Here is a 57,671-nt window from a genome sequence, read left to right as displayed (position 1 = left end):
GACTTCGCAAAAGGTGGTGGCGGGGGCTGCTGCCAAGGCGACTGAAGTCTGGTCAGAAACAAGCTCAGGCAGCTTGCTTTTGGCCAGACTCCAGGCCCTTGTTTCTATGCTTGTTGTTACGCTTATAGCTGGCCTTGCCAACCTTTGCCTTGACTACCCGTTGCCTGAATAGCGGTGAAGTGACCAGCGCTGCTTCAGCGCTGTGGCGAATGACGCCGCGTTTGTGATCGTGTGCCATTGAGAGACCTGCTATGACTGATGAGTAAGCTACCAGTATATCAAATTCAGATTACTCCAGGCATCAGTCCTGTGTCGCTAGCGACTTCTGAAGTACCTGATGGCTGACATGACTGCGTGGCCTGCTTCGCAAACGCTGCCAGACGCGACGCAGCCTCTGTCGTGTCGCCATCAAGATTGCTGCCAATGAAAAGGGTGGTCACGTCATCGAGCTTAAAATGTTCCACGTGGTCTTTCCACTACCGAGGAAGCTGGCAAGCACGGTAACGGGAATCTTGTCTGATATGTTTCTCTCCATGAGTACTGCGCGAATGTCTACGAATCAGGCGAAGTCGAGACTGAGTAGTAGTCGGAACTCGCCAGCAGCCAGCGCAGGTGATCGGTGTACTGCGCCGTGTTGTTCGTTGCCCGGCCACGCTGCACCCTTCAACAGTGCCACATGACCTTCGGTTAGCTGCTGGATAGCGTTTGTGTCGTTATAGAGGCCGGATTGGGTATCTGGCCGGCCGCCGCTGCCCATCCCGAGACGCTGTCGGTCGAGACATGCTTCGGGCAGCCATTCGGTGCCGGGGCCGCCGTAGGTGGTGAGCAGGCGGCAGGCCACATGGTCGGTATGAAAGCGAGGGCACATGGCTGTCGTGAGCGTTGTGAGACGCAGGCCGACCGCGTCCATGTCGAAGAGGCAGCCGAACATGTCAACCAGCAGACAGACATCGGTGATGAGGGCAGAGCTTTCTGAATGGTCCGGCAACCAGAGGTTTAAAGTATCCTCGATCGCATCGAGTGACATCACTCTCTGGATGGGATAGAGCTTTGCCTGTTGCTGCTGTTTGCTCAGCCAGGCGACATACTGTCGCAGCGGGTCCGGGAGCGCTCTGCGCCAGATAGCCATGTTGACTGTCGGCTCATAGATTTCAGTCAGACCATGAGCAGAATTGGTGCTGCTCACGCAACGGCCCGCATCGAGACGAGTCTCCATCTGATGGTCCGGCGCTAAATAGGCTTTTGCATTCATGATTTCAATCTTCCCAGGCTGCGAAAGGATCGGGTAGTTGCCGCCAGGCCGCTTCGCCGGTCAATAGTTCGGTGTCGTTCAGCAGACAGGCATCCAGCCAGCTGCACATCGCTGTTTCATCAAGACCCTGGCCTATAAAGACCATTTGCTGTCGTGAAGCGACGTTGATGGCGTCGTCCAGGAGCGCGACATAGCCATAACGTGCAATACCACCGGCCTGGCTCCACTGGCCCGCATACTCTGGTCGGCTCGCCAGCCAGAAAAAGCCTTTGGAGCGAATCAGTTTTCCGCTGGGCCACGGCTGATGCAGGAAGGCATGGAAGCGCTCCGGGTGAAAGGGCCGGTCCGCCCGGTAGACGAAGCTGTTGATGCCGTAAGCCTCAGTCTCGGGGATGTGTTCACCGCGCAACTCCTGTAGCCACCCAGCCGCCTGCTCAGCGCGTTCGAAGGAGAAGCGGCCGGTGCCAAGGACCGCCTTCGGGTCGACCTGTCCGTCGGCAATGGGCACGATGAATGCCGAGGGATTCAGGGTTTGCAGAACTCCCAGTAGATGATCGAGCTGCGTCGTCATTACCAGGTCCGTCTTGCTGATGAGAATGACGTCACTGAACTCGACCTGGTCAGTCAACAGGTCCGTGACACTGCGCTCATCGTCTTCGTCGATACCTTCACCAGCATCCTCAAGCGACTCGGCGGCCTCGAAGTCATGCAGAAAGTTCACGGCATCGACCACGGTGACCATCGTATCCAGGCGCGCGACATCGGAAAGGGTGGCGCCTGACTCGTCAGCGAACGTGAAGGTTTCGGCCACTGGCAGCGGCTCTGAAACGCCACTGGACTCGATGAGCAGGTAGTCAAAGCGGTTTTCTTCAGCGAGCTTGCGCACCTCGAGCAGGAGATCCTCGCGCAGTGTGCAGCAGATACAGCCGTTGCTCATTTCCACCAGTGTCTCATCTGCCCGACTCAGGCTGATCCCATTCGCCACTTGCTGGGCATCGATATTGATTTCACTCATGTCATTGACGATGACGGCGACCCGCAGCCCATGGCGGTTATTCAGGATGTGTTTGAGAACTGTCGTTTTGCCGGCGCCAAGATATCCGGACAGGACAGTTACGGGCAACAGGGCGGGGTTGGGGGCGGTCATGGTGTGCTGGTCCGAGAGTGCGATTTAACTATGTTACAACATAACATTTCGTAAGCGCAATACATGCTGTTTCGATTGAACCTGGCGGCACTGGTTGCCTCTCCCGGTGCAAAGATGGAATATTCAGTTCTTCACCCCACCACAGAGCCACCATGACCTACTCAGCCATAGCGCCAATCGTTCTGCTGATACTCTCCAACGTCTTCATGACCTTCGCCTGGTACGGTCATCTGAAATTCGGTCACAAGGCCCTCTGGATCGTGGTGCTTGCCAGCTGGGGCATCGCATTCTTCGAATATTGTCTGGCGGTACCCGCCAACCGGATCGGTTATGGCTTCTATACCGCTGCCGAGCTGAAAACCATTCAGGAGGTCATCACTCTGGCCGTGTTTGCCGTTTTCTCCCTGTTCTATCTGGGTGAAAAGTTTACGGTCAATCATCTGATAGGTTTTTCACTCATTTGTGCCGGCGCCTTTTTTATCTTCAGAGGGCCGATACGGTGAAGGCGTCTGGTGGCGCAGATTACTCAAACTAGTGTTATGATGCTTTATAACATTGGTGTGCTCTAGCGTTTTTGCTTATTCAGGAGACAGATATGTTCAAACAGAAGCAAATGAGGCTGGCTGTTGCAGTCGCCATGGCATCCGGCAGCCTGTTCCTGGCTACGCCCGCGACCGCTGAGTCGAAGCACCATGACGATGAACATCGTGAGCATGGGGCCCATGAACATGGCGCGGCCAATATGACGATTGCGCTCGAGGAGCAGCAATTGATTGTCGAGCTCGATTCGCCTGCGATGAACATTCTAGGATTCGAGCATTCGGCCAACACGCCGGAGCAAAAGGCAGTGGCTGCCGATATGTGGAAGCGGCTGCAGCATCCTGATGGTGTGATCAGCCTGGAAGGTGGAGATTGCCTGATCAGTTCTGCCGACGTCAGGATGCCTCAGTTCGACGACGCGGATCAGGAAAAGCAGCATGGTCTGCTCGACAGCGACCATAAGGCTGCCGAGAAGAAAGACAAGTCTCACCATGATGACCATGATGAAAAGCATGACGATCATCATGAGGGTGAGCACAAGGACACTCATTCCGATATCGAGGCGACCTACACACTCAAGTGTGCCAAGCCAGAGCAGCTCAAATCGCTGACAGTACAGGTGTTCGAGACCTTCCCCAACTTTGAGGAGGTTCAGGTTCAGTGGGTCATCGATGGTCGCCAGGGCAGCCAGACCCTGAAGGCTGGGTCGACCGAAATTTCCCTGAGATAGAAAAGCTGGCAGTGACCTGAAAGGTCGTGAAGACCTTCAGGTCACGCTCAATTACTCAGCCGGTTCTTCGATCGGCTCTTCAGTGTAGGGAATGATGTTCTCGACCTTGATCGTGTAGGTCGACGTTGCGATGTCATTGGTCACCAGCGAAGTTTCCATGGTGCCCTCAAGCCAGAACGCGTCGTAGAGCGACTCCAGTTTGAAGCCCTTCGGAAACGTGGCGTAGATGATCTGGTTTGGCGGTGGTGGTGGCGTGTGGATGCAGGCGCCAAAGTAGGGGACCAGGAAGAAGGTCGTCACCGTCTGATCATCCTTCGATTCGATGGGCACGATAAAACCAGGCACCTTCACCTTTGCGCCATCAAACTCTGCCTTGAACTTGGATGATTTGAGCGCAGCCTGATAGCGCTCTGCCTTCTTCTCTTCCTCAGTCTGCTTGGCCTTGTCCTTCGTATCGTCTTCGCCAATCGCGCTGGACTGCGGTTGATCCAGCAGGTCCATGTTGTCGGCCTCGGAACCGTCTGGGATATTCATAATCCATTCAGGCGGGTTCATCAGCGCTTCGAGGTCATCTTCAGGAATGAGATCTATCCACTCGATCATCCTGAATTCGGATTCATCCTTGGCGACGGCTTCGCCCATCAAACCGGGGCTGACCTGGACCAGGCCGAGTACGAGCAGGAAAAGCAGCGTAGGCAGACTGTATTTTTTTACGTTCATCATGTATGAATCCATGCGATTAACAGCTTATGATATATTGCAACATTCTAGGCGAGGGCTACAGGCTTGGCTATCGATATCTCCAACCTTACTTTTTCGTATACCGGCTCGGAAGCGCAGAGTGTGCTCAGTATACCTGCATGGCACGTTGAAGAGGGGGAGCACGTCTTCCTGTACGGGCCGTCTGGCTCCGGCAAGTCGACGCTATTGAATATCCTCGCGGGTATCCTCAAGCCGCTGAGCGGAACGGTCGAGCTGCTGGGCAGCCCCTTCAGCGCCTTGTCAGCACGAAAGCGCGATGAGTTTCGTGCGCGGCATATCGGGGTCGTCTTTCAGCAATTCAATCTTGTGCCCTACCTGAGCGTGCTCGACAACATTCTGTTGGCCGCTCATTTCGGCAGTCGCAAGACGCCAGAGGGGCGGCGTAGTTCGGCCGATGTCCAGGCAAGGGCTGAAGCCCTGCTCGCGAGACTGTCGCTTGACAAGAGTCTGCTGCATCAACGTGCCGACGCGCTCAGTGTCGGCCAGCAACAGCGTGTGGCCATCGTGCGGGCGCTCATCAACGATCCTGAGCTGGTAATCGCAGATGAGCCCACCTCTGCCCTCGACAGCGATGCGCGTGACCAGTTCATCGACCTGCTGCTGGAGTGCGTAGGCGATGGCAAGCGCGCGCTGATTTTCGTCAGCCATGACCGCTCGCTCGCCTCTCACTTCTCCACATCAGTCGATCTTCAGACACTGAATCAGAAGGCCCATGTTCATGCTGCTTAAAGTCGCACTCAGGAGCCTGCTGAACCGGAAAGCGACCGCCATCCTCACGGTGCTGTCCATCATGGTCAGTGGCTTCGTCATCTTCGGTGTAGAGCACATTCGCCAGGAGGCCAAGTCCAGCTTCAGCCGTACGGTATCAGGTACGGATCTGATCGTCGGTGCACGGACGGGACAGCTCAATCTGCTGCTGTATTCGGTATTCCGCATCGGCAATGCCACCAACAATATTTCCTGGCAGTCGTATCAGGATCTGGCTGCAAGATCCGACGTCGCCTGGACGATACCACTGTCCCTCGGTGATTCGCACAGGGGTTATCGGGTGCTGGGCACATCGCAGGATTATTACGAGCACTTCCGCTTCGGGCGGCAGCAAGCGCTCGAACTGGCGGAGGGCAGTTCCGAGATGGGCGTATTCGGCGCCGTGCTCGGTGCAGAGGTGGCGAACAAGCTCAGCTATGAAGTGGGGGACCCCATCGTCCTGTCTCATGGCACCGGCAAGGTCAGCTTCAGCAATCACACTGATAAACCCTTCGAGGTCATTGGTATCCTTCAGCCCACTGGTACGCCAGTCGACCAGACCGTGCATGTGAGTCTCGACGGGATCGAGGCCATACATATCGACTGGCAGAACGGTGTGAAAATGCCGGGGCCGGGTATTTCGGCAGAGCAGGTGGTCGAGCGTGATCTGACCCCCGAGGCCATTACTGCGTTCATGGTGGGCCTGAAGTCCAAGATCGCGACCTTCCGTTTTCAGCGCGAGGTCAACGAGTACCGTCAGGAGCCCCTGCTGGCGATCCTGCCAGGTGTGGCGCTATCGGAACTCTGGCAGATGATGGGGGCACTCGAAAACATTCTCATGGTCATCTCAGGGCTGGTGCTGGTGGCTTCACTGCTCGGCATGAGTACGATGCTGCTGGCATCCATGCGGGAGCGACAGCGGGAGCTGGCAGTCATTCGTGCTGTCGGCGCTCATCCCTCATTCGTCTTCCTGTTGATCGAGTTAGAGGCCTTGATGCTGACCGCTGCGGGAATCGCCGGCGCGATAGCCGCCCTATGGCTGACCCTGATATCGGCACAGGATCTGTTCAGCGAGCGCTATGGTCTGTTCATCGATCTGGATTTCATGTCGGCGAGGGTACTGATCATCATCGGTATCATGTTCGCAGCCACGGCTGTACTGGCGTTGATCCCGGGCCTGAGCGCCTACAGAGCGTCTCTCAATCAGGGACTGGTGGTAAAAACATGAAGCATGCGGAACACGGTAAGATAATAGGGCTGAGTATTGCCAAAGCCATCGACTCGGCCGAAGCCTCCTGCAGCAAGGCGGGCATTCGTCTGACAGAGAAACGCAAGAATGTGCTCAAGACGCTCCTCGCGTCAGATACTGCGCTGTCAGCCTATGACATCGTCGATGAATACAGGGCCGAGTTTCAGGATTCCATCCCCGTGATGTCGGTGTACCGGATGCTCGAAGTGCTTGCCCACGAAAATCTGGTGCACAAGCTGGCCTCGGTCAACAAGTATGTCGCCTGTGCCCATATCAGCTGCGATCATAACCATGAAATACCGCAGTTTCTGATTTGTGACCAGTGCGAGACCGTTCGGGAGATCGGTGTGCGCAAGGACATCATAGAGTCCTTGCAGGACAGCGTCTCCAACTCAGGATTCATGCTCACAAGTCAGCAGATGGAGCTGCATGGGCGTTGCAGTGATTGCCAGCAGGCGGTTGAGAGCACGTGACCGGTCTTCGTGCTATTCCGACCAATGTCGTGACCGGCTTTCTCGGCGTGGGGAAGACCACTGCGATTCTTCATCTGCTGAAGCATCGTCCTGAAGGGGAACGTTGGGCGGTGCTCGTCAATGAGTTTGGGCAGGTCGGCATCGATGGTGGGCTGTTTCAATCGGCTACCGGCAGCGGCTCCACGGACGAAATCTTCATCCGCGAAGTGCCGGGTGGCTGTATGTGCTGCACAAATGGCTTGCCAATGCAGGTTGCGCTGAATCAGCTGATTCAGAAAGCACGTCCGGATCGCCTGTTGATCGAGCCTACCGGCCTGGGTCATCCGGCCGAGATTCTCGAGGTGATCACCGGCCCACATTACCGTGATGTGCTGTCACTTCGCGCCGTCATCACCCTGGTAGACGCCAGAACCATTCATGACGCCCGCTACACGGGCAACGCCACGTTCAACCAGCAGATCGAGGTCGCCGACATGGTGGTCGCCAGCAAGGCGGATCTCGCCGGCCTTGATGACGTGACCGCGTTGCAACACTATCTCGACGAAAAAGTCGAAGGGGCTGGCACGGTCCATATGATCAGTCAGGGCCAACTGGAGCTTGCCTGGCTGGACCGACCGCATCGGGAAAGCGGGCAGGGGGGCAGCACATCCGGGTCACACCAACATACCTCACCTGAGGTCATTGGATCGAGTCAGCCTGTACCGGCAGGCACAGACTATGTCCGCTACGATAACGCCCGCGATGGCTACAGAAGCCTCGGCTGGATATTCGGGCCGGAGACCGTGTTCGATCAGGATGCGCTGCTGGTGCTGCTGTCAGGGCTCGATCATGTTCGCTTCAAAGGGGTGTTCATCACCGAAGAAGGTATATTCGCCTACAATTTCGCCGGAGATGGCCTCTCACGGTTTGCACTCGACGAGGCGATGGACAGCCGCATGGAGCTGATCTGTGAGGCTGATACAACCGGGCTCGATGATCTTGAGTCTCAGTTACTGGCCTGCCGAATGAGCGATGGCGATCAGGAGCGGGTCTTCAGGTAGATATCCTCGATAGCCTGACTGATCTGCTCCCGGTCGACATCGGATCGGTTGCAGAAAATGAAATAGGCAAAATCACGGTCCAGATAGCGCTTGTAGATGGAGCGATAGGCCGCCCAGGACCCTCTGTGATAGACACTTCGGCCATAGCTGTCCCTATCCTTGACGTAGAGCCCGAAGGCGTAGCCAGCACTGTCAGGATCATCCTTGTCGAGATCGCCCTGCCGTGACACCAGCTGTGCTCGAAAGGCTTCAGGTGTGCGTCCCAGCGTCGGCGTGCGGAACTGCTCATCCCAAAGCAGGAATTCATTGATCGAAGTGACCAGGGCATTCGCGCCGACCCAGTCGAGGTTGGTTTCGCTGACTTCAAATTGATAGCTGCCAAGGCTCCCGGACAAGGGGGTATAGGCCGTGGCCCGGTCGGGAATCACCTCGTCTGCATTGTCGCTGATGAAGCTGCGACGCATGCCGGCCGGCACCAGTAGTTTCCGCGAAATATACTGTCTCAGCGACTCATCGGTGACGCGCTCGATCACTCGCCCCAGCCAGTAATAGCTCATGTTGCTATAGGTGAATTTTTCACCGGGATCGGACAGCGGTGCGGTCTGCCTGCTCAACTCGAAGAGTTCGTCCGGCGCAAGATAGTCGCCCGTGCCGAATGTGACGGGTTTGCCGTTGAGCCCTTTGACATGGGGTTGCAGGCTTTCTTCAAAGCCAGCGAAACCTGCTGTGTGAGTCATGAAGAAGCGCAGTGGAATCTGCCGTGTGCGGGCCTGCAGATTGGGCAGGTAGCGCCCTATCGGGGCATCAAGATCGACTAGTCCGTCGTTCGCTGCCAATGCGAGTGCAGCCGCCGTAAACTGCTTCGAGAGCGATGCGACACGGAACATCGAATCGGTACTGAGCGGAATCTCATGGTCAAGGCTGGCATAACCATAAGCGGCCTTGTGAACCACCTTGCCTTCATCGACCACCGCTACCGCACAACCGGGTTGCAGGCCCTGCGAATAGCTTTCGAAGAGGACATTGACCTGGCGTGACTGCTGGCTGAATCCGGGACTGCTGGTGACGGCTGATGGACTGTCCGGCGTTGACTCACAGGCAGACAGCAATGCCGCGAAACTGCAGATGACTGGTAAACAAGGCCTTCTCACTGAGCCGGCTCGCCTTCTGTGATCAAAGAGCTTTCGAATTCGCCTGCAGGGAGGGGCCTTCCGTAAAGATACCCCTGGTAACCACTGCAGCCCATGCTTCGCAGCTGTCCCCTGTGAAAGTCGTTTTCGACGCCCTCGGCTATGACTCTGATACCCATGTTATTTCCAAGTGCGATAATTGTTCGGGGAATGGTGACATCGCTGCTCTTGTCACGCATCTCCCATACAAAGCTTCGATCGATCTTGAGCTGTTCGATCGGCAGGGTCTTCAGGGATTCCAGTGAAGACTGACCCTTGCCAAAATGATCCAGCGAGAACATCACGCCCCTGGCCTCGAGCGAGCGCATTTTCGTGAGAGAAGTCTCACACCTGGCCAGCAGCATCGTCTCGGACAGTTCGAGTTTCAGCCGGTCGGGCCTGGCGCCTGTCTCGTCAAGAATGTCAAAGACAGTATCAACAAAATCTGGCTGCTGAAACTGTAGAGCCGAAATATTGACTGTCATGGTGAAATGAGAGAGATGAGGGCTCTCGCTCCACTTGGCGAGTTGCTCGCATGCGGTCTTCAGCACCCAGCGACCGATTGGCACGACGAGCTGGCATTCCTCTGCAATTGGCAGAAAGTCTGCCGGCAACATCAGGCCATTTGTTGGGTGCCGCCAGCGGATGAGTGCCTCAGCGCCATCAGGCACGTTGTTGGCATCGACCTGCACCTGATAATGCAGCATGAAATCGTGATCACGCAGTGCCAGGCGCAACTGCCCCTCCATGTCTGCACGCGCTTTCACTGCGGCATCCATCGCGGGATCGAAAAATACGGTGGTGTTGCCGCCCAGCGCCTTGGCCTGGTACATGGACATGTCCGCCTGCTTCAGCAGTTGATCTATTGAACAGTCTTCATCGAAGAACAGCGTGACGCCGACACTCGCGCTTGACTGATGGCGGATAGAACCCTGATCGCCTAACTTGTATGGCAGGTTCAGCTGCCGCCTGATCTTTTCCGCCAGCTGTTTCGTCAGTGCAGCGGCTGAACGCTGATTCGACTCCAGGTTTTCAAGAATGATCACGAACTCGTCTCCACCCCAACGGGAGATCGTGTCGCTGTCGCGAACACAATGTCGAATGCGGGTAGCCGCCTCCTGCAACAGCATATCACCAACGTAGTGACCCGCCGAATCGTTGAGCTGCTTGAACCGATCCAGATCAATGAACAGCAATGCGCCATAGCTTTCGAGCCGTTTGCTCGCCTGCATGGCATGTGCGAGACGATCCCGCAACAGGCGGCGATTGGGTATATTGGTCAAGGCATCGTAAAAGGCCAGCGAATTGATCTGTTGCTCCAGCTCCTTGCGCGCGGTGACATCACGAATCATGCACAGGAATTGACGCCGATGACCACGGCGGAAATCAGAGAACACGAATTCGACATTCATCGTGCCCTCGTCCTTTTTCAATGCCAGTGTCTCCTGACGAAACCCGATAATCTTGCTGATCCAGGCGCTGTCGCCCGAATTATCCGCGATTGATGGTCCTGGGGCTGGGAGGGGATGAAAAGGAACTTCCGGCATGAGCATGCTGAGGTGTCTGCCCAACAGCTCATGACGCTTGAAGCCAAACATTTCAACCGCGCTTCTGTTCAACGATTCGATGTTGCCGTCCGGGTCGACGACGAGGATACCGTCAACGATCTGGTCAAGGATGGTCTGCACCCTGGCGTTTTCGCTTTGAGCATCGGCTTGTCGCCATCGTGCCGTCAGGCCCGCACGACGATCTACCGGCGCGCGACGTATCCGCTTCGTTTCATCACTGGCCGGTATGGCTATCTCATCCTCGACACTGTTTGCAAAGTCACGCAGGGTCCAACGCTCTTCGACAGTCAGCCGGCGTGGACTGGCATCGAATAGACAGAATGTTCCGAGCTTGAAGCCCGAAGTCGAAGTGATCGGTGCCGCTGCATAAAAGCGAATGAATGGCGGACCAAGGACCAGGGGATTATCAAGGAATCGCTCATCCTCGAGCGTATCGACGACTTCGAAAATATCGTCCGACAGGATGGCATGCCCACAAAAGGCAATGTCACGACTGGTTTCGCACACATCGAGGCCCTGTCTGGACTTGGACCAGGCGCGATTGGTATCTACCAGCGAGATGAGAACGTTCTGAACCCCGAAAAGCTGTTTGGCAAGCCTCGTCAGGCGATCAAAGCGCTCCTCTGCCGGTGAATCAAGCAGACCGGAAGCCCGCAACGCTGCGAGTCGCTGAAGTTCATTTTCAGGCTTGTTGGGCGTTCGCATTCAGTCAGGCTCCCCACTTAGACAATGTGGACTTGAAAAGCAGCTTGGCGAATCGGAATAATACCCCCCCCCCCCCGCTATCTGAAAAAGCCTGCGTTTAACGGCCGAAAGCAAACTGACCGACGCTTATTGTAGGTAAGATAATTTATACAAAGATATTAACTACTTGTATAGCTTGCGTAAGAAAATCATCGATTTACCGGTTCTGACGCCTGTTTAACGACAATTTCGCCATTATCTCCGCTTCGTGTGACGGCGATATTATGGACTAGGCCATTATTTATAATTCTTGCCGTGTATCCAGGCCAGCCCGAGGGCAAAGCGGGCTTGATGAAGAATTCATCGCCGCGCTTGCGAATACCCAGTATGCCCTCCACGGCAGCCCGATACAGCCAGCTACCGGAGCCGGTGTACCAGGTCCACCCACCGCGGCCATTCTTCTCACCACCATGATAGACGTCAGCAGCCACGACATAAGGCTCAACGCGGTAGATGTCGGCTTCGCCAGCCGCAAGCGCATGATTGACGGGGTTCAGCATACTGAAGCAGGCGTAAGCGTCATCGCCTCGGCCAAGCTCTGCGAGCGCGTAGATCACCCAGGTCGCGGCATGGGTGTATTGACCTCCATTTTCGCGGACCCCCGGCGGATAGCTCTGGATATACCCAGGCTGTCTGGCATCTGTGCCCGTGCGGTTTTCGAAAGCCGGCTTGAACAGCCTGACCAGGCCGCTGTCACGATCGACCAGTTCCTCGACCACTGCATCCATGGCCATATTGATGCGCTCAGGCTCACCACTACCAGACAGTACGCTCCAGGACTGAGCAATGCTGTCGATTCTGCAGAACTCGCTGTCGGCAGAACCGAGGGGCGTACCATCGTCATAGTAGCCACGACGATAATATCGGCCATCCCAACCAGCGTCTTCGAGCGCCGCCTGCAATGCATTGCGATGCTGCTGCCAGTTCTGCACACGCTCGTCATCCTGCTGAGCTTCCGCCCAGGGCGTGAACACCTGCAGGGCATGATTCAGGAACCATCCCAACCACACACTTTCACCACGGCCTTCTTCGCCGACCCGGTTCATGCCATCGTTCCAGTCGCCACCCAGTATGAGCGGCAGACCGTGAGCCCCGGTGCGTTTGATGGCCAGGTCCAGCGCTCGAGCGCAGTGCTCATAAAGGCTGGCTGTCGTCTCTGAAGTTTCAGGCGTGTAGAAGGCGTCATGCTGGCCTGGTTTGAGCTGCGCGCCCTTCAGAAATGGCAGTGGCTCGTCGAGTATGGCGGCATCAGCGGTAACATCGATGTAATGGCTCACGGCATATGCCAGCCAGACCACGTCGTCCGATATCATCGTGCGTACACCTGCGCCAGTTCGTGGTAGCCACCAGTGCTGAACATCACCTTCCGGAAACTGCCGGCTCGCAGCGTTAAGAATCTGTCTTCGCGCAAGGGCAGGGTCGTGGATGAGGAAGGCCAGCGTATCCTGCAACTGATCGCGGAAGCCGAAGGCACCACTCGCCTGGTAGAAGGCCGAACGTGCCCTGAGGCGGCATGCCAGGCTCTGGTAGGGTAACCAGGTATTCACCATCAGGTTCATGGCCGGATCCGGCGTGTCGATCTGCACGCTTCCGAGAAAGCCCTCCCACTGCTCAGCAGTCTCATCGAGATGGTCATCGATATTGACGGCGCGATAGCGCTCAATGAGATCGCTGATCAATTCAGCTTCGTCGCAGTCTCCCAGCAGGAAGACGAGCTCTATGTCGACTTCCGGCTCGAGTTCGACATCCACGGACATAGCTGCGCAGGGGTCGCCGAGCGTTTCGACGTCGTTGCTCAGTGTCCTGGCTAGCTGGACGGTGTCCGGCTGCCAGACCGTGCCACTGCCAATGAATTCCTGCCGGCTGGCCGTTACCGACTCCACCGTGGCATTACAACTGAAAAATGCCGTCCGGCCCGGGAACTCGACGCTATAGGGATTTTCTGCAAGCAAAACCTGCTGCTCTGGGTCATAAGCCGACCTGACGAAAGCCGCGGTTTTCGAGCGGTTACTGCCGAGTACCCATTCCACATACCCGTACACCTGCAGTGAGCGGGTGATTGAGCCACTATTACGGATGCGTAGCCGCGAGATCTTCACCGCATCGACAGCATCAGTAGTCTGCAACAGCTCGATGTGGAGGCCGTCGACATCACAGCTGAAAATACTGTATCCAAGGCCGTGCCTCGTTGTGGACTTGCCAGCCTTGCCAAAAGCAGGGAAGGGCGAATACACCGTGAGGTTTTCGCGATCGACGACATATATCGCTTCGCCGGGTCGATCGATGACCGGATCGTTGGACCACGGGGTCAACTGATAGTCCCTCGAGTTGACGCTCCAGGTAAAGCCACCGCCCTCAGCAGAAACGTGAAAGCCGAAGATCGAATTCGACACGACGTTGATCCAGGGTTGAGGCGTCGGCTTGTTGTGGTCAGGCGAGATCACATATTCGCGGCCGTCCTCGCTGAAGCCACCATAGCCGTTCCAGAACTGCAGTGACGCCTGCGCTGCTGTGTCTGCTTTTTCAGCCACTTCGGCCTCCGATGCGTCGCCCTGGCCCTGCTGCCGCAATGTGGGCAGGTTCAGGCGTCGATACTCGGATCTGGACAGCTTGTCTTCTGCCAGCGCTTCGGCTCGGTCGATCTGCGATGTAAAGCGACCATTTCGTGAATGCAGGATGACTCTGGCCGTACTCACCAGCGCTGCGTAAGCCTGCTCCGAAACGAGATCTCTACGTAAAGCAAAAATATGGCCTCGGGGTCCATCCTGTCCTCCTCGAAGCCGGACGTTTTCACAGATGGCATCGATATGATTCTGCAGACTCTGCGCATAGGAACTGACCTGTTCATTGAGGATGACCAAGTCAACGATGAGACCGTGTGAACGGAAATATTCCTGCGCGCGAAGTGCCTTGCGTACACTGGCGATCTCGGTTTCCGCGTCCACCCGCAATATGAAAATCGGGAAGTCACCAGATATGCTCATCGGCCACAATTCGGACTGGGGCTGAATGTCGAAGCTCTGATTGCTCCAGATCTGGCCCCTGTCCGGATAGACGAGATAACGGGCAAGTCGCTGAAATACCGCCGCTTCAGTATTCGTTATGCCGATGTACCTGAGCTGGATCTGCGAGCGAGTCCATGCATGCATGGCTTCACGCTGGAAGCTTTCGAAATGTCGATAGCGGGCAACAGCCGCTTCGATGGTGGCCCGGTCAGGCGCAGCGATACTCCAGAACACCAGGCTGGTCTGTTTGCCAGCCGCGATGCGAACGACCCGCCGAAGTGAGACGATAGGGTCCAGCGTGAAACCTGCGCTGCCGCTCAACTTTGCGCCAGGTTCGAAGGCATCGGCTTCAGCAAGCCGTCGGCCTCGCCCGATAAAGCGTCGTCTGTCGGTTTCAGCTTCGGTCTTGCGGGTTGAGGGCGATTCCCCCACCACCATATGGGCGAAGGCCATATCCGGTTCGTCAGGTCTGCGCTTGTTGCGGGAGACGTAGATCACGACGCCGTCCTCAGAGATTTCAGTCTGCAGGAACATCTTCGAAAAGGCTGGATGAGCGCTGTCCGATTCCGTATGGCTGAGCACCGGCTCGGCGTATGATGTGATTTCTAGGCTTCGGTCGCTGTCGCCAAGATTGACCAGTGTGATACGCCGGCCTTCCGCATCATTCTCGGAGCCCACGATGACGTCGACACGGGAATAGATGTCATTCACGGTCTTGTGAAACTCTGCCTTGCTATCAGAAAATATCGTGCGCGTCTCTTCGCCCGGCAGCGATTTAGGCTTCGCGGTGGCCGACCACCACTCGTCAGAGGCCAGGTCCTTGATGAACAGGAACGTTCCCCAGTCGTCTTCCACGGGATCAGGTCGCCAGCGGGTGGCCGACTGACCGTTCCAGTTGGCATAACCGCTGCCGGTGGCGGACAACATCACTGCGTAATGGCCGTTCGAGAGCAGAGCCAGCGCCCTGTCATTCATCTCAGGATCATCGATCACACGATAGCCTTCGGCAGGCATCTCCGAGCGGCCTGTCGCCGGTTCGCTCACCTGCAGCTTCGCCGTCAGAATCGGCACCTCTTTCGGTGCGCGTTCCTGCAACAGGAGTTCGGCGGCCTCGATCACCTGATCACTGTGAAAGCGCTCCCGCAAGCGACCTTCGAACACGACGTTCGAAATGGCCAGTATCGACATGCCGTGGTGATGCGCCATGTAGTTCCGTACCACAACCGATTTGGTGTTCTCCGGCAGTCGGCTTGGTGTAAAGTCGACGGCGTCATAGAACCCATAGTCTCCCAGCGCCCCGTATGTTCGTAAACGCCTGAGATTCTCAAGGGCTGCGCGCGGCTGAAACTGACTGGCCAGCAGTGAGGCGTAGGGGGCGATCACGATATCTTTCGACAGACCCCGCTTCATCCCTAGTGATGGCACGCCGAAGTTTGAATACTGATAGGTCATCTCGCGATCGCGTGCATTGAAGGCGGCTTCGGAGATGCCCCAGGGAATGCGCAGCCGACGTCCGTATTCAATCTGACGTTTGACGATGAGCCCGTTTGTCTGATTGAGAATGCCGCCCTGCTGCTCCTGCATGACCAGTGGCGGCATGAGATACTCGAACATTGACCCCGACCAGGAGACCAGCGCGCCGAGCGAACCGATAGGCACTATTGGGCGCCCAAGGCGGAACCAGTGCTCGGTTGGCACATCGCCCTTCGCTATCGCGAACAGGCTCGTCAGGCGGGCCTCCGAGGCCAGCAGATCGTAGCAGGCATCATCGAGGGCATCCTCATCCGGCCGATAACCGATAGCCAGCAGACGGCGATCCTGTCGCATGAGGAAGGCAAAATCCATTGAAAAGGCAATCAGCCTGGCCCTGTCGCGAAGTGTTATGAGATCCTCGCGAAGTTCTTCCACCGAAGCCTGATCGAAGCCTGTGTCGGCCACCCCAGCCTCACAGGTTCTCGTCAATATGGCGGCCCATTTCGCTACCGATCTGGTCGCCTTGGACTGAATCTCATGGTTCAACTCCTTGGCAAGCTTCTCGACATCCCGTGACATGCGGTGCAGCTGGCCAACCCGAATCGACGTCGATTCCGGCTGCGTTGCAATCCTGGTGGTCGTCGTTCTGAAGCTCTTGATGCTGTCTTCGAGCAGACGACGCAGTGGGCGAATCGTGCGGCGATCATCCGGCACGGCGGCCAGTTCTTCGTCGACGATCGCGGAGACATCTGCAATACCGTCGAAACCAGCCTGAAGATAGGCGGATGGCGCTTCAGCCCACTCCCTGCAGGCTGACGACAGGGCAATGAGATGACCAGCGAGGTTGCCGCTGTCGACGCTGGATACATACCTGGGCAAAAGCGGCGTCAGGGTGCGTGTGTCGTACCAGTTGTAGAGATGGCCCCTGTGTTTCTCCATCTTCGTCAGGGTGGCCAGGGTCTTTTCCAGTCTGGCGATCATGTCTTCCATGCTGATCCAGCCGAAATCACGCGCGGAGATGACTGATAGCAGATATACCCCGATGTTCGTCGGCGAGGTGCGTCCGGCGACGACCGGCTTGGGGATTTCCTGGAAGTTGTCCGGAGGCAGGAAATTATGCTCGCCGGTCACGAAGGTTTCGAAATAGGCCCAGGTGCGTCGCGCGATCTTGCGAAGCTCAGCTCGCTCAGACACAGTGATCTGGAGCTTGTCCGAGGTTTCAAGGGGTTGGCTCACCATCCAGGCCACCACCGGTGAGAGCACCCACAGCGCGCAGAAGATCAGCGCCAGGGGTAGGGCTTCCGGGTGCAGCTGAAAAGTAATTGCCGCTGCAAGGCCGGCCAGGACGACTGCCCCCCACATGCCGCGATAGTAATCGAGCAGGCTTCGATGCGCTTCAGCCTGAGCCTGTGCAGCGGTGCGCCATTCCAGCAACTTACGCCTGCTGACGAACACGCGATACAGCGACCGAAGGATGGCATCCGCCATCATCGTGGCAGTGTGTGCAGTAAATATGATCCGCAGCAGGACCTGTCCGGTGGTGGAGACGAGCTCACTGCCGAGATAATAGAAGTGAGCCCTCGGCACAGTCTCGATCTTGCCTGGAAAAACACCCTTGATCAGCCCCAGGGTAGGAGAAACGAAGAGGCTGATGACGAGCACGATCTGCCAGAGCGTCGCCAGCCCCAGGGGCAGCAGCCCCCACCCCAGCACGGAAGCCAGAATCCATGCCCCTGGTATCAGTGAGCGGCGCAGGTTGTCGAGCATCTTCCAGCGACCGATCTTAGATATGGGTAGGCGCTTGCTGAAAATGAATGGAAGCAGCTGCCAGTCTCCGCGGGTCCAGCGATGCTGTCTGCCCGCCTCGACCTCATACTCCACCGGAAAATCTTCGATGAGTGCGACATCAGACACCAGTGCGCTGCGGGCTATACTGCCTTCAAGCAGATCGTGGCTGAGAATCGAATTTTCCTTTACCCGATCGCTGAGCAAAGTGTCGAAAGCGTCGACGTTATACAGGCCCTTACCTGTAAAGCTGCCTTCGCCGGTCAGATCCTGGTACACATCGGACACTGTAAAGACGTAGGGGTCCAGGCCTCTGTTCTTGGAAAAAATGCGCTGGAAAACCGATGACTCCTTGCCTGCGGTCAGCGAGGGCGTCACCCGCGGTTGCAGAATTGCGTAACCGCTGGTCATCCTGCCTGTCGCTTCATCGATAACGGGCGTACACAGTGGATGGGCCATTTTGCCCACCAGCTTGTTTATAGCGTCCCGTGTGAGCCGAGTGTCCGCATCGAGCACCATGACGTACTGAATGGCTTCAGGCAGAGCTTGTGCCGGTGGCAGATAGGTGGTGTCCGGATCTCCTCTGAGCAGGCGATTGAGCTCGATGAGTTTACCTCGCTTGCGCTCCCAGCCCATCCAGCAGCCTTCGGAAGCATTGAACAGGCGTTTCCGATGCAGAAGGAAGAATCGGTTCCGGCCGTCTGCGGTATAACGTGCCCGCAGCTCGGCCATCTGGTCCTGGGCATAATCGAGCAGTTCGACATCAGCATTGCTTTTTTCTTCGGCTGAATCGCGCCAGTCACTCGCCAGCGCGAAGTAGATCTCTCCCTGCGGATTGGCCAGATAGTGAACCTCGAGCCCTCTGATGAGGTCGTCGATCACGTCTCTTGATGTGATCAGACAGGGCACGACCACCAGGGTTCTGGCAGAGGCCGGAGGACCATCGAGAAATTCGAACCCGACCAGACGTGAGGGCGGCTTGATCAAGGTCACGATAGTGTTGAAAAGTCCGGTAGCCGCTTCGCTCGCCGGCAGAGCAAACAGAAGGCAGAGCACGACCGCTGCCCAGGTGCCGGTGCCCGCCGCCGTCAGCATATTGAAGGCGCCGACGATGACGAGGATGGTGAAGATGACGATGGGGGCCGCAATCGACCACCAGCCCAGCGCCCGATAGGCTCTGCGCAGCCTCAGGAACAGCGGCACTGTGCAGTCGATGTCCTGCTCGAGACTCTGACGGAGCTTGCCGATGAAATACTCACCCACATCGGCCTGGCTGCCCTGAGACAGCGTGACGGCACGCTCGGTGACCGCTGTTTCACTCAATGAGGATTGTCTGGCCAACCACTCGATCGCCGAGCGGTACTGGTTCTGTGAGTTGAAATCGAGCGCTCCAAAATTGGAGTGCTGGGTGAGGTAGGCATCGATACGACTGACCTGGGTAAACCATTTGGTCCAGTCGATATCGTTGATCGTGCGCAGGCTGCGAATGATATTGCCGATCCTGACGTTTTCGGCAGACAGGCGGTGCTGCTCGGAAACCAGCACTTCTTCGGCGTCACTGCCCCTCGCCTCAAGACATTGTTCCAGCCAGATCAGTGTCTCTTCTGCGCCTGCGGAAGATTCTCTCAGGCGGTAGAGCAGCTGGCTGGCGAAGGCGTCGTTTTCGGCAGCAGTCGCCAGGCTTTCGTGCAGGATCTGCCGTGACTCAGCGGTCTCGGCCGACACCAGTTTGTCGGCCGCCTCGTTAGCCTGTAGCCGCATTTGCCTGGCAAGTTCGAGGCCTGTTGCAAGTCTTCTCAGATCTTCGATCAGTACGAAACGAAGCACTGATGGAATGGCCCAGAGCTCGCCGATCCTGAAGGCATCGACATGCTGGAAGGCCTGCACCATGTGGGTAAGCCGTCGAAGCGTTACTTCGCAGTGGGAGTGGGCGTTATATAGCCAGGCAAAAGCCATGGCTCGTGGCGCCTTGCCTGCCTCCACAATATCCATTTCCGGGAGTTCCCGGTAAAAACGTTGTGGCAGATCCCGTCTCACCTGACGGATGTTCTCTTCTATGAGGTAGAAGTTATCCAGCAGCCATTCGCCCGCCGGCGGGAACAGTTCCTTGGCTTCGGCCGCCTTGAAAATGGCGAGGTAAACATCAGTGATGATGCGCTTGTTTTCATCCTGCCGGCGGGTGAGATTGAATGCCGAATAAGCGGGTAGTTGAATCGATGCCGTGGCTGCGAGATGCTCGCCGCATCGAGCCAGTTCTTCGAGAGAGTAGTATTCCGCCTGAACTGAAACAGGCTTGCTGTTGTTCCTGGTATATTCCATCCATGTCTGTCCACGTTGCAGCTGTCATGACCAACCCTGGGGACTGCTCCTGCTGAAACCTGCGTTTCAGGAAGACCTCGAGGACTTATAACGATATGTCTGACTGCATGGATTGCAGCCAATTGCAGCTAGCATACCACTAGCGCCGTCAATACTGGGCGAAGGTGATACGAAATGGCCCTTCAGGGGGCAGGAATAGTTAGTGAGCGCTCGAAATCTTCTGCTGGCAAGGGGACACCATAGAGATAGCCCTGATAGCTGCGGCAACCGAGCCGCAGCAGCACACCGCGGTGCTGCTCCGTTTCGACACCTTCGGCTATCACGGTGTAGCCGAGGTTTTCTGCCAATGCGATGATGGCCTTGCTCAGGCTGGCATCACTGTGCTCGTCTTGCAGTTCGTGAACCAGGCTTCGATCGATCTTGAGCTGTTCGATCGGAAGCTGCTTGAGGTGGGCCGGGGACGAATAGCCCGCGCCGTATCGATCCAGAGAAAAATGCACGCCCTGGCTTTAAAGTGCGATCATCTTGTCGTGAATATCTTCCAGAGACGACGCCTCCATTGGCTCGTTGATTTCGAGCTTGAGACGTCGAGGATCAGCGCCCGTAGTAGTCAAGGCGTTGCAGACAAGGCTCACGAAATTTGGATCCGAGAACTGCGAGGCGCTGATATTGACCGACAGGGTCAGGTGAGACAATTGCGGCTGCTCGGCCCACAGTGCTAGCTGAGTGCAAGCCGCTTCAATAACCCATTGTCCAATCGGCAGGATGAGATGACATTCCTCGGCCAAGGGCAGGAAGCTGGCGGGGAGCACCGTACCAATGTCCGGATGTTGCCAACGTAGCAGCGCTTCTGCGCCCGTGGCCTGGTTATCGGCATCCATCTGGACCTGGTAAAAGAGCCTGAAATCCTGACGCTTCAAAGCCTGGCGTAGTTGCTGCTCCATTTCCGAGCGAGCCCTGACGGCTGCATCCATGGCAGGATCGAAGAAGACAGTCTGATTGCCGCCTGCCGCTTTCGCCTGGTACATAGCCATGTCCGCCTGCTTGAGTAACTCCTCGAGCGGCTTGTCTTCATCGTAGAACAGCACGGCACCGGCGCTCGGGCTGCACTTGTACAGAATCTCGCGAGACTCGCCGAGTAAATATGGCTGGTTCACCTGGGTGCGTATTTTCTCGCTCATCATCTCTGTGAACGCTGCTGCAGAGGCTTCATCCCCACCAAGATTTTCCAGCACCACCACGAACTCATCGCCACCCCAGCGGGATACTGTGTCGCTGTCACGCACGCAGCCCTTGATGCGCAGCGCTACCTCTTGCAACAACATATCTCCGATATGGTGCCCAGCCGAATCGTTCAGCTTCTTGAAATGGTCCAGATCGATGAACAGAAGGGCGCCATGGCTGTGCAGACGCTTGTTGGCCAGTCGAGCGTGTTCCAGTCGGTCCTGTAGCAAACGCCTGTTTGGCAGCTGCGTGAGGGGATCGTAAAAGGCGAAGTGGCTGATTTCCTTGTCGTGTGCCTTGCGTGCGGAGTTGTCGCGGAGCATGCAGATGAACTGACGCAGGTGTCCACGATGAAACTCGGACACCACCAGCTCAGTTTCCAGTATCGAGCCCTGGCCTGTCTGCGCAGAGACCTCATGGCGAAAACCGATATTTCGGCTGACCCAATGTGAATCCGTGCTGTCTTTGCCTGGTCCAGTGGTGGCTGCCTGGCTCGGAAACAGAATATCGATCTTGCTACCGATCAGATCGTGCGGCTCGTATGCGAACATATCGAGGGCCGCTCGATTGACAGCATCAATAGTGCCGTCTGGCTCAATGATAAAGATGCCATCGATGATGTGATCCAGCACGGCCTGAACCCGGGCACTGGGAGTGCCGCTTTGAGTTTTCTCCTGGCTGTCTGGCGCAGGCGCGCCCCCGTCGGCTGGAGCGTACGGTATTTTTTCCCGCACATTGGTGCCGGTGGCCCTTATTTCGTTCTCTACGCTTGCGGCGAAATCCCGTAATGCCTGGCACTCACCGGAGGTGAGGCTACGGGGTCTCGGATCGAAAATGCAGAAGGTGCCGAGTTTATATCCTGCTGCCGTACAGACAGGCTTCGCCGCATAGAAGCGGATGTAGGGTGGGCCGGTGACCAGTGGATTGTCCCTGAATCGTTCATCCTCCAGGGTATCTGGAATTTCGAAGATCTCGTCACCGAGAATGGCATGACCACACAGCGAGATGTCTCGGCTGGTTTCGAGCACATCTGCACCCTGACAGGACTTGAATCGCTGGCTTTTGTCATCGAGAAGCGAGATAAGTACCGTCTCGACCCCGAATAGCTGTTTTGCCAGCCGTGTCAGTCGGTCGAAACGTTCTTCAGCCGGTGTGTCCAGGAGACCTGTGGCACGAAGCGCAGCCAGACGCTGCAACTCGTTTTCCGGCTTTTCGGGCGCCTTCATGTGGTGCACTCCGATCAAGGTTCAATGATGGAGACAGCAGCGGTCAGCATCACCCCAGTTCCCAAGACGCCCCAGATGGAACGCTTGTAGTCCGGCAGAATACTGGCCGACGCAAAATACTAAACCATCCATAAGTTATAGACCACAATTTGGGAAGCGTGTCACGTTCGGCGTTGAAGAAATCGTCTGACAACCTCTTGTCGTACCGCTGATCACTGCAGCAAATGAAATAAGGAGAATAGACATGGCTATACAGCAAAAAGAACTGCATGAAGATGGTTTACCAGGACATGAAAGCCACCTTGAGCCAAAACCGGACTGGGAGCCTCGCTTCCGGGGATCGGACCGGCTGAAGGATAAAGTGGCTATCGTCACCGGGGCGGATAGTGGCATAGGCAGAGCGGTGGCAGCCCTGTATGCCAGGGAAGGTGCCGACGTCGTCATCGTTTACCTGAAGGAAACCGATGACGCCAGAAAGACTGCATCTATTGTCGAAAACGAAGGCCGCCAGTCGCTGACGCTCGAAGGCGATCTCGGCGATCCGCAATTTTGCGAAACCGTAGCCAGCAAGACGATGGACAAGTTCGGCAAAATCGACATCCTGGTGAATAACGCCGGGGAACAGCACCCAGACAAGTCGATAAACACGATCACGGAAGATCAATTGCGGCGTACTTTCCAGACCAATATCTTTTCTATGTTCTTTCTCACCCAGGCCGTCAGACCGCATCTCAAGAAAGGCGCAGCCATCGTCAACTGCACGTCAGTCACAATGTACAAGGGGAGCCCAGAACTACTGGATTATTCGGCAACCAAAGGCGCGATTACCGCGTTTACCCGATCGCTGTCGGAGAACCTGATTGGTGATGGCATCCGTGTCAATGCCGTGGCGCCGGGGCCCATCTGGACGCCGCTCAATCCTTGCGGTGGAGCCAGTGAGGAAAAACTGGATGACTTCGGTGAAGGCACACCCATTGGTCGGCCGGGGCAGCCCAATGAAGTAGCGCCGAGCTTCCTGTTTCTGGCCTGTGAAGATGCCAGCTATATGTCAGGGCAGGTCATGCACCCCAATGGCGGGGTCGTCGTCGGGGGGTAAGGTAGAGTGGGCCGGGTAAAGCTGCTGCCCGGCCCCGCTGGAGATGCGCTAGCACCCTAGTGCGACATACTCATACTCTTTTTCGCCTGAGTACGGACAGCCTCCTCATACCAGGCCTTTACTCTGTGGAGATGGCTCTCTTCCTGTCTTAAGGCCTGCTGGAATTGCGCCGTCATGTCATCGAGACCGAGATCCTCCGTGAGCTTGATCAACACCTCCCAGGCCGCATTATCGGTGGACTCGATAATCACCAGCATCTGCAGACACTGTGAAATGGTGGTGCGAGGATCGTTCAGCACCTGTTGAACCCCCATGGCCGCCACTCCGCTGACGTCTGCATCTGGCGTCATCGCAGTCGGATCTGCGCCCATGGACTCGATAGCTTTCTTCAGCATCTGGAAATGTTCGAGCTCTTCGTCCCTTATTTCCCGCAGCTCGTCCATGGGCACCCGAATACCCTGCTCCTTCAGCTTGGCCTCGCACTTGAGTATGAAGCTTTCATAGAAGCGTACGCCGGTACGTTCAAAGGCAAGACGTTCGCCAAGTTTGTTGATGAGCATCTCGGGATTATTGCCTTTGAGCTTGTCCATCATCGACTTGAAAGCGCCCTTTATGCTGCCTGGTAGCGGCACAGAACCTACGGCATCTGAGTCCTGGATGTATTGGCGCCGGATCTGCTCATACGAATAGCCATCTTCGTGCTTCTGGTCGATGTTGGTATACTGCTCGGCGCCTTCGATCATCGCCTTGCTGTCGATAGGCGACATGTCGATACCGGTGAGATTACTGCCCATTTTTGTTGATTTTTCCATGATGATCTCCTCATTGGTGAAGGTTCGAAATTCAGGCTGGCTGCCTACTTTTTTCAGTGGCCTTGCCCGGCTGGCCACCTTTTTCAGCCCTGCCAGCGATCTCTGTGCCTGGTTGCCACTTGTAGTCCGCTGAAACAGCTTCAGATGGTGAACCTTCAGAATTGATGTGCTTGCGATAAGCCTGGGTAGCTTCCGTTTCTTTCATTCGATCCACAAACTCAGTTCCCGCCGCACTCATCTCAAGCTCCTTCTCTAATGTCGTGCGCACGAATTCACGCTGACTCTCGAAGGGGATCGGGTCTGGCAGAATTTCCGGCAGAATTTCTGCAGGATCTCGACGCTCGTATTTCTTGAACAGTTCCGTGACCACATTCAAATGTCCAAGTTCATAATCAAGGAAGCGCTCCCAGATTGCCTTGATGCGTGGATTGGTTTCGGCCTCCAGGCAGCTGTAGTAGTTGTAGACCTCATTAGCCTCGTACAGCATCCACTTCTCCAGCCATGTTTCGTTCGGATCGATGATCGAACCGTATTGAGTCACGTGCTGTTCTTCGATAGACGCGATTTCTGCATAAAGCTGGCGAGCTACGGGATCGGCAAAGGTTGGTCCGATATTCATGTAGTAGTCGCGCGTCTGATACTCACCTGACATGATGGTCAAGGCATTCATCTTGCTAATCGGCTTGGCGGTCTCGCGATCATAATGATCACGCAGATCATCAGTGGGATGACGATGCTCGACGATGGTCGGACGCCCTGGCGCAACATCGGTGTAACACTGCAGGATGTTGTTGGCGTCTTTGCCTTCGACGCGGTCGAGCAAGGCGGAATAGCGATACATGTGATCGAAATCTTCCAGCAAGCCGAATCGATAGACCTGCGCCAGATAAGGATCAGGCTCCTGCTGGGCGATCGCCGCCGTGACTTCGATGGCAACCTGCTCGTAACCAATGGTGGTTTCGATGGGCGAGTGATCGCCCGAGAGCAACCAGTTGATCATGGTTTGCTGGTGATGTTCGACTCGCCTGATCTGCGCGAGCGGTGAGCGTAGTTCTCCATTCATTTGTGCACACATGTGCTGGAAGCGGTTGGCCTGCTGTTCGACACCGTTCATGAGAATAACGCGCACACGGGTGAACGCATCATCATCAAGCTTGCTGAGCGGCTTTTGAACGAGTTCCTTCCAGGTGAATTTCTGCTGGTCGAGTGGCGTACCTTTGTTATCGAATAATCTTACGGACATGGCGTCCTCCGTGGAAATGGCTCTTGTTTTCAGGAATGACCAGACGAAAAAAGCAATGTTCGTGCCTCCTGTTCGCCGAGATAGACGCGGGGGTTTGCAGGGATGGCGATCCAGTTTCCGGCAGACAATTGTATAAAGTGACTGTAAGACTTACAGGTCCGATAAAGCAGTAGACCTACCCACGCTTTTTTGCACACCTTGCGGTATGGTTGTGGCAGGAGTGTTCCATCAAGCATCATTCACACGCATAACGAGACAATGACTAAACCTATGAAGCGCATGGTTCTGATCTGCCTGCTGCAGCCGCTGGTCGCCTGTACCGTGGTCTCGCCACTCACCGACGAGTTCAAGGTGCTCTCCGAAGTGCCGCTGGCGCCGGCGAAGCTGGTCGCCTTCGACACCAGCGACGGCCTTGAACTGGCGTATCGAGCTTATGTGCCGAAAACACAGCCGAAGGCGGTGCTGGTGTTCTATCACGGCAGCGGTGTCCACAGCGGGGCTGGCTACCAGACCATGGGGCACCGTCTGCAGCAACTGGGCATTGCGACCTACATGCCTGATATTCGGGGGCATGGTCATTCGCAGGGCGACCGGGGCGATACAACTGAGCCCGAGCGTATCTGGCAGGATGCTGAAGAGTTTATCGAGTTTGCGCACGCTCAGCACCCTGGCCTTGCGTTGACTGTCGGCGGCCACGCCTCTGGAGCAGGGCTCACGCTCAACGTACTCGACAGTATGTCGAAACCGCTGCCGGTAGATGGCGTTGTCATGCTCGCGCCCTATTTCGGCTATGGCGCCGCCACTGAGAACGAGGCCAACGACATGCCGTTTGCCAATCCGGACTTCAGCAAGTTCCTGCTCAATGGTGTGAACGACGACTGGTTCGAGCATAGCCCGGCTGTCGGCTTCAACTACCCGGACATCGTGCGTGACCAGGATCCTCAGTTGATCGACAGCATGACGATTGCCATGTCCAAAGCATTGACGCCAGAAGATCCAGGAGAAGCGCTGGCAGGAATCGAGGTCCCCATCGGGATATGGCTCGGTGAAGATGATGTCGAGTTCGACACAGCGAAGGTGGTGCAGTTCGTATTGGACGCAAATCCCAAGGCGGAGCTGACTGTGGTCGACGACGAGGGTCATCTCACAGTCATGCTCTCCTCTGCAGAGGCTATAGCTCAGTGGGTACTTGGCCTCGGGCAGTAGGTCTCAGTCAACTTCGCTGACCTGATGGCAGCGGTTGATCCGAAGCTGGTAGTCGAGGGTCAGGAAGGTCAGGGCGAAGCGCTCTGCCTGTGTAGGCGAGCCTTGCGAAAGATATCTGACCGTCCGCCAGGGCGACAGGTTGAATATCCGGTTCATGAGGCTGGTCGAATGACCATGGCGATACAGTCGCTGGGCCGCATCAAAGACGTTGACGGCACTCGGATCGCTGAGACTGAAATGAGCACTGGCATGTCGCACCGCCCTTGGAAGCCTCGAGTCTGAGCGAAGCAGGGTTCTGAGTTCATCAGCGCTGCCATTGGCCAGGCAGGTATTGAGCGCCGAGTGCAGCGTGTTCAGAGCCGGGAAGAGTACGGTACAGCCGTGCGTACTGGCGGTGATGAAAAGCCTGCGGGCAATATCGGGCAAGAGCCATTTGAACTCGATGAAGCGATCGATTTCTGCATCGCTGACCGCACTGCCCAGTCGGGGCGCCAATGACTGTTGCGCGGCTGTTCGAATACTCCGAGCCGTCTGGCCAGCAAGCGCTTTTCTATAGCGACGCCGCAGCAGATTCTGGTACAGGGGCTGGGCCGGCGAACCAGCTGCGTCGACCGGTGCGCCAAGATCGCAGCAGAACACGGCACCTTTATGTTGGCGAAATTGATGCCGGTAAGACAGCTCCCAGCTCATGTCCGAAGGAGAACCAAGCGCGCGACTATATTTCGGCGTCGCCAGAAAGGCCTCAGGCGTACCGAAGGTCGTGGCCGGTTCATCCAGCTTGAGTGAGAGGGGAAACTGCATGCGTACTTCCAGGCCTGCAGCTAGCGCCGATACCGAAAGAGACTCAATATCAACCCTGACCTCGTTGAGTCGTTGCTGAATGCGCACGCGCTGTCCTGCTTCGAGCCGATAGATGCCCTGATACAGGGTTTCGCTTCCGGAGAGAAGGCCTGTGGCGAGAAACTCGCTCAGGTGGCCCGCATGGAGTGTGGTGTCGGATGTCATCGTCGTCAGGAAGTGCAGCGAAGACGAAAAGACGACAGCCTGATTCACCCGGCGGTAGTAGAGTGGGGCCACGCCAGCCTGGTCACAGCTCAGCAGAATGTCGCCTTGCGGTGTGACGCAGGCCATCGCGAAGCTGCCATACGAAGGCGCCTCAGCGGCCGGTCCGGCATCAGGCACAGTCTTCAGGGGCTCACGTGTCCGGCCGGGGGCAGCCATGACGCCTGTCCAGGCGCAGCCACTGCTATCGGCGCTAGTGGTGTCGTGCAGGCTGTCGATGCGCTGCGAGGGGGGGGCGGGATGTTGATGTGCTGTTAGCGCCCGAGCAAGCTCACAGGTGAAGAGATGTTCGATATAGTGCAGCAGCAGGCCTTGCTGATTTCTTGGACAGACCACCCCCATGATTTCCACAGCGCCGCGTTTCATGAGGCAGCCTTCTCGAAGGCGACCTTCTGCACTTTCAGCAGGGCGTTGAGCCACAGTGTAATTTCATTCGCGGCGGCTCTGACGATACCGAGATGAGTCGTCTCTGGTACCAGGATCATTCGATTCTGCGGGTGAAATGGTACATACCAGCGCTGAGCGGCCTCTATGCAGAGCGGAGTGGTGATCTCGTCATCCCGGCCTATCGTCAGGAAGAGCGGCTTGTGCAGGCTGCCAAGAATGTCCAGGTAATTCCTGGCCGTCAGTGATTCCATCATTCTGAAACTATACTGACGCACCCTGTCGTCCACCTGCTCGAGGTCGGATCCCACAGGGAAGTAGATTGTCTTCATGTGACCCAGGATCGGCACGACCTTGCAGAGTAGCGCCCGCATCAGTGACACCTTGAACAAGTGCCTGTGGATGTGACGAGGTGCTGGGTCATGAGCGCTTTCTCGCCGCCAATGGCTCAGCCGGAACAGCAGGCGGTTCAAACCGAAGTCCGTACGCGCAGACTCGATACTGGCAGGGAATACTGGCGACATCAGCACGAGGCCGCGGAGTGACTGATCGCTGTACTTGTCGACGTACCGAAGCGCTACGGTCGCGCCAGCCGAGTGACCGGACAGGATGATTGGTGTATGGGGATGCTTGTGACGGATCACCTGGATGATGTCTGCAACATCGTCTTCCAGCTGACCGATATAAGCGACTGTGCCTCTGGGCCCAAGGGAATCGCCATTACCACGAAAGTCCAGCAGATAGGTGGTAAAGCCCTGCGCTGCCAGTGTTTCACCATAGGACAGGTAGAGCGTGCTGTTGTAGGAGCTGCCATGGAGATGAAGAACGACGGCATGTTCAGCACCCGAGCCGAACAGGCGCAGCGCCAGGCGGCAGCCATCACGTGCGTAAAGATCGAGCAGCTGAAATTCAGCGGGTGTGTGCATCCCTGTACTTTCCGTTTGCGTAGACGCCGCCTCTCCGTTCCAGATGGAGCCAGGAATCCGGGGTCAGCTTTTTATAGAAATACCTTATCTGGCAAAGTGTACAGTAGCTGGGGGGGCTGAAATGTGATCTGCTGCGGATACCGGTCAGGGCAGGGCGGGCAGTGGTTGGCAGTTTCAGCGTTTGCGACGGAAGTCCCAGGGCGGCTGCGGATCGGAGTGTTGCCAGAGACCGCTTCCTGCAGTTCGGGCAGCCAGTTCGGCAATGGCATAGGCCCTTTGGTCTTCGGGGCTCTGATCTTTCAGATAGTGTTTGTAATGCCAGGCGAGACCCATGCGAATCTGCGTCAATCCGGCATCCTCCCCAGCAACGACGACCTTGCCAATGATGCGGTCGTAGCGGTCACGCTTGTGCCATTCGACCTCAACAGCTTTGTTGAACACAAGGTCGGCCATGTTCGATCGTGACACCTGTCCAAAGGCCTGCCTCCGCTCTGGAGCGTCGATACCCCCAAGACGAATCTTGTGCTGCCTTCGCTGATCGTCCAGTAGGGTGATAGTGTCGCCGTCGGCAACGCTGACTACGATGCCTTTGAGCACCTCCGCAGCGAGGTGCTGTGAAAACACGAGGGCAAGCCACAAGGCCAAGGCCCTGCTCGCGCCTGAAGATCTGCTTTTCATACTCAGCCTTGGTGCGTGGTCACTCCGCAGATGATTCCGCATCGTAACCCTGAAGCCTTGGACCTGACCAGCCCGTTTCAGGCTGCTGCGGTAACAGGTGCGGACGACTTTGCCCTGAGCAGCAGGTACAGCAAGGCCGTGACCGTCGTGCCGGCAGCAATTGCTCCCAGGTAGAGCAATACTGGCGTTATGGCGTTGGGAATGAACAGCACGAAAATGCCGCCATGAGGGGCCATCAGCTTCGCGCCGACCAGCATGGACAGGGCGCCGGTCGTCGCGCCACCGACGATGCAGGCAGGAATGACCCTGATGGGATCTTTCGCTGCAAAAGGAATGGCGCCTTCGGAGATGAAGCACAGTCCCAGAACAAAGGCTGCCTTGCCCGCTTCCTGCTCTGTCTGATTGAACTGGCGTTTACGGATGAAGGTAGCCAGCCCGAGCCCCAGAGCCGGCACCATGCCCGCCGCCATGATAGCGGCCATTGGGGCGTAGGTCTGGCTGGCCAGCAGCCCGACCCCAAAGGTGTAGGCCGCCTTGTTGACCGGCCCGCCGAGATCGAAGCACATCATGGCGCCAAGGATAATGCCGAGCACAACGGCGTTAGTAGATCCCATGCTCTGCAGGAAGCCGGTGAGACTGGACATGACCGCCGCTACCGGCGTACCAACAACGTAAATCATGATCAGTCCGGTCGCCAGACTTGCCAGCAAGGGCACGATCAGGATGGGTTTGAGCGATTCGACCGACTTCGGCAGTCGAATATAGGTCACGAGGCTCTTGGCAATATAACCAGCGATGAAGCCAGCGAGTATGCCGCCAAGGAAACCTGCGCCAAGCGAGCTGGCCAGCATGCCACCAATCAGGCCAGGTGCGAGACCCGGCCGGTCAGCGATCGAAAAGGCAATATAGCCCGCCAGAACCGGAATCATCAGTGCGAACGCAGTTTCGCCGCCGATCATCATGAGTGCGGCTGGCAGGCTGCCTTCTTCCTTGAAGGCTTCGATGCCGAACACGAACGAGAGCGCGATGATCAGACCACCCGCGACGACCACCGGCAGCATGAAGGAGACGCCGGTCATCAGGTGCTTGTAGACACCCGCCTTTTCCTTGGCAGAATCCGGGGCTGCACCTGCTTCAGCGCTTTCGGTTCTGGCGCTGGTGAGCGCGGTATTGATGATGTCTTTAGGCTTCTTCAGTGCTGCGCCGGTACTACAGCGATATATCCTCTTCCCGGTGAAGCGCGTGGCATCCACCTCGATGTCGACGGCCAGAATGACCAGATCGGCATCGGCAATGTCTTCATCGGTGAGCGCATTGGCTGCGCCGACCGAGCCACGGGTCTCGACCTTGATACGATGGCCAAGCTCGGCACCTGCAGCCTGTAGCGCTTCAGCTGCCATGAAAGTGTGGGCTACGCCCGTGGGGCAGGCGGTCACAGCAACGATTTTTTTAGCTGTCTCGGCTTGGGTGCCGCCAGTAGACTTGGCAGTCGCCTGGGCGGCCGCGCCGACCGATGCCCCGGCAGTGCTTTGAGCCTGCTGAATGCTGGCTTCACGATCCGCCAGTTGCAGCCACTGCATGGGGTCGGTCAGGCAGGCCGCGACCCCGCCTCGAAATACGCGCTTGCCAACGAAACGCCCAAGGTCCACTTCGCCATCAGCTGCCAGGATGACCAGATCAGCAGCTGCAATCTGTTCGGCGCTGAAGGCCTGGAGTGGCTGGACACTGGAATGAATTTCAGTGGTGACGGCCCAATTCAGCTCAGCAGCAGCACTGGTCAGCGCAGTTGCGGCGAGATAGCAGCTGGTCAGGCCGGCTGGGCACTGCGTCAGAATCAATACGTTCATGAGGACACCTCAAAACGAAAATGGAAGTGGCTTCACAGTCACTTGTTGTTGTAGTTGTTTGAGTTCTGCCGGGCTGGTCGCGCCAACACCGATCTGGCTGACCGCCATGGCTGACAGCGCTGTGGCCAGTCGAAAAGTCTCTTCGAGTGGCAGCTGTTTCGAGAGCCCGTAGCTCAGCCCTGCCACCATGCTGTCGCCGGCACCGACGGTGCTGACAACTGTCACTTCTGGTGGGATCGCCTGCAATGACGCTTGCCGGTTATACCAACGCGCCCCACGCCCGCCATCCGACAGCACTACATGCTCGATGCCTTGCGCCAGCAGATCGCGAATCACTGCCTCCTGGTCCTGCTGCGTGATGAGTTCACGACCAGCTAGTTGCGACAGCTCTTGCACGTTGGGCTTGATGAGAAAAGGCGCGGCCTCGATCACGGCTTGCAGTGCTGCACCGCTGGTATCGACAATAACGCGATGCCTGCGTGTCTTGAGCTGCGACGTTAGCTCGGCATAAGTTCGCGGTTCGAGCCCCTGAGGCAGGCTGCCACTGAGCACGAAGAAGTCAGCGACATCATCGAGAGCACTCAGCTGCAGGCGCAGGCTCGTCATCGCAGCCTCAGACATCTTCAGACCTGGCGAATTGACATCCGTGATCCGGCCATCCTGCTCAGAGATCTTGACGTTGATGCGGGTGGCGCCGGTGGTGTAACTGAAATGGTTCTCCATCCGGAGCTCATCGAAGAGCGAATCAAAAGGCTGCCTGTTATCCAGGCCGAGAATACCGGTGACGCATACAGCCTGATCGAGCGCACGCAGGACCAGCGCAACGTTGATGCCCTTGCCAGCTGGCCGGAGATGTTCCTGCGAAGCCAGATTGACCTCTCCCGTCTGCAAGCGCTGGACCTGCAGCGTAAGGTCCAGTGCCGGATTCAGAGTGACTGTGACGATGGGCCGCCGCGTGCCCTTTGCCGAAGTTGACACTGCCTCAGACATGAGCGTGCTCCCTGGTCTGGGAAGCCGGGGCCAGTAGCTCGCGAACTGCCTCGCTGCTCTCTGCCACCAGAGCCCGTGCAGCCAGTGACCTGGCATCGGGGAGTGAAATCGTGCGCAGGCGCGCTTTGATTCGAGGAATTGCCCGGGCAGACATACTCAGCTCTCGTACCCCAAGCCCGGTGAGAATGGTGGCGCCCAGCGGATCCGATGCCAGCTCACCACAGACGCCAACCCAGATACCATGTCGGTCAGCAGCCTGAACGGTCAGATCGATGAGTTTCAGCACGGCAGGACTGATCGCATCTGCTTGACGAGATAACACAGGATGTCCACGATCGATCGCCAGGGTGTACTGCGTGAGATCGTTGGTGCCCACGGAAAAGAAGTCCAGCTCCGGCGCAAAGGCCTCTGCCATCAGGGCAGCCGACGGCACTTCGATCATGATGCCGAGTTCGATCTGAGCTTCTGGATAGCCAGCAGCGACCTCGCGATAGATCGCTCTGATCTGTCGCCACTCATTCAGATCGGTCACCATGGGAAACATGATTCTGAGCAGACGCCCATTGGCCGCTCGCAGCAGCGCATGCAACTGGCGTTTCAGGGTGTCCGGGTAGCGCAGTGACAGCCGGACGCCGCGAATGCCGAGAAAGGGGTTTTCCTCCTCGTCCATCGGCATATAGGGCAGGGGCTTGTCTCCGCCGATATCAAGGGTGCGGACTATGAGCGGGCGCTCAGAGCCGAGCTGATCCATGACGCTGGCATATTCCGCCTGCTGGGCTTCTATGGATGGCTCCTGCGCGTGCGCCATATAGATGAATTCGGAGCGGAACAGTCCGACACCCTCACAGCCAATTTCGATGGCTGCATTAACCGCTTTTGCAGCCGTCAGGTTAGCCATCACTTCTACCCGGTGGCCATCGGTGGTAATGGCTGGTTCGAGGCGCTGAGCATGCGCCTGCTCGTTCAGGCGCTGCTCATCGGCAATGACGAAACGGGCATGCGCCAGCGTCTCGTCGTCCGGTGCAATGATGACGGTGCGGGCCTCACAGTTGACGATGAGTGATGTTCCTTCTGTCACCGTCATCACGCGAGGGCCGCAGGCTACGAGCAAGGGGATGCCGAGCGAGCGAGCCAGGATGGCCGCATGGGAAGTAATACCGCCGGCCGCGCTCACGATGGCTTTCACCTTCGCCGGATCGCACTCGCTGATTTCGGTCGGTGTTATTTCCTCGCAGATGAGAATGTGCTCTTCATTCACCCTGGCCTGGGTGCCCTGACCCGTCAGCTCGCCGAGCACCTGATTGCCGACATCGCGAATATCGATGGCGCGCTCAGCCAGTAACAGCTCGGTACTCTGTTCCTGCGTTTCAGCGAGCGCCTCGAAGCTCTGCTGCCAGCCCCATTCGGCACTATCGCCGGTCTTGATGTGCTGCTCGGCGTCGCGACGAATTTCAGGGTCTTGCACCAGCTCCAGGTGCATGGCAATAATTTGCGCCAGGTCGGTGTTCGTGGTTCGCGCAAGCTTGTTCTGTAGTGCCCCAGACACCTGATCGATCGCATGCTGAAGACGTTCGAGCTCCCGCACTGCGGGCCCCTGCTGCCTGGCAAAGCTGAAGACCGTGTCCGTCATGACATGAGCCTGGCCTATCGCCACCCCTGGCGCGCCCTGCAACCCATGCAGGCTCTCACCGGCAGTCAGCGGCTCCAATGCAGGCTGCAACGTCTGAGCCAGATCCTCATCATGCTCTGGCAGCTGAATGACGGGGTCACCGAGGCCGCCAGCGATCGCCTCGCAGATGTTCGCCAGCGCGGCCTCGGCTTCAGGGCCATCCATGGTGAGGCGCAGTCGATCACCCAACCCGGCGCCCAGACTGATGAGTTTCGTGACGCTTTGAGCCGAGACTTCAGAGCCACTGCCATCGAGGTTCTCCACCCAGATCTGACTCTCATAGCCCTTCGCCAGTTTCGCGAGAATGGCAGCAGGTCGGGCATGAAGACCATGCGGCATGGCGAGCCGACAAACCACCTGCTGACCTTTGAGCTCAGTCGCCATGAGCAGTCGGACGACATCCGCGGCGCGAGAGGCTTTTGTCAGCTCATCGAGGGTATGCGACATCATCAAGTCGGCAAGCCGATCGAGCAGCGGGCGGTGATGTTCGCTTTGCGTGGCAATGGCAATCAGCATGTGCAGTCTTTCGCCAGAAAACTGCAGTGGTGTTTTCAGCTGCACGACGGCTGCCCCGCCATTCGCAGCGCCGGTCCTGAGTGTACTCAGCCAGACGCCGCCGCCAAGATGAAAGGGGTTGACCGACGGCAGCATCGCCAGCTCAGCCTGCGTCAGGCTCTTGTTCGTCCAGAGCAGGGCAGCAGCGATGCTCACCGCCTCCATGAAAGTACTGGCATCCGAACGCAGGCGGACCTGGTCTTTGGTGAGCAGAAAATCTCCGCCTGCAGTGCGCTCGCCGGCCAGTTCGCCAGTGAGCAACTGCCTCACCTCCTCGACATCCTCCGACGTGTGAAGGCGCTGGGCCAGGGCTTCATCACCGATCACATGTGTCAGCTGACGCAGAATGCTCAGGTGCTCGTCCGATTTGGCTGCAATGCCGATGGCGGTATGGACAATCTGCTGTGGCTCATCGCCACTGTCGCCCCACGCGATGCCCTCAGGAAAGCGAAACACCTTGATGCCGGTTTGCCTTACCAGGTCCCGCGTCTCGGTAGTGCCGTGAGGAATGGCGATACCATTGCCCAGATAGGTTGAGGTCTGTTGTTCGCGAGCCAGCATACCCTGCTCGTAGGCGGGGTCCACCAGGCCCGAAGCCACCATGGCGTCGGCGATCTGACGGATGACTGCCGCCTTGTCGCTGGCAGTAGCGTGTAGGCTGATATCTTTTGCGCTGAGCTTGAGCATTGTTGTTATCCCCATCGACAGAATCGACTCATGAGACAATATTAGCTAGCTGAATCGATAATGCTACGGATACTGAAACGGTTCAGCATAAAAAGCAAGTCTTTATATACTTCTGTTCAAAAATGTGGCTGAATCGATTATGCCCCATGTTCATCAGTTGTGTCTGAGGAGGCCCATGACGTGAAGCTCGAAGACATTGCCCGGTTGGCCGGTGTTTCCAAAGCCACAGTGAGTAGCGTCCTCAATGGTAAGGCCGAGAAATACCGCATCAGTGTGGATACGCAGCTGAAGGTCAGAGAAGTTGCGTTGAAGCACGGTTATCAGGCAAATCATTCCGCCGCAGCGCTCAGGCGAGGCAGCAGCCGTTCGATCGGCTTCATCATTCCCGATTTCGAAAACCGCAGCTATCTGCGCATCGCCAAATGCCTCGAACGGCTGGCGCGCGCTCAGGGCTATCAGCTCATCATCGCAAGCTCGGACGATGACGCCGACACAGAACTGGCGGCAGCCCGCATGATGGTGTCCCGTGGCATCGATGCCTTGCTGGTCTCTTCGTGCACGATCGATCCCGAGGACACCTATGCCGTCATCCAGCGAAAGGGTACGCCAGTCATCGCGCTCGATCGGCCCCTGAACGACAGCTTCTACAGTGTGACCAGCGACGACCGGCAGGGTGCCCTGGAACTCGTGCGGTCCATGGAACTAGACTCTCACCCCATCCGGGCCAAAGCCCTCGTTCTCATTGGCGCCATGCCGGAGATGAAGATCAGTCAGCTTCGCGAGCAAGGCTTCCGCGCCGCTGTGGCCGATATCCCGCAACTCACGGAGCACTGCTTCTATGGCACCCATTTCGACATGGCCTCGGGCAAAGCGGCGCTTGAGTCAGCCAGGTCTGAGCTTGGCCGCACACCGGATGCGATCGTCACGACCTCGTTCAGTCTGCTCGAAGGCGTGATGGAGGGCTTGCGCAGTGAAATGCAGGCAGCCTGGAGCAAGTCGGTATCGCCTGTTCGCCTGGCCACTTTCGGCAACAGTCGGCTGCTGGACTTTCTGCCCTTTCCGGTGAATTCACTCACTCAGCAACACGAAGCTATCGCAGAGGCCGCCTGGCAACTCGCGCAACGAGCGATTGACGACGACTCCACCCCCGAGAACGTGATGATCGACCGTGTGCTGCAGAATCGCTGGCGCACCTGGGCGACAGCTGCTCTATAGCCTTCAGGGCCGGCATCGTGTCATCCGACCGGGGCAGCTCGAAGCTGCCGCTGTCCGTCCCGCCCTCATAAAATTTCGTCACATCCCGTGAAAAGGTGGATGCCCCACTGAAAACTCGAGAAAAAAAATTCATGGGTCAGTCCTGGACGACTGTCCGTCAGATGACATTGAACAGTTAACGCTGATTCCGGGCGCAGCCAGACAGGCCGCTCTGACGACAACTCACTACACACAGGGAATACCTATGAACACCTCAGCAGCATTCAGTGCCACATTACTTTCAGCCGCCTTGGCCCTGGCCAGCAGTTCAGCGTCGGCACTCGTGATCACCGAAACCAGCAGTGGGCAGGCTCTGCTGGCCAGCATTCTAGGATCAGGCGTTAGCGCAGACAGCACCTCGGTTAACTATATCGGCGAAAGCGGTCAGGCAGCATTTTTCAGCGGCGGCTCATCCGCAGGTATCGGTATCGACAGCGGCATCCTGCTCACCAGTGGCAAGGCCAGCATTGCCACTGGTCCCAACAGTTCATCAGAGGCTGGCAAGCGATGGGGCAGTGCCGGGGATGCGGATCTGGATGCCCTGGTGAGCGGCGAAACCCGTGATGCGAATGTGCTGGAGTTCGATTTCACGAGCACGGGTGGCGATCTCTTCTTCAACTATGTATTCGCGTCGGATGAATATAACGAGTATGTCGACACTCAATTCAATGACGTATTCGCCTTCTATGTCGATGGCATCAACATCGCGCTGATCGGAGACGATCCGGTCTCTGTGAATACGGTAAACTGCGGGAATACCGGCACGGCAAGCGGCATGAACTGTGGACTTTTCAACAATAACGATGGGCTGGGTAGTTCAGCGGCTTTCGACATCGAATACGACGGCTTCACCGACGTGTTCACTGCGTCAATTACAGGTCTGACGGCCGGCACGCACTCAATGAAACTGGCTATTGCGGATCGCAGCGACGGCTATCTGGATTCTGGTGTGTTTATTCAGGCGAATTCGTTTTCAGATGCACCGACACCGCCGACCACTGGCACCGAAGTTCCGGTCCCTGGCTCACTGGCTCTGATTGGTGTAGGTCTGGCAGGATTGCTGGCTCGCCGAAGCAGGGCCAGCTAAACACCGGGTCGCTGCCACGCGGAAGGCCCGCTGGCAGCTTTAGGTGAGAGTCACTACTTTGTTGCGCGACGGCGTCTCGATAGTGCGAATAATCCGAGGCCACCAGCCAGCAGGGGCAGGGTGGCACCGACAGGCACCTGGGGTCCGCCGATTTCCGTGGCCAGCTTTGCTGAGATGGCCGTGCCGAAATCGTTGAAATCATTAGCTGCCAGCGTGAAGCTGTCGATACCGTACTGCACATTGTCGGCATAATACGCAATCAGATCCGGATCCGCGCCAATGGTAATGGCGTTGATCACGTCATATCCGGCTGCTACTGCTGCATCTCTACCTTCCGTACCTTCCAGCCCGCTCTTGCGTGGGCCATCGCTGGACACATCCATGATCTGGCGATCGGACTCGAAGTTGTTCGCATTGATGTTGTTCGCATAGGTGGCCGCATAATTCAGCGCGGTCTGTGGGGCAGTGCCATCATCGAACGGTCTCACGATCGAGTCGAGTATGTCGGCGAAATCATTGACCGTGGAGGCATACACCTGGGTCCAGGGCAGGACTTCTACCTGCTGTTCCGGGCTGGCCCACATGATCATGTTGACCGCAATCGAGTTGGTATCGTTAGAATCGATAGCGGCCTGAACATCTGCGCTGCGGAAGGCATCGGCGTAGCCCTGGAGCTGAAGGTCATACTCTTCAGAATCGATACTGCCAGAAACATCGACGAGAAGACTCAGTTCCAGTCCGACTGGTATGGCGTGGGCTGGTATCGCTGTCATGAGTGCACCAAACATGGTGCCGGTGAGGAGTAGCTTGCGAGAGGGTTTCATAGCAAAAACCTGTTTATGTAGGTTTCGTTCAAGGCCCGTGAGAGCCCGCCTGGTATTTACTGGTCGGCGATGAAAACTGCATAAATTAATCGCTGGTCTACGAGAGACTGGTACGGCAAGAATGCTGAAACGGGACGTAAGCGTCTATCGTTCTTTCGGCTGAATTTTCAAACCGAACTGTGTGAACTGAATGTAGGGTACGCTGCACCCTACAGGAAGGATCGTAACATGCAGCCCCGGATGTTCTCCATCATAAGCGCTAGTGAGAGGCTCGGGATTCCGCGATGTCCGGCACAGGGATTGGCAGGGGTTCTTCCTCCCCCTTGAACAGGGTGCCGGTAGTGACGACCCAGCCAGCGTCGCCACGGGCTTCAATGGTATACGGCGCATCGGGGGTGAAAATGCCGGCATAGGTCACGCCGTCGCTCTGCGTGATCATCACCTGATTTTCCTCATTGAAGTCCTGCAGGTGCCCGCGCCAGGTGATGCTCCCGTCGCGATGATCCTCGACCTCGTCAACCACCATCTGGTAGATGCTATTGGCCTGTTCGATGGGAATTTCCATGGTATCGCCCGGCATGAGCGTCTCGACTTTGAGCGCATTGAAGCGAATGAACGTGCGGCCGTCGTAACGGTCTTCATCCGGAAGATCCATCTGCTCGGCGACGCTGTCATCCGACTGCCAGGCTGCTGGTTGCCGGATCGCCGCCAGCACCTGGTCCGGTTTGAAAGACTGGTGTTCGCGCCGGGCGTGCATCTCGGTGAGGCGGGACTCGAGGGTGGGATAGTCAGGGTTGTCGCCAAGCTCGAGTTCCTCGGGATCCAGCGGTGTCGATGGCTGGAGCCCCCTACCAGGCGACGAACCGGTTGAAGACTGATCTGCGGCCGCAGCGCCCCTGTTCATGCTGGCCCCAGGCACAGCAGACTGCTGTGCGGGGTCCAACACTGGCTCGGCCAGTGAGTTGGGCGTCGACTCATTGACTACCAGAAATACCGTGACAGCGGCAGCCGTGACGAAGGCTACCGCCAAAGCGGAAATGATGAGCCTGTGCTTCATGATCACTAGATATTCCGCCGAACAACAATGGATGAGGCGGTGTCATTTATACCGCGGGGGAAGCCGGCATTGTCACTGGTGTAGGTCGTACGCGTGCCAGTGAAATTGTAATGCTGGTAGACATCCACTGCCCAGCCGGAGGGGACCTTGACCGACGACAGATCGTCATTCTTCATGCCTCGAGCGATCAGGTCCTGCATATTGTAACGACCCTCAGGCAGCGACAGCGAGTAACCGCTGTAGTTGTAGTGCTGGTACACCCGAGCCTCGGCTCCGCCTGGCGGGTTTGTGGGCGTGGTAGGTGTCGTCTTTGCCGCTCGGAAGCCAGCGATTTCGTCACGAATGTTGTTGATGGCTTTGGCAGCATCCGCCTGCAATGCCTGACCTTCGGGAACACCACAGGGGACGCCCGAGCAGCTGATTCTGGGGGTGGAGAATTTCGCCACGCCTCGCGCGCCACCGTATACCCATGGATAGCTCATGATGGTACCGAACAGGCCATCAACGCCATGGCCGAGACCATATCTGTATCGAGAACCGCCGGTGTCACCCTGACGACGGGAGTGCGTGAGGCCCATATTGTGGCCCATCTCGTGCGCCAGCGTAACAGCGCCGCACTTTGGTCCAGTCACGCTGAAAGCCCAGTCTGGATGCACGCCGACCCAGGCAACACCGCAGCCACCATGGCGGTGGATCTGGGCGACATAGTCGGCACCAACTTCATCCCGCTTGGCGCGTATCGCGCCTGTGGAGCCAGGTGATACCGGCGGCGTGATGTTGCGCAGGACTTCACTCATGTTCGCACCGGCAGGATTGTGCAGCATGGTGCCGACCAGGCGCACCTGCAGGTCGATCTGGCTGTTCTGATAGAAGGTATTGACCTGGTCGACGAGATTCCGGATCGCTGTATTAGGCTCGCCAAAATGGTTTCGTGACTCGTTGTCGTAGAGTACGAGCAGATCCAGTGTTGCAGCCTGTGCGGTGCAAGGCAGTGTGACGAAGCCAAGGGCAGCAAGCGTGTATTTCAGTCGTCTTGTCCGGTTACGCATTCTGATGATCCATTTTTCTGGTTGTAGGTGCCTGGGCCAGGGCAGTGCGGCCCAGAACGGCGGTCAACCACTAGTGACGGGACACTATCGACCGGGAGAGTCGGGATTGTAAGGAGGGGTCGGAGCCTTGCCCTCGTCGGATTGGACGACAAGACACCTGCCAGGTCCTGGGCTGTGACCGTCATCACACACCGTGAAGACATTCAGAAGTCGCGCCGTACCACGATGGCCGAGGTGGTGTCGTTTACGAACCATGGAAACGCGAACCTGTTGCTGGTGTAGGAGCTGCGCATGCCCGAAAAATCGTGGTGCTCGTACAGGTCGATCGCCCAGCCATCAGGCACCCTGACTGAGGAGAGGTCATCGTTCTGCATGCCTCTTTCAATCAGGTCCTGCATATCGTAGCGACCTTCGGGCAGGGCAATGGAATAGCCGTGGTAGGCGATGTGTTGGAAGACCTCGACTTTCACATCATCGTGCTTCGATGGCAGGAAGTTGGAGACCTCATCGCGAACCTGATTCAGGGCCCGGGCCGCATCGGCCTGCTGAGGCTCGCCTTCAGGGACGCCGCAGGGAACGCCTGAACAGCTCAACCTGGGATTGGAGAACTTCGCCACTGCGGGCGCGCCGCCGAACATCCAGGGGTAGGTCATCACGGTGCCAAACAGTCCATCGACGCCATGGCCGAGACCATACTCGAAGCGGGTGCCACTGGTATCGCCCTGCAGACGGGAGTGATTCAGGCCCATGGTATGGCCGATTTCGTGAGCAAGGGTAACGGCGCCACAGTCCGGCCCGGTCACACTGAAGGCCCATTCACGAGCCACCGCCACCCAGGCAATGCCACAACTACCCTGACCATGTATCTGCGCGACGTAATCAGCGCCGGTCTCCTCGCGTTTAGCCCTGATCTCCACTGTCGTATCTGGAGAAATACTGGGCGTAATGGCATGTAGCACTGCTGCCATGTCCGAGCCTGGCGCGTTGTTCAGCAAGGTGCCGACCAGGCGAAGTTGAATGTCGACGTCGCTATTTCTATATATGGTATTGACCTGGTCGACCAGATTGCGGATGCCTGTGTTCGGGCTGCCGTTGAAGTACTCGCTGGTATCGCTGTCGAAAAGCACGAGCAGATCGACGGTCGCTGCCTGTAGCGTGCACGGCAATATCGCCAGACCCAGCGCGCTCAAGCCACACTGCAATCTTCCATTCCCTGTTTGCATGATGAATATCCATTTCTATGTTATTGAAGTTCGGCATCAGGGCGCCCGGCCTGCGATCCAGCTATGAGGGCGCCCTTCTGGGTGGAGTGTATGGGGAAGATGTCTTCACGGCCTCAGCTGATTGGCCAGCAAGGCCCTGAAAGGTCTCGGATTGTGACGGCAGTCACAGGCGGTCAGCTCCGATCAGGCGGGCTCGAGCACTGCCGGCGCCATGACTTCCAGCGTACTCAAAAGGGATCGTAGCCGCCCTGACGGTGTGCCCGGCTGGTCAACACCAAACCCGTCCGGATCGCCAAATACAAGAAAGACATCGCGAGCGCGTGAAACGGCTACGTTGAGCATATTGGGGCTGGCGTCATAGAACTTGCCCGAGTCTTCATCCCCCTGGGCATAGACGCTGGAGAACAGCACCATGGTGCGTTCGGCGCCCTGAAAGGCATGAACGGTTCCGACTGTCAGCGGCGGCAGGCCATGCTGCTTCAGTGCCTGCCGAATCCGGTCGGCCTGCTTCGAGAATGGCGTAATAATGCCAAGCTGGGTCAACAGAATGTCGCTCTCCGATGCTTCTGCGAAGGCCCCTGCATCCGATGATCTCATATGCGCCACGATCTGCGCCTTATTCTCGGCGATCCACTGCGCAATGGCAGCGGCTTCCTGCTCATTTACACGGCTGCCGCCAGCAGATCTGGAGCGTCCGCTGACCGGGAAGAGGCCGAGCTGTGGCCAAGGCCCAGCCTTGGCTCGGTCACCGCGCAGTGGCTCCATCACGCCCTGATACACCAGATCGTTACAATAGCTGATGATCGAATCATGGCAACGGCGATGTTCGGTCAGGTAAAGGCCTCGCTGCAGATTCTCGAACTGGTGGAAGCGACTCTGCCGCTGCGCCACTGTCATGACATTGCCACCGCTGGCCATCAGCCCTGACTTCAGCCAGAACTCCTCATGGTCCGTCTCGTCACGGAGCAGTTCGAAGCGCTTGAGGTTGGCGTGGTCGATACCCACCGGCACATTCCAGACAGGCTCGATCTGATCAGTATCGCCAACTACCAGCGCCTGCTTCGCCAGGGCAAAACTCGCTGCAGCCACCTCAGGCAGGGCCTGGCCAGCCTCATCGACGATCAGCAGGTCGATCTCGCCGAAGAGCGGAATATCCTTCCATAGCGCATCGGTTTTCTCGAAGGCGGTGAAGAAGGTTGGCACCATATAGAAGGTGGAAACAAAACACGGTGTCAGCTTGGCGTAGCGACGCCACTTCCGTAGCGTCTTCGCTGGTGATTTCCGGTCGGCATCCTTCGAGTCGACGAAGCTCCGGGTCTCTTCCAGCCAGCGCGCTTCCCAATAGTGGGTCGCCAGTTTGAAGGCGGTGAAGCGGAGGCTGCAATCCAGAATGTCTTCAAGGCGCTCACGAAGTGACTCGAGGTGCTGTTCGCTGTGGTCCTGGTCAGCGAATGCGTCTGGCTGATGCCTTAGTATCCACTCATCCAGCTGATGCTTCTGCTCGAAATACTGTTGTGAGAAGCGCTGAATGCGTTCGATCTGTGCCACGGCGAGAATGCTGTTTTTCTTTACGTCGGCAATGGCTGCGCGATAGTAACGCTCGACATCGAGGTCACTCCAGCTGTCGAGACTGATCAGCCACTCGTTAAGTTGGCGGGCATTATCGAGCGCGTTCTTGCGTGCGACGAAGGGCACCCAGGACAGTAATTTGTTCCAATAGGAGCGGTCGCGCCAGGCGCGATGAAAAGTGTCCAGCTGATCGAGCAGATCATCTTCATTCGCTTCAAGATCAGCAATGCTCTTGCGAATCTGATCGAGACTGGCCAGTAGGGCCGCTTTACTGCCAAACAGCTCGTTGAGTTCGGACTCGAGCGTCTGCACGCGGTCGACCAGGTCATAGCCCTTCCTCATTTCGGCTTCGGTAAGCTGCAAGGCATCGAGCAATAGCGAGCGGGCATCCCCTACGGTGGATACGCCCTGTTCGTGCCAGGCCGAAACCTTCTCCAGGAAAGCGGGCTCAGCCTGGTCGAGATACTGCGCAGTCTGCATGGCAGCCATCAGGCCTTCGCCCTTTGGGCCATGATAAGCAAAGGTATTTCGCTCATTAGCCAGCGCAGACGAGCAGCAATACAGACCATAGGTCTTGAGCTCTGGGAGCCAACGCCCCTGCAGCTTATCGTCGAAACCAGTGTCGTTGACTCGTGCGAAGCTGTCGAGAATATTGGTGACCGCCTGATTGTTATTGGAAGCGGCCACGATGATGGGGGGTTCCTGTTCCCGAAGCGCGCTGGTCACGAACAGGTTGGCCACGACTGAACGGAGGAGGGTCGTCTTGCCTGTGCCAGGTGGGCCATTGATGGCGAGCAGTTCACCTTCGCCGCCATTCGCAATCTGATGATGCAGCGCAATTCGCTGCTTCGGAGAGAGAGGGAACGCTCGCGTCATCTGGCCAAGATGCGCAGAGGCGGCTTCCCGGTGCTGCGCCGTATCCATGAGCGCCTGGACTGGCTGTGACTCACGGCTGATGAAGCGGCGATAGAGCGCACCTGGCGATTCGCCATCTTCTATTTTTTCGAGCACCTTCACCATGCGGTCCCTGGCGCCGCTGACGGGTGGCTCGAGCAGCAGCATGGCCTGTTTTGATCCGACGTAGTCTTCGTGCAGCTGTTCCTGAAAGTCGATGCCGGTCACCGCTGTGATCATCCCTTCGGCGTAATCCACCAGATCCTGCCAACACTCAACCGCTTGGAAACTGGTGCTGGAGAGATACTCGTCGAGTGCTGCAAATTCGCCCAGGGGTGTGTTCTGCCCTCCATTGGGAGAGAGCCAGAGCCGTGGGATCCATGGTGGCGTCTTCCCTGGGGTGAGCTCGCCGTCGCGATTCAGTTCGACGAATACGAGCAGCGGCATGAGCACTGCCCGCTTATAGCTGTTGCGTCGCCCACCCCTGGACTGCAGCAGATCCACCCGGGGGAACATCACGATACTCACCGACTCGGGGCGCTTGCCGCCAACAGACTGTTTATCGAACACATCGAACACTACGGATGCCGTATCATCATCCAGCCATCCGGTATGCCAGGCAATCTGATCAACTGCCAGCAGCCCCGCCTTGACCACGGGTTCATTACCCCTGGCAGCCACGCCCCAGGCCTGGAGAATCTGCGCATCCTCTGGGCACAGGCGCTCTGCGTCGAGCAGTGACTGGCGGAAGTAGCGGGTCATTCCCTGGAGTTCGTCCATGATGTTCATGTCCTTGTTATAATGCCCTGGTAGGCTGGCCTGGCGGGGATTGGCGAATCATAAGGGATAGGCCGTACAGAAGCGATAGGCAGCCACCCTCTCGGCAGTGGCAAACAAGGAGCGCAAGATGTGTGGATATGTTCAGAGAGCACTTGAAACCGCAGAGCTCGAGCGCCTGTTGGAAAAAATCGGGCTCGAGGAACTGACGGGGGACCTGTTCAGCCACAGCCCGGACCAGGTTGAACACTTCTATCCGGCCTTCGGTGGCAATCCCAATCGCAAGATCCGCAACCTGATTATCCAGCACGAGGGCAAGCCCCGGCTGGTCGATGCCACCTGGTGGTTCGACTGCACGGCCGTGGGTGATGAGCTGCGCGTCGGCAAGCGAACGTCTTTCAATGCCCGCAATCTCGATTCCCCGTTCTGGAAGGGCGCGCTTCGACATCACCGCGGCCTCGTCGCGGCTACTGGCATCGGAGAGTCCAAGGTGATCGATGGCAAGAAGCACCAGTTCCTGATGATCGGCAACGAGCCCTTCCTGCTTGGTGCGCTATACCGACCATTTTCTAACGGCCATTTCAGCTGCGCCGTCATCACCCGTGACGCCCACCTGAAAATGGAGCCTTACCACGACAAGGCCTTTCCTTTGTTCATTCCAGCGACGAAGGATTTCGTGCAGCTCTGGCTCGACGATACGGTAATGCAGAGCGAGGTCATCGACGAACTGCTCGCACATCCGAAATTGACGGCAACGCTGCAGGTTGAAGAGGTGAAGACCTTCAAGCGGGGTTCGGTCAGCGCTCTCGCCACGGTACTGGAGGCTGACGAATGAACGAGCCGGGTGGTGGCACGAGACCTGCTAGCTCTTCTGTCGGCCTCGATTCGAGAGTCGTCATGCAGGAGAAGTCAGGATGTACGAACAGCGTTTCATGGATCGCGTCATCGAACTGAGTCGCGAAGCCGTTGAAAGACCCGGCACGCAACCTTTTGGTGCGCTTGTCGTTCGCGATGGTGAGGTCGTCGGCGAGGGCCTGAATCATGCGCTGGCCCATAACGACCCCACGGCCCACGGCGAAGTGGAGGCCATCCGGAACGCTTGCCAGCGTCTTCAACAACCGCGGCTCGACGGCTGTGTGATGTATGCCATAGGCGAGCCATGCCCCATGTGTACCGTCGCGCTCAGGCTGGCTGGCATTGCTCATCTGTATTACGGCGCCACCCATGCCGATGCCTCCGAGGCATTCGCACCGCTGGCTGATACAGCTTTCAGAGACATTGGCGTAGAAGGGCTGCGGGTAGAAGCTGGTAAGCCTATCGAAGAGCGAGTGCTGCCGGCGAGTCAGCATGATCGGCAGGCTTGCGCTGAGGTCTACAACGAGTGGGCCGGTCATCAGGCATCGCAATCATGAGCCAGCGTCCCGGAGTGCGGGTAGGCCTGCCAATCATCGATGGTGTCACCGCGGTACAAAAAGATGGTTGAGTCAGCGGACAACAGACTCGTCGGGCGCGTCTTTGATGAGAGCGACTACACCACCTGGTCTGCTATTGCGATTGCTACAGCCGTGAAGGCCGGGCGTGTTCGCCCTCGGGAACTCGTGGCGCATTTCATACAGCGCCTGGAGCAGGTCAACCCCCTTGTGAATGCCGTCATAGCCTGGTCAGCAGACGCTATCTATGAGCAGGCCGAAGCGCTCGAAGCGCGACTAGCCGGCAAGAACCTCGCGGCGATGCCACTGGCCGGAGTGCCCGTTCTGGTGAAAGATAATATCTGGGTGGAAGGCTGGGAGGTCACACAGGGTTCTCAGCTTCTCCTCGGTGTCGTGGCCCCGAAAGATGCGCTCGTGGTTGCGCGTCTTCGGGCGAGCGGTGCCATCATTCTGGGCCTGACCAATTGCCCGGAATTTGCCTGTCGAAGTATTACAACCAACTCGGTCTATGGCACGACGAGAAATCCCTGGGCGCTCACTCATACACCTGGCGGGTCATCGGGTGGCTCTGCCAGCGCGGTGGCGGCCGGGCTAGCCCCACTCGCGCTCGGCACGGATGCAGGTGGATCCATTCGCCGCCCAGCCGCCCATACCGGCATCATCGGGATGATGCCCGCAGCCGGCACGGTGCCATTTTCCGACAGCTTTCCAGAGCTGCCCCTGGTGATGAATTCCATGGGTATATTCGCCCGCACCCTTGCAGATACACGGCTGGCACTCGAGACCATGAGAGGCCTGCCGGTGGACCTTGATGGTCCGATCACAAACCCTGCCGAAGGCAGTGGCAGAGGGGCAGGCCCGCTTCGCATAGGCTATTGCCAGAATCTGGGAATGATCGGTGGGCTGGAGCCGGATGTCGAAAACGCCGTCAGGACAGCATTGAATCGGCTGTTGGCGCAGGGCAGTGTCGTGATGACCGAGACAGCGCCTGACTGGATGAGCAACTACTCCGAGTCCGGTATAGCCGTACTCGAACAGACTGGACTGGCGCTGCTTTTCGGCGAGGACCACCTGGACAATCCGGGTCTCATCGATGCTGATGTAGCTAAACAGATCGACAGCGGACTGAATGCCAGTGGCCTTGATGTTGCCCGCGCACTGGTCCTGCGTGAGTCTCTCACCAGCCAATTCAACAGCGCCTTTCAGAACTTTGACCTGCTGGTCACGCCAACCACACCCTGTACCGCCTGGCCCTTGAGCGAAGACTGGCCAAGACAAATTGCGGGCCGTTCAGCGAGCCCGAGGGACCACGCCAGATTTACCTGGTTCGTCAATCAGGTCGGGGCCGCGGCCTGCTCTATGCCCTGCGGCTTTGATGCCGAGGGTTTGCCGATCGGCCTTCAGGTTATTGCACCGGCCCACGCCGAAGCAGATTTGCTGGCGCTCGCAGAGATGCTGGAAGCTGATTACGCCCTACATTTGCCCGCTACTGGTGCGTAGCCAGTTCTTCTGCACCGATCAAGGGCATCTGCGCAAGATCTAACGCCATTATAAGTTCCCGAAAGCGAAAGCATTGCCCCGTAAGCCGCTAATTTTCTCACAGTTGATGGAACTGGCACGCGAGATGCTTTGATCAGACTGAAGCGCAACGGCCCGCCAGGGCCTTAAGAGGTTGGCGTGCCGGTTCTGTCAAACAGCATAGCGGGTACGGCATGTCTCTCGAACCATCGCTTACTATTTCCGGACTACAGGTCTGTTTCGACACCCCTGCAGGTAAGGTCAGAGCTCTCGACGACGTCAGTTTCAGTGTCGGTCAGGGCGAAATTGTCGCCATCGTCGGTGAGTCCGGTTCCGGCAAGAGCGTGACCGCGCTGTCGATTCTCAAACTCATCGATATGCCCCCTGGTCGCTTCGAAGGCGGCGAAATCCGTCTTGCCGATCATGACATTCTCAGCATGTCCGAACATGAGCTGGTGAAGATTCGTGGGAGCGCGGCGGCCATGCTGTTCCAGAATCCACGGGGCAGCCTCGACCCTTCGTTCACTATACAGTCCACCATCGAAGAAACACTCGCCAGGCATCAGCCTGAGCTGTCCTCCACCGACGTGGCGAACTTCGTCGAACAATGTCTTCGCCAGGTCGGCTTCCACGACTGGCAGCGGGTAGCCGCGAGTTACCCCCATCAGCTCAGTGGCGGCATGTGTCAGCGAGTCGCCATGGCGGTCGCGCTCGCCTGCAAGCCCCGGCTGCTCATTGCCGACGAACCGACTACAGCCCTGGACGTCGGCGTGCAGGCGAAGGTGCTGTATCAGCTCCGCATGCTCAATCGCGAACAGGGACTGCCGATCATTCTCATTACTCACGACTTCGGCGTCGTTCGAGCCATCGGACAGCGTGTCATCGTCATGTATGCCGGGCAGATCCAGGAGGAGGGCAGCGTCGATGAGGTGCTTAAAAAGCCAATGCACCCCTATACACAGGCGCTTATCCGTTCGGTACCCGAGGGCGCTGTCTCAGGTGAGGTGCTGTACCAGATTCCTGGTACGCCACCTGACCTGATTGATCCTCCACCGGCCTGCCGTTTTGCCGATCGTTGTGAAGCTGTCATGAGTGTGTGCCGCAGAGTTGCCCCGCAAGTGACTACGGTGGCGGAGGGCAGGCGTGTTCGTTGTCACCTGTACGAACAGCCTGAAACAGCTAACGAAATGGAGAGTGTCCAGTGAAGCGTGCCATCTCGAAAAGACACTTATTGTCAGTGCGAAATATCAGCAAGCGTTTCGTCACCAGCACTGGTCTGATCCGTCGAAAGATCATCGCTGCCACGCAGGCCGTCGACAATGTCAGTTTCGATCTGCATGTGGGCGAAACTGTTGGTCTGGTGGGAGGGTCGGGCTCTGGTAAGTCGACCCTCGCCAGAATCATTCTCCGTCTCATCGAGGCTGACAGTGGCGAGGTGTGGTTTGACGGTGAGCCGATTACCAGCCTCGCGCCGGATCGGATGCGTCTGTTTCGCAAGGATTTTCAGGTAGTGTTTCAGGATCCGCTTCATTCGCTCAACCCGCGGCGGACCGTGGCTGAAAACATCATGCGCCCCCTGCTGAACTTCGGTACGGCGCGGGCGGCAGCTCGTCTGCGCGCCGAATCCCTGATGGTGACGGTTGGCCTCAATCCAGCCACTATCGATCGCTATCCCCATGAATTCAGTGGGGGTCAGTGCCAGCGAATCGCCATCGCCAGAGCGCTGGCGCTCAAGCCAAGACTGCTGATTCTGGATGAGCCGGTCTCGGCGCTCGATGTCTCGGTGCAGGCCCAGATACTTAACCTGCTGAAGTCGCTGCAGGCTGAATTCAACATGACCTATCTCTTCGTGTCGCACGACCTTGGTCTGGTGCGATGGATGTGCGACCGCACGTTGGTGATGTATCGGGGCAAGTTGCTGGAAACCGGCAACAGTGACGTTGTCCATGACCAGCCGGCACACCCGTTTACCAGGGATTTTATCGCCACTGTCCTTACCATGTCGGGCGATGCCAAGTGGGCCGATGTCGCTGCTCGTCTGGACGACGCTGAAACCCCTGCTGAAGTCGACGAGCATGGCTGCATCTATGCCCCGGTGTGTTCAGAGTGCAGGCCGGTTTGCCGACGAAAACCGCCTGTGCTTCGACACTTGCCAACGGGTCAGGCCGTGGCCTGCCATCTCTACGAACATACATCGGAAAACAGCGCCTGGATTCACCAGCGCGCAGCAGGAGTTGTTTCATGAAGCAGACACAAAAGACCTCAAACGACCTGAAAGGAGACATGCCCATGCGTCCAGACAAGCCACTCGGGTGGACACGCAGACTATTTTCAGCCAGTGCACTGTCGCTGGCCCTTGGCAGCAGCGTGGGTCTTGCGACCCTTAGCCATGACACCCAGGCCGCATCTGCGAGAGACAATACCGTCGCCATCGCCATCGAGGCCAATATGGCCAGACTCGACCCGCATGCTTCGACCACCTGGAATACATTCAGGGTGTTGATGCACATTTTCGAAGGTTTCGTCGCTGAAGATCTGACCATCAAGGATGTCGAGCAGCCGCCAATCGTGCCTGCACTTGCAGAATCCTGGAAAATTTCGGAAGACGGCCTGACGTATACCTTCAATCTTCGCAAGGGCGTCAAGTTTCACGACGGCACAGCGTTCAACGCTGAGGCCGTGAAATTCAACATGGACCGCATGCTCGACAAGGATTTCAAATACTACCAGGCAGTGGCCGCAGGCCTGATGCGGTGGATGTGGCAGGACCTCGACAGCTACAAGGTCATCGACGAGCACACCTTCGAGATCAAGCTGAAATCGCCAAACTCCGAGTTTCTGCGCAGGCTCGCCATGGGCGGCTCAGGTACACCGCGTTTCATCAGTCCTGCCTCGATAGAGAAAGGGGGCAATGACAGTGTAGAAACCAATCCTATTGGTACCGGGCCGTTCAAGTTCGAAAAGCGAACCGTTGGCGAGGCGACCACGCTGCTCGCCAACAAGGACTATTGGGACGCCGAGCGACTACCTGAGATCGAGCGTCTCATCTTCCGTCCAATTTCGGAAGTGGCCACACGCGAGCTGGCACTGATGAGCGGAGAAGTCGACATGATCTCGTCGCCATCTCCTGACTCCATCGACCGCCTCAAGGCGCAGGGTCTGAAGATCGAGAGCAGCCCGGTATCTACGCTGTACATGATGTGGGTGAACATGAAGGAGAAACCCCTGCAGGATGTGCGCGTTCGTCAGGCTATCTGCATGGCGCTCGATCGGGAGGGCATGGCGAAGTTCCATCGCAATGGCTACGCCCAGCCAGCCTACAGTGTGCTCAACTTCGGTGGGCCCGGTTACGACCCAGGCTTCAGGGACTGTCAGTACGATCCTGAAAAGGCAAAAGCACTGCTCGCTGAAGCAGGCTATCCCGATGGCTTCAAGACCAGGATGGACTGGACCATGGGCGGTGGCGGTGACGTCAACACCGTAGGCGATGCGGAATGGATTCAGCGCAACCTATCCAAAATCGGCATCGAAGCCAGCATCGAGAGTTTCGACAACGGCACCTATTGGGACATGCTCGGCAGTGGTATTCGCGAAGGCACTGGATTCATGTCGGTCTCCTGGGGCGAGACAAGCTTTTTCTGGCTCGATCAGGTCATCGCCAGTGATGCCATCCCACCCAATGGTTTCAACGCCGGCTACTACGACAATCCGAAGATAGACGAGTTACTGGCACAGGCCCGTTCGGCAAAGAATGAGGACGCCATGGTCGAGCATCTGCATGAGATTCAGCAGACCATCGCCGACGATATGGCCTTCATTCCCTACTACACGCCAATCGCGATCTATGCCATGCGACCCAACGTGTCCGGCTTCGTGCTCGCCCCGCAGCACTGGCACGACTATACCGGCCTGAAGAAGAACTAAGGCGTTTCAAAGCAGGAGGGAATTACAGTGGCTCGATTCATTCTGATGCGTCTTCTGCAGATGATTCCCGTACTGCTGGGCGTCAGTTTCGTAGTCTTCATCTCCGTCTACCTGGTGCCGGGCGATGTAGCCCGAACGCTGCTCGGCTACCAGGCCAGCGAGACGGCAGTACAGGCGCTGCGTGAGGAGATGGGACTGAACCGGCCCATGCTGGTTCAGTACTGGATCTGGCTCTCGGACCTGCTCAGGCTAGACCTGGGTTTCTCCGGTGCACTACGCATGCCGGTGGCGGAGGTACTCGGTGGCAAGATCGTGAACTCACTGGTGCTCATGGGCTTCAGTCTGTTTCTGGTCGTAGCCATCGGATTCGTGCTGTCGACTTATGCCGCCACGCGTTTCCGCAAGCTCGGTGACCGGCTCACCGTTTTTGCCACGCTGGTCATGGCTTCGGTGCCAACGTTCTGGCTCGGTATCCTGCTGCTGTATGTATTCAGCATACAGCTGCAACTCTTTCCAATATCCGGGATGTACGACATGTACGATCCCGGCGGTTTCTGGCAGTTGCTGCATCACGCCACCCTGCCTGCGGTAGCGACTGCAGCGTCTGCCATCGCCATCGTGACCCGAGTATCGCGTTCGGCCATGATCGATGTGAACTCTCGCACATACATGAGAGCGATTCGCTCGCGTGGCATCACACCAGCGCGCGTCAACTACGTCCACATGGTTCGCAACGCGCTGCCAGCCTTCGTCAACATCAGTGGGCTTCAGGTGGGATATCTGTTCGGCAGCGCGATCTTCAGCGAAATCATCTTCAATTGGCCGGGCATCGGCCTTCAACTCTATAACGCAATCCTGCAGCGGGATGCGCCCATGATTCAGGGCTGCTCGCTGGTGATTGCACTGACTTTTGTCATCAGCAATTTTCTGGCTGATCTGATTGTGAGGATGCTCGATGCAGGCAAACGCTGAGGTCAACATCGGGGCCAAGGGCCCTGAGGTTCGGGCCAAAAGACGCTCAAGTCTCTACTTCATCTGGCAGGGCATTCGCAGCGATCGCTATGCGCTGGCCGGCTTTACCATTCTGACCCTGATCACACTGGCCGCAGTCTTCGCGCCGTGGCTCGCACCGTATTCGCCCACCGAGGCCTTTCCAAATCTGCGGCTGCAAGGCATCGGTACAGAAGGGCATCTGCTGGGCCTGGATCATCAGGGCCGTGACATGCTCTCCAGGCTGATCTGGGGTGGGCGTACCACGCTGTTCGCAGGCATCACCCCTGTGGTGCTGAGTGCGCTGATTGCCATTCCCCTGGGCCTCGTAGCCGCCTGGTATGCCCGAACTGGCGGACTCATCATGCGTACGATGGACGTGCTGTTCGCTTTCCCCATGGTGCTCCTGGCCATCATGCTGGCGGCTTTCATGGGGCCAGGCATGACCAACATGATCATCGCGCTCACGGTGGTGCTGGTGCCCTATAACACGAGAGTGGTGTATGTCGCAGCGCAGCAGGAGAAAAGCAGCAGTTACATCGAGGCATCCATTGCTGCCGCCACCCCGGTGCGGAAGATCCTCTTCGTGGAAATGCTGCCAAACGTGGTCTCTGCTTCAATCGTCTACAGCACGACGGTCATCGGTAACATTGTCATCACGGCTGCAGGACTGAGCTTCCTTGGTCTTGGTGTGCAGCCACCGACAGCCGAGTGGGGCATCATCACCAGCGACGGCAGGCAGTACATCTTCAATGCTGCGCATATCTCGATTCTGCCTGGCCTGGCTATCATGCTGGTGGTCATTGGCTTCAATCTGCTTGGCGATACGCTAAGGGATTCGCTCGACCCCCGTACTCGTCTTTCACTCATTCGCCGATAAATTGGCCGTTATAAAGGATCTTTCCCAGATGGATATCATCATCCGCAATGCCCGCGTTCTCACCATGGATGACGAGGACACCCAGTATGATCGCGCCGACGTGCTCATCTCGGATGGGCTCATCGTCGGCATCGGTCCGGACATTGCGAAGGGCGTCGATACCACTGGAGCCCGGGTAGTCGACGGTGAAGGCAAGCTGGTCATGCCGGGGCTGATCAACGCCCACTTCCACTCACCGGTCAATTTTCTCAAAGGCGCGCTGGTAGACGCACCGCTCGAGCTGTATATGCTGTATGAAGTGCCACCCCTGCAGGCCGAATCGGTAGATGGCGAGTATGCCTACACCCGTACCATGCTTGGTGCGGTCGAGTTGCTAAAGCAGGGTGTCACCAGCCTGCACGATGATTGCTTCTTTGTCCCGGTGCCGACGGAGAAGGAAATCAGCGCAGTCATGCAGGCGTACACTGACTCCGGCATTCGCGCCAACGTCACACTGTGCCAGGTCAACGTGAAGGAGTACGACAAGTATCCCTTCCTCGAAGAGCTGCTTCCACAAGACATACTCGACGAAATGGATGCCGCGCCACGCATGACGACCGACGAGCTCGTCAGCACCTATGAGCAGTTCATCGACCGCTGGCACAAGACCGGTGACGACAGAATCCGCTGCTCGGTATCGTGTTCCGCGCCGCAACGTGTCACGCCGGACTATCTCTGCGCTCTCGATTCGCTGAGCCGGCAGCACGACATCCCCTACAAGATGCACATCCTTGAAACCAAGCTGCAGCGCGTGCTTGGCGAGGAGAAGTTCGGCGGTTCGATTATACAGTACGTCCACAAGCAGGGCGTCCTGTCCGAGCGTGCTGTCGTGATTCATTCGGTCTGGGTCGATGATGAGGATATCGCGGTCATGGCCGACTCTGGCTGTTCGGTATTGCACAATCCCATTTCCAACCTGAAGATCGGCAGCGGCGTGATGCCGTTCAGGCGGCTCAAGGATGCGGGCATCAATATTGGCCTCGGCATCGACGAAGTACCGGTCGACGATGGCTGCAATCTCTGGACGGTCGGCAAGATGGCAGGACTGATCCACAAGATTGCGGACCCCGATTACGAGCGCTGGCCTGATGAGCACGAAGTGTTGCACATGATGACGCGGGGCGGTGCGCAGACGATGCGGCTGCACAAGGAGGTCGGCATGCTCGCTGAAGGCTTCAAGGCTGATTTGCTACTCGTCGATCTCGATACGCTGCCGTTCACGCCACTGCACAATCTCAAGCGGTCACTGGTCTTCTGCGAGCAGGGCAGTTCGATCAGGATGACGATCGTCAATGGGCAAATCGTCGTCGAGGACGGGAAGATCCTGACTGTTGACGAGGTGGCTCTAAAGGCAAGAGTACGGGAATACGCCAGCGATATCGGCGATCAGCTGGCGGAGATGAAGCTGTCTGCCGACAGGTTGGCACCGTATTACCAGACCATGTACAGGATGGCGGCCGAACGCGATGTCGGTATGAATCGCTGGGCCGGTCCGATGAAGCCTTAGCGCGTGGTTCGAATCATGACGCACCAGTCGCACTATCCACGAGACATGATCGGCTATGGCGAGGACCCGCCGCACGCCCAGTGGCCGGGCGGCGCCCGTGTCGCGGTGCAGTTCGTGCTCAACTACGAAGAAGGTGGCGAGTCAAACGTGCTCCATGGTGATGCCGCCTCTGAAGTATTCCTGTCGGAGATCATCGGCGCCCAGCCCTATCCAGCTCGGCATATGAGCATGGAGTCGATATACGAATATGGTTCGCGCGCAGGCGTCTGGCGCATCCTCCGCGAGTTCCGCAAACGTGGGCTGCCGCTTACGGTTTTCGGCGTGGGCATGGCGCTGAGTCGTCACCCTGAAGTACTCGCAGCCTTTCTTGAAGACGGCCACGAAATTGCCTGTCACGGCCTGCGCTGGATTCACCATCAGGACATGCCTGAAGCGGACGAGCGAGAACAGATTCGTCAGGCGATCGACCTGCATGAGAGACTTACGGGAACACCGCCGCATGGCTGGTATACCGGCCGTGACAGTCCCAATACCAGACGTCTGATTCTCGACGAAGGCCACTTCGAATATGACAGCGACTACTACGGCGACGATCTGCCGTTCTGGCGCGATGTGCAGAAAAGCGATGGCGAGACAGTTCGACATCTCATCGTGCCCTATACCCTCGATACCAACGACATGCGCTTCGCTTCAGCGCAGGGTTTCAACTCGGGCGAGCAATTCTTTCAGTACCTGAAAGACGCTTTCGATGTGCTGTATGAAGAGGGCGAGCATCGGCCGCGCATGCTGTCGATAGGCCTTCATTGCCGGCTCATCGGCAGGCCGGGCCGTTTCAGGTCGTTGCAGCGCTTTCTGGATTATGTTCAGCAGCACGATCAGGTGTGGATCTGCCGCCGTGTCGATATCGCCCGGCACTGGAAACAGACCCATCCCGCTTAGGATGCTGGCTGGCTTCAAGCCTCCGGCGAAGTGGGTACCGAGCGTATCCAGCCTCTAAGGGTACGAAAGCTCACACGATCCCCGCTGTCCTTGATCAGTGTGCCGCGATCGAACTGCTTCTTGCCATCACGGAAGTAGCGGAAGGTCTGTTGTGGCGCCTGGATATCCTTCTGACTCCCGACGAGATCGTCAACAGCCAGAACCAGGGTCTGCTCCCATAGCCCCGTCACCAGATCCTGAAGCGCCTTCGGGCTGATATCTTCTGCCGCAGTAGTCGCCTGCCGTGGGACCGACATCACCTCGACCACGTTCTGATAAGCGAAGCTATCTGCGCTATTCGCTGCGGCGGAATGAGCATGATCGAGTGGTTCTACACGTCCGCCGAGATGCTTTACCGATCGCATTGACGGTGCGGCAACCCGTGCAATATCCGGGGAGAGGTCGAGCGACCGAACCTGAACCAGTGTCCTCGCCGTGAGCGTGCGGCTGTCCTGTGCGACTGTGAATTCCGTCGACAGGTACAGCCGGAGCGGCGCCTCATCGATGCCCGTCACCGTGGCGCCTACGGTAGACACGGTAATGGGAAGGGTCTGTTGCGCCAGACCAGCAGCGCCGGCCAAAGCTGATTCAATGTTCAGGCCAGTAATCGCTGATGACCATTTGCCGAGAACTGCGTCTGCGGAGGTCTGCGCTGCAGACGCTTCGCTGGATTTCTGACCCGCCACGATTGAGCCGTGGATGGCGACACCGAGTAGAAAAGCTGCAGGATGGCCTCCTGGATAGAGAACACCAGCGTTAGCCTCGTCCGGTTCTACTGACCCCAGTGCACCGCGGAACAACGGTGGTGACGAGGTCAGTTCGACCTGAACGTGGCTCACTGTCGCGGCGACCACCTTAGGCGCAATATGCTGGGCCGTTGGACGCTGCTGGGCACTCCCACAAGCGGCCAGCAGTCCCAATGCTGCCAACACGCCTGCGAGGACGTTCAGCTTGCTGGCTGCAATCAAAGCTCTGACACCGCAACAGCTGGCTCCGCTGCCGTATCACCGCAGGTCTTGCATCGAGCCTTGGCTACCAAACCCTTGATATTGTCCTTACTACT

Annotated in this window: 43 protein-coding genes and 1 pseudogene (1 of these 44 cut by a window edge); 20 read left to right on the top strand and 24 right to left on the bottom strand. The window is 57.5% G+C overall.

Translation table 11 applies throughout. The features are described 5' to 3' along the window. Positions 1 to 64 precede the first annotated feature (64 nt). From arfA to ABD735_RS05200, 4 genes are all read right to left on the bottom strand, one after another. Positions 65 to 238, bottom strand: coding sequence for an alternative ribosome rescue factor ArfA (gene arfA, locus ABD735_RS05215; protein WP_344804027.1), 174 nt, complete (start codon positions 236 to 238; stop codon positions 65 to 67). A gap of 46 nt (positions 239 to 284) precedes the next feature. Next, a complete protein-coding gene (locus ABD735_RS05210) occupies positions 285 to 464 on the bottom strand; it encodes a hypothetical protein (protein ID WP_344804025.1) in 180 nt (59 codons plus the stop codon). Between the two features lie 95 nt (positions 465 to 559). Next, positions 560 to 1,252 carry a DUF1826 domain-containing protein gene (locus tag ABD735_RS05205; protein ID WP_344804023.1) on the bottom strand — a complete coding sequence of 231 codons (693 nt, stop codon included), beginning with the start codon at positions 1,250 to 1,252 and terminating at the stop codon, positions 560 to 562. A 4-nt stretch (positions 1,253 to 1,256) separates the two neighbouring features. Then, complete coding sequence (locus ABD735_RS05200) at positions 1,257 to 2,399, bottom strand: GTP-binding protein (protein ID WP_344804021.1); 1,143 nt, start codon at positions 2,397 to 2,399, stop codon at positions 1,257 to 1,259. Between the two features lie 152 nt (positions 2,400 to 2,551). Between ABD735_RS05200 and ABD735_RS05195 the strand changes: the two genes are divergently transcribed. Together ABD735_RS05195 and ABD735_RS05190 are read left to right on the top strand one after the other, a co-directional pair. Continuing rightward, positions 2,552 to 2,902, top strand: a complete 351-nt coding sequence (locus tag ABD735_RS05195; RefSeq protein WP_344804019.1) for a DMT family protein — start codon at positions 2,552 to 2,554, stop codon at positions 2,900 to 2,902. A 92-nt stretch (positions 2,903 to 2,994) separates the two neighbouring features. Beyond that, on the top strand, positions 2,995 to 3,669 hold the full coding sequence (locus tag ABD735_RS05190) for a DUF2796 domain-containing protein (RefSeq protein WP_344804017.1): 675 nt from the start codon (positions 2,995 to 2,997) through the stop codon (positions 3,667 to 3,669). Positions 3,670 to 3,720: 51 nt separating this feature from the next. Here ABD735_RS05190 and ABD735_RS05185 read toward each other — a convergent pair whose 3' ends face one another. Next, positions 3,721 to 4,392 carry a DUF3299 domain-containing protein gene (locus tag ABD735_RS05185; protein WP_344804015.1) on the bottom strand — a complete coding sequence of 224 codons (672 nt, stop codon included), beginning with the start codon at positions 4,390 to 4,392 and terminating at the stop codon, positions 3,721 to 3,723. 63 nt (positions 4,393 to 4,455) lie between these two features. Between ABD735_RS05185 and ABD735_RS05180 the strand changes: the two genes are divergently transcribed. Genes ABD735_RS05180 through ABD735_RS05165 form a run of 4 tightly spaced genes read left to right on the top strand, consistent with a single transcriptional unit; the run spans position 4,456 to position 7,940 of the window. Beyond that, positions 4,456 to 5,160 (top strand): ABC transporter ATP-binding protein, encoded by a 705-nt coding sequence (locus tag ABD735_RS05180; protein ID WP_344804013.1) that lies wholly within the window; start codon positions 4,456 to 4,458, stop codon positions 5,158 to 5,160. Next, positions 5,150 to 6,406, top strand: a complete 1,257-nt coding sequence (locus ABD735_RS05175; RefSeq protein ID WP_344804011.1) for an ABC transporter permease — start codon at positions 5,150 to 5,152, stop codon at positions 6,404 to 6,406. Before ABD735_RS05180 ends, ABD735_RS05175 begins: the two co-directional genes overlap by 11 nt. Continuing rightward, complete coding sequence (locus ABD735_RS05170; RefSeq protein WP_344804009.1) at positions 6,403 to 6,900, top strand: Fur family transcriptional regulator; 498 nt, start codon at positions 6,403 to 6,405, stop codon at positions 6,898 to 6,900. The genes ABD735_RS05175 and ABD735_RS05170 overlap by 4 nt, the downstream gene beginning before the upstream one ends. Continuing rightward, positions 6,897 to 7,940 (top strand): CobW family GTP-binding protein, encoded by a 1,044-nt coding sequence (locus tag ABD735_RS05165; protein ID WP_344804007.1) that lies wholly within the window; start codon positions 6,897 to 6,899, stop codon positions 7,938 to 7,940. Before ABD735_RS05170 ends, ABD735_RS05165 begins: the two co-directional genes overlap by 4 nt. On the opposite strand, the gene ABD735_RS05160 is transcribed toward ABD735_RS05165, so the two are convergent. The 4 genes and pseudogenes from ABD735_RS05160 to ABD735_RS05145 all read right to left on the bottom strand — a co-directional run bounded on the left by ABD735_RS05160 (position 7,919) and on the right by ABD735_RS05145 (position 22,453). After that, positions 7,919 to 9,091 carry a serine hydrolase domain-containing protein gene (locus tag ABD735_RS05160; RefSeq protein WP_344804005.1) on the bottom strand — a complete coding sequence of 391 codons (1,173 nt, stop codon included), beginning with the start codon at positions 9,089 to 9,091 and terminating at the stop codon, positions 7,919 to 7,921. The two genes, ABD735_RS05165 and ABD735_RS05160, sit on opposite strands and share 22 nt — an antisense overlap. Further along, a complete protein-coding gene (locus ABD735_RS05155) occupies positions 9,088 to 11,382 on the bottom strand; it encodes a putative bifunctional diguanylate cyclase/phosphodiesterase (protein ID WP_344804003.1) in 2,295 nt (764 codons plus the stop codon). Before ABD735_RS05155 ends, ABD735_RS05160 begins: the two co-directional genes overlap by 4 nt. A gap of 188 nt (positions 11,383 to 11,570) precedes the next feature. Further along, the gene (locus tag ABD735_RS05150) at positions 11,571 to 20,003 is read right to left on the bottom strand and encodes a glycoside hydrolase family 94 protein (RefSeq protein ID WP_344804002.1); all 8,433 of its coding nucleotides are present in this window, start codon (positions 20,001 to 20,003) and stop codon (positions 11,571 to 11,573) included. Positions 20,004 to 20,185: 182 nt separating this feature from the next. After that, positions 20,186 to 22,453: pseudogene (locus tag ABD735_RS05145) on the bottom strand (sensor domain-containing phosphodiesterase). A 244-nt stretch (positions 22,454 to 22,697) separates the two neighbouring features. On the opposite strand from ABD735_RS05145, the gene ABD735_RS05140 reads away from it, so the two are divergent. Next, on the top strand, positions 22,698 to 23,549 hold the full coding sequence (locus tag ABD735_RS05140) for an SDR family oxidoreductase (RefSeq protein ID WP_344804001.1): 852 nt from the start codon (positions 22,698 to 22,700) through the stop codon (positions 23,547 to 23,549). Positions 23,550 to 23,605: 56 nt separating this feature from the next. Here the strand turns inward: ABD735_RS05140 and ABD735_RS05135 are convergent, their stop codons facing one another. Beyond that, positions 23,606 to 24,361, bottom strand: coding sequence for a ferritin-like domain-containing protein (locus tag ABD735_RS05135; protein ID WP_344803999.1), 756 nt, complete (start codon positions 24,359 to 24,361; stop codon positions 23,606 to 23,608). 31 nt (positions 24,362 to 24,392) lie between these two features. After that, positions 24,393 to 25,604: a hypothetical protein gene (locus ABD735_RS05130; protein WP_344803997.1), complete on the bottom strand. Its 1,212-nt coding sequence runs from the start codon at positions 25,602 to 25,604 to the stop codon at positions 24,393 to 24,395. 258 nt (positions 25,605 to 25,862) lie between these two features. Between ABD735_RS05130 and ABD735_RS05125 the strand changes: the two genes are divergently transcribed. Next, entirely contained in the window at positions 25,863 to 26,810 is a 948-nt protein-coding gene (locus ABD735_RS05125) for an alpha/beta hydrolase (RefSeq protein ID WP_344803995.1), read from the top strand. Between the two features lie 3 nt (positions 26,811 to 26,813). Here the strand turns inward: ABD735_RS05125 and ABD735_RS05120 are convergent, their stop codons facing one another. From ABD735_RS05120 to ptsP, 6 genes are all read right to left on the bottom strand, one after another. Further along, entirely contained in the window at positions 26,814 to 28,238 is a 1,425-nt protein-coding gene (locus ABD735_RS05120; RefSeq protein WP_344803993.1) for a hypothetical protein, read from the bottom strand. Further along, positions 28,235 to 29,182, bottom strand: coding sequence for an alpha/beta hydrolase (locus tag ABD735_RS05115; RefSeq protein ID WP_344803991.1), 948 nt, complete (start codon positions 29,180 to 29,182; stop codon positions 28,235 to 28,237). Before ABD735_RS05115 ends, ABD735_RS05120 begins: the two co-directional genes overlap by 4 nt. Positions 29,183 to 29,356: 174 nt before the next feature. Continuing rightward, a complete protein-coding gene (locus tag ABD735_RS05110; RefSeq protein ID WP_344803989.1) occupies positions 29,357 to 29,860 on the bottom strand; it encodes a thermonuclease family protein in 504 nt (167 codons plus the stop codon). A gap of 77 nt (positions 29,861 to 29,937) precedes the next feature. After that, a complete protein-coding gene (locus ABD735_RS05105) occupies positions 29,938 to 31,707 on the bottom strand; it encodes a PTS fructose-like transporter subunit IIB (RefSeq protein WP_344803987.1) in 1,770 nt (589 codons plus the stop codon). 9 nt (positions 31,708 to 31,716) lie between these two features. Further along, positions 31,717 to 32,697: a 1-phosphofructokinase gene (pfkB, locus tag ABD735_RS05100; RefSeq protein ID WP_344803985.1), complete on the bottom strand. Its 981-nt coding sequence runs from the start codon at positions 32,695 to 32,697 to the stop codon at positions 31,717 to 31,719. Next, a complete protein-coding gene (gene ptsP, locus ABD735_RS05095; RefSeq protein WP_344803983.1) occupies positions 32,690 to 35,608 on the bottom strand; it encodes a phosphoenolpyruvate--protein phosphotransferase in 2,919 nt (972 codons plus the stop codon). The genes pfkB and ptsP overlap by 8 nt, the downstream gene beginning before the upstream one ends. Positions 35,609 to 35,788: 180 nt before the next feature. Between ptsP and ABD735_RS05090 the strand changes: the two genes are divergently transcribed. After that, positions 35,789 to 36,823 carry a LacI family DNA-binding transcriptional regulator gene (locus tag ABD735_RS05090; RefSeq protein WP_344803981.1) on the top strand — a complete coding sequence of 345 codons (1,035 nt, stop codon included), beginning with the start codon at positions 35,789 to 35,791 and terminating at the stop codon, positions 36,821 to 36,823. A gap of 244 nt (positions 36,824 to 37,067) precedes the next feature. Next, positions 37,068 to 37,949, top strand: a complete 882-nt coding sequence (locus ABD735_RS05085) for a choice-of-anchor L family PEP-CTERM protein (RefSeq protein ID WP_344803979.1) — start codon at positions 37,068 to 37,070, stop codon at positions 37,947 to 37,949. A gap of 53 nt (positions 37,950 to 38,002) precedes the next feature. Here the strand turns inward: ABD735_RS05085 and ABD735_RS05080 are convergent, their stop codons facing one another. The 5 genes from ABD735_RS05080 to ABD735_RS05060 all read right to left on the bottom strand — a co-directional run bounded on the left by ABD735_RS05080 (position 38,003) and on the right by ABD735_RS05060 (position 45,345). Further along, positions 38,003 to 38,773, bottom strand: a complete 771-nt coding sequence (locus ABD735_RS05080) for a DUF1194 domain-containing protein (protein ID WP_344803977.1) — start codon at positions 38,771 to 38,773, stop codon at positions 38,003 to 38,005. A gap of 259 nt (positions 38,774 to 39,032) precedes the next feature. Further along, the gene (locus tag ABD735_RS05075; protein ID WP_344803975.1) at positions 39,033 to 39,830 is read right to left on the bottom strand and encodes a hypothetical protein; all 798 of its coding nucleotides are present in this window, start codon (positions 39,828 to 39,830) and stop codon (positions 39,033 to 39,035) included. A gap of 5 nt (positions 39,831 to 39,835) precedes the next feature. Then, complete coding sequence (locus ABD735_RS05070) at positions 39,836 to 40,879, bottom strand: M12 family metallo-peptidase (protein ID WP_344803973.1); 1,044 nt, start codon at positions 40,877 to 40,879, stop codon at positions 39,836 to 39,838. Positions 40,880 to 41,082: 203 nt separating this feature from the next. Continuing rightward, the gene (locus ABD735_RS05065; protein WP_344803971.1) at positions 41,083 to 42,102 is read right to left on the bottom strand and encodes a reprolysin-like metallopeptidase; all 1,020 of its coding nucleotides are present in this window, start codon (positions 42,100 to 42,102) and stop codon (positions 41,083 to 41,085) included. Positions 42,103 to 42,285: 183 nt separating this feature from the next. Further along, the gene (locus ABD735_RS05060; RefSeq protein WP_344803969.1) at positions 42,286 to 45,345 is read right to left on the bottom strand and encodes a DEAD/DEAH box helicase; all 3,060 of its coding nucleotides are present in this window, start codon (positions 45,343 to 45,345) and stop codon (positions 42,286 to 42,288) included. Positions 45,346 to 45,472: 127 nt separating this feature from the next. On the opposite strand from ABD735_RS05060, the gene ABD735_RS05055 reads away from it, so the two are divergent. The 10 genes from ABD735_RS05055 to puuE all read left to right on the top strand — a co-directional run bounded on the left by ABD735_RS05055 (position 45,473) and on the right by puuE (position 56,569). Continuing rightward, a complete protein-coding gene (locus ABD735_RS05055; protein ID WP_344803967.1) occupies positions 45,473 to 46,177 on the top strand; it encodes an SOS response-associated peptidase family protein in 705 nt (234 codons plus the stop codon). 79 nt (positions 46,178 to 46,256) lie between these two features. After that, positions 46,257 to 46,754, top strand: a complete 498-nt coding sequence (locus tag ABD735_RS05050) for a nucleoside deaminase (protein WP_344803965.1) — start codon at positions 46,257 to 46,259, stop codon at positions 46,752 to 46,754. Positions 46,755 to 46,817: 63 nt separating this feature from the next. Then, positions 46,818 to 48,272: an amidase gene (locus ABD735_RS05045; RefSeq protein WP_344803963.1), complete on the top strand. Its 1,455-nt coding sequence runs from the start codon at positions 46,818 to 46,820 to the stop codon at positions 48,270 to 48,272. Between the two features lie 212 nt (positions 48,273 to 48,484). Further along, positions 48,485 to 49,495 (top strand): ABC transporter ATP-binding protein, encoded by a 1,011-nt coding sequence (locus tag ABD735_RS05040; RefSeq protein ID WP_344803961.1) that lies wholly within the window; start codon positions 48,485 to 48,487, stop codon positions 49,493 to 49,495. Beyond that, a complete protein-coding gene (locus ABD735_RS05035; RefSeq protein WP_344803959.1) occupies positions 49,492 to 50,535 on the top strand; it encodes an ATP-binding cassette domain-containing protein in 1,044 nt (347 codons plus the stop codon). The genes ABD735_RS05040 and ABD735_RS05035 overlap by 4 nt, the downstream gene beginning before the upstream one ends. Then, the gene (locus ABD735_RS05030; protein WP_344803957.1) at positions 50,532 to 52,214 is read left to right on the top strand and encodes an ABC transporter substrate-binding protein; all 1,683 of its coding nucleotides are present in this window, start codon (positions 50,532 to 50,534) and stop codon (positions 52,212 to 52,214) included. Before ABD735_RS05035 ends, ABD735_RS05030 begins: the two co-directional genes overlap by 4 nt. Positions 52,215 to 52,241: 27 nt before the next feature. Beyond that, on the top strand, positions 52,242 to 53,186 hold the full coding sequence (locus ABD735_RS05025) for an ABC transporter permease (protein ID WP_344803955.1): 945 nt from the start codon (positions 52,242 to 52,244) through the stop codon (positions 53,184 to 53,186). Further along, positions 53,170 to 54,084: an ABC transporter permease gene (locus tag ABD735_RS05020; RefSeq protein WP_344803953.1), complete on the top strand. Its 915-nt coding sequence runs from the start codon at positions 53,170 to 53,172 to the stop codon at positions 54,082 to 54,084. The genes ABD735_RS05025 and ABD735_RS05020 overlap by 17 nt, the downstream gene beginning before the upstream one ends. Positions 54,085 to 54,112: 28 nt before the next feature. Next, on the top strand, positions 54,113 to 55,630 hold the full coding sequence (locus tag ABD735_RS05015; RefSeq protein WP_344803951.1) for an amidohydrolase family protein: 1,518 nt from the start codon (positions 54,113 to 54,115) through the stop codon (positions 55,628 to 55,630). 15 nt (positions 55,631 to 55,645) lie between these two features. Then, a complete protein-coding gene (puuE, locus tag ABD735_RS05010) occupies positions 55,646 to 56,569 on the top strand; it encodes an allantoinase PuuE (protein WP_344803949.1) in 924 nt (307 codons plus the stop codon). Between the two features lie 14 nt (positions 56,570 to 56,583). Here the strand turns inward: puuE and ABD735_RS05005 are convergent, their stop codons facing one another. Both ABD735_RS05005 and ABD735_RS05000 read right to left on the bottom strand, forming a co-directional pair. Continuing rightward, entirely contained in the window at positions 56,584 to 57,576 is a 993-nt protein-coding gene (locus ABD735_RS05005; RefSeq protein ID WP_344803947.1) for a hypothetical protein, read from the bottom strand. Further along, a protein-coding gene (locus tag ABD735_RS05000; RefSeq protein WP_344803945.1) for a hypothetical protein crosses the window boundary here: on the bottom strand, positions 57,573 to 57,671 show its final stretch. 642 nt of this gene lie beyond the right edge of the window; 99 of the gene's 741 nt are visible here — the last part of the coding sequence; the start codon falls outside the window, past its right edge; its stop codon occupies positions 57,573 to 57,575. Before ABD735_RS05000 ends, ABD735_RS05005 begins: the two co-directional genes overlap by 4 nt.

The organism is Allohahella marinimesophila (assembly GCF_039538005.1).
In the GTDB taxonomy this organism is placed as follows: Bacteria; Pseudomonadota; Gammaproteobacteria; order Pseudomonadales; family Oleiphilaceae; genus Allohahella; species Allohahella marinimesophila.
Note: the sequence above shows the minus strand (reverse complement) of the source record. Positions and strands in the feature narration are given on the sequence as shown.

Coding starts and splice junctions, on each gene's coding strand:
- arfA (WP_344804027.1), bottom strand. CDS start 238: ATGGCACACGATCACAAACGCGGCGTCATTCGCCACAGCGCTGAAGCA.
- ABD735_RS05205 (WP_344804023.1), bottom strand. CDS start 1,252: ATGAATGCAAAAGCCTATTTAGCGCCGGACCATCAGATGGAGACTCGT.
- ABD735_RS05200 (WP_344804021.1), bottom strand. CDS start 2,399: ATGACCGCCCCCAACCCCGCCCTGTTGCCCGTAACTGTCCTGTCCGGA.
- ABD735_RS05195 (WP_344804019.1), top strand. CDS start 2,552: ATGACCTACTCAGCCATAGCGCCAATCGTTCTGCTGATACTCTCCAAC.
- ABD735_RS05190 (WP_344804017.1), top strand. CDS start 2,995: ATGTTCAAACAGAAGCAAATGAGGCTGGCTGTTGCAGTCGCCATGGCA.
- ABD735_RS05185 (WP_344804015.1), bottom strand. CDS start 4,392: ATGATGAACGTAAAAAAATACAGTCTGCCTACGCTGCTTTTCCTGCTC.
- ABD735_RS05175 (WP_344804011.1), top strand. CDS start 5,150: ATGCTGCTTAAAGTCGCACTCAGGAGCCTGCTGAACCGGAAAGCGACC.
- ABD735_RS05170 (WP_344804009.1), top strand. CDS start 6,403: ATGAAGCATGCGGAACACGGTAAGATAATAGGGCTGAGTATTGCCAAA.
- ABD735_RS05155 (WP_344804003.1), bottom strand. CDS start 11,382: ATGCGAACGCCCAACAAGCCTGAAAATGAACTTCAGCGACTCGCAGCG.
- ABD735_RS05150 (WP_344804002.1), bottom strand. CDS start 20,003: ATGGAATATACCAGGAACAACAGCAAGCCTGTTTCAGTTCAGGCGGAA.
- ABD735_RS05140 (WP_344804001.1), top strand. CDS start 22,698: ATGGCTATACAGCAAAAAGAACTGCATGAAGATGGTTTACCAGGACAT.
- ABD735_RS05135 (WP_344803999.1), bottom strand. CDS start 24,361: ATGGAAAAATCAACAAAAATGGGCAGTAATCTCACCGGTATCGACATG.
- ABD735_RS05130 (WP_344803997.1), bottom strand. CDS start 25,604: ATGTCCGTAAGATTATTCGATAACAAAGGTACGCCACTCGACCAGCAG.
- ABD735_RS05125 (WP_344803995.1), top strand. CDS start 25,863: ATGACTAAACCTATGAAGCGCATGGTTCTGATCTGCCTGCTGCAGCCG.
- ABD735_RS05120 (WP_344803993.1), bottom strand. CDS start 28,238: ATGAAACGCGGCGCTGTGGAAATCATGGGGGTGGTCTGTCCAAGAAAT.
- ABD735_RS05115 (WP_344803991.1), bottom strand. CDS start 29,182: ATGCACACACCCGCTGAATTTCAGCTGCTCGATCTTTACGCACGTGAT.
- ABD735_RS05110 (WP_344803989.1), bottom strand. CDS start 29,860: ATGAAAAGCAGATCTTCAGGCGCGAGCAGGGCCTTGGCCTTGTGGCTT.
- ABD735_RS05105 (WP_344803987.1), bottom strand. CDS start 31,707: ATGAACGTATTGATTCTGACGCAGTGCCCAGCCGGCCTGACCAGCTGC.
- pfkB (WP_344803985.1), bottom strand. CDS start 32,697: ATGTCTGAGGCAGTGTCAACTTCGGCAAAGGGCACGCGGCGGCCCATC.
- ptsP (WP_344803983.1), bottom strand. CDS start 35,608: ATGCTCAAGCTCAGCGCAAAAGATATCAGCCTACACGCTACTGCCAGC.
- ABD735_RS05085 (WP_344803979.1), top strand. CDS start 37,068: ATGAACACCTCAGCAGCATTCAGTGCCACATTACTTTCAGCCGCCTTG.
- ABD735_RS05080 (WP_344803977.1), bottom strand. CDS start 38,773: ATGAAACCCTCTCGCAAGCTACTCCTCACCGGCACCATGTTTGGTGCA.
- ABD735_RS05075 (WP_344803975.1), bottom strand. CDS start 39,830: ATGAAGCACAGGCTCATCATTTCCGCTTTGGCGGTAGCCTTCGTCACG.
- ABD735_RS05070 (WP_344803973.1), bottom strand. CDS start 40,879: ATGCGTAACCGGACAAGACGACTGAAATACACGCTTGCTGCCCTTGGC.
- ABD735_RS05065 (WP_344803971.1), bottom strand. CDS start 42,102: ATGCAAACAGGGAATGGAAGATTGCAGTGTGGCTTGAGCGCGCTGGGT.
- ABD735_RS05060 (WP_344803969.1), bottom strand. CDS start 45,345: ATGGACGAACTCCAGGGAATGACCCGCTACTTCCGCCAGTCACTGCTC.
- ABD735_RS05055 (WP_344803967.1), top strand. CDS start 45,473: ATGTGTGGATATGTTCAGAGAGCACTTGAAACCGCAGAGCTCGAGCGC.
- ABD735_RS05050 (WP_344803965.1), top strand. CDS start 46,257: ATGTACGAACAGCGTTTCATGGATCGCGTCATCGAACTGAGTCGCGAA.
- ABD735_RS05045 (WP_344803963.1), top strand. CDS start 46,818: ATGGTTGAGTCAGCGGACAACAGACTCGTCGGGCGCGTCTTTGATGAG.
- ABD735_RS05040 (WP_344803961.1), top strand. CDS start 48,485: ATGTCTCTCGAACCATCGCTTACTATTTCCGGACTACAGGTCTGTTTC.
- ABD735_RS05030 (WP_344803957.1), top strand. CDS start 50,532: ATGAAGCAGACACAAAAGACCTCAAACGACCTGAAAGGAGACATGCCC.
- ABD735_RS05020 (WP_344803953.1), top strand. CDS start 53,170: ATGCAGGCAAACGCTGAGGTCAACATCGGGGCCAAGGGCCCTGAGGTT.
- ABD735_RS05015 (WP_344803951.1), top strand. CDS start 54,113: ATGGATATCATCATCCGCAATGCCCGCGTTCTCACCATGGATGACGAG.
- puuE (WP_344803949.1), top strand. CDS start 55,646: ATGACGCACCAGTCGCACTATCCACGAGACATGATCGGCTATGGCGAG.